This window comes from Pseudomonas sp. ASL3 (genome assembly GCF_056680425.1).
In genome coordinates this window covers 860,751-917,500 of the sequence record NZ_CM155281.1, presented here as the reverse complement: position 1 = coordinate 917,500, position 56,750 = coordinate 860,751, and the positions used below count along the sequence as shown (strand labels likewise).

55 protein-coding genes and 1 riboswitch (2 of these 56 cut by a window edge) are annotated in these 56,750 nt (G+C 58.0%); of the genes, 31 read left to right on the top strand and 24 right to left on the bottom strand.

All coding sequences use genetic code 11. From position 1 onward, the window contains the following. Window positions 1-149, top strand: the 3' portion of a protein-coding gene (locus AC1MEE_RS04130; RefSeq protein WP_480413991.1) for a hypothetical protein. It extends 133 nt beyond the left edge of the window; only the last 149 of its 282 coding nucleotides appear in the window; the start codon falls outside the window, past its left edge; the stop codon is at window positions 147-149. A 12-nt stretch (window positions 150-161) separates the two neighbouring features. On the opposite strand, the gene AC1MEE_RS04125 is transcribed toward AC1MEE_RS04130, so the two are convergent. After that, window positions 162-1,160, bottom strand: a complete 999-nt coding sequence (locus AC1MEE_RS04125) for a zinc-dependent alcohol dehydrogenase family protein (protein WP_480413989.1) — start codon at window positions 1,158-1,160, stop codon at window positions 162-164. Between the two features lie 127 nt (window positions 1,161-1,287). Between AC1MEE_RS04125 and AC1MEE_RS04120 the strand changes: the two genes are divergently transcribed. Beyond that, on the top strand, window positions 1,288-2,184 hold the full coding sequence (locus AC1MEE_RS04120; protein ID WP_480413988.1) for a LysR family transcriptional regulator: 897 nt from the start codon (window positions 1,288-1,290) through the stop codon (window positions 2,182-2,184). A 23-nt stretch (window positions 2,185-2,207) separates the two neighbouring features. Here the strand turns inward: AC1MEE_RS04120 and AC1MEE_RS04115 are convergent, their stop codons facing one another. Continuing rightward, on the bottom strand, window positions 2,208-4,016 hold the full coding sequence (locus AC1MEE_RS04115) for an aminopeptidase P family protein (protein WP_480413987.1): 1,809 nt from the start codon (window positions 4,014-4,016) through the stop codon (window positions 2,208-2,210). Between the two features lie 57 nt (window positions 4,017-4,073). Further along, the gene (locus tag AC1MEE_RS04110) at window positions 4,074-5,240 is read right to left on the bottom strand and encodes a cysteine desulfurase family protein (RefSeq protein ID WP_480413986.1); all 1,167 of its coding nucleotides are present in this window, start codon (window positions 5,238-5,240) and stop codon (window positions 4,074-4,076) included. Between the two features lie 309 nt (window positions 5,241-5,549). On the opposite strand from AC1MEE_RS04110, the gene vgrG reads away from it, so the two are divergent. From vgrG to ssuE, 18 genes are all read left to right on the top strand, one after another. Beyond that, the gene (vgrG, locus tag AC1MEE_RS04105; protein WP_480413985.1) at window positions 5,550-6,749 is read left to right on the top strand and encodes a type VI secretion system tip protein VgrG; all 1,200 of its coding nucleotides are present in this window, start codon (window positions 5,550-5,552) and stop codon (window positions 6,747-6,749) included. Window positions 6,750-7,562: 813 nt separating this feature from the next. Further along, window positions 7,563-8,348, top strand: a complete 786-nt coding sequence (locus tag AC1MEE_RS04100; protein ID WP_480413984.1) for a hypothetical protein — start codon at window positions 7,563-7,565, stop codon at window positions 8,346-8,348. Window positions 8,349-8,401: 53 nt separating this feature from the next. Further along, a complete protein-coding gene (locus AC1MEE_RS04095; protein WP_480413983.1) occupies window positions 8,402-9,523 on the top strand; it encodes a DegT/DnrJ/EryC1/StrS family aminotransferase in 1,122 nt (373 codons plus the stop codon). 5 nt (window positions 9,524-9,528) lie between these two features. Next, entirely contained in the window at window positions 9,529-11,043 is a 1,515-nt protein-coding gene (locus AC1MEE_RS04090) for a lipopolysaccharide biosynthesis protein (RefSeq protein WP_480413982.1), read from the top strand. A gap of 3 nt (window positions 11,044-11,046) precedes the next feature. Then, window positions 11,047-11,979, top strand: a complete 933-nt coding sequence (locus AC1MEE_RS04085) for a glycosyltransferase family 2 protein (RefSeq protein WP_480413981.1) — start codon at window positions 11,047-11,049, stop codon at window positions 11,977-11,979. Then, window positions 11,969-12,421, top strand: coding sequence for a low molecular weight protein-tyrosine-phosphatase (locus tag AC1MEE_RS04080; protein WP_480413980.1), 453 nt, complete (start codon window positions 11,969-11,971; stop codon window positions 12,419-12,421). Before AC1MEE_RS04085 ends, AC1MEE_RS04080 begins: the two co-directional genes overlap by 11 nt. After that, on the top strand, window positions 12,422-14,638 hold the full coding sequence (locus AC1MEE_RS04075) for a polysaccharide biosynthesis tyrosine autokinase (protein ID WP_480413979.1): 2,217 nt from the start codon (window positions 12,422-12,424) through the stop codon (window positions 14,636-14,638). A 33-nt stretch (window positions 14,639-14,671) separates the two neighbouring features. After that, complete coding sequence (locus AC1MEE_RS04070; RefSeq protein ID WP_480413978.1) at window positions 14,672-15,424, top strand: WbqC family protein; 753 nt, start codon at window positions 14,672-14,674, stop codon at window positions 15,422-15,424. A 51-nt stretch (window positions 15,425-15,475) separates the two neighbouring features. Continuing rightward, entirely contained in the window at window positions 15,476-15,991 is a 516-nt protein-coding gene (gene rfaH, locus AC1MEE_RS04065; RefSeq protein WP_480413977.1) for a transcription/translation regulatory transformer protein RfaH, read from the top strand. 48 nt (window positions 15,992-16,039) lie between these two features. Continuing rightward, window positions 16,040-17,041, top strand: a complete 1,002-nt coding sequence (locus AC1MEE_RS04060) for a glycosyltransferase (RefSeq protein ID WP_480413976.1) — start codon at window positions 16,040-16,042, stop codon at window positions 17,039-17,041. After that, complete coding sequence (locus AC1MEE_RS04055; protein ID WP_480413975.1) at window positions 17,038-18,282, top strand: glycosyltransferase family 4 protein; 1,245 nt, start codon at window positions 17,038-17,040, stop codon at window positions 18,280-18,282. Before AC1MEE_RS04060 ends, AC1MEE_RS04055 begins: the two co-directional genes overlap by 4 nt. Window positions 18,283-18,409: 127 nt before the next feature. Then, on the top strand, window positions 18,410-19,780 hold the full coding sequence (locus AC1MEE_RS04050) for a glycoside hydrolase family protein (RefSeq protein WP_480413974.1): 1,371 nt from the start codon (window positions 18,410-18,412) through the stop codon (window positions 19,778-19,780). 22 nt (window positions 19,781-19,802) lie between these two features. Beyond that, a complete protein-coding gene (locus AC1MEE_RS04045; protein ID WP_480413973.1) occupies window positions 19,803-20,957 on the top strand; it encodes a glycosyltransferase family 4 protein in 1,155 nt (384 codons plus the stop codon). Window positions 20,958-20,966: 9 nt separating this feature from the next. Then, window positions 20,967-22,007 carry an acyltransferase family protein gene (locus AC1MEE_RS04040; RefSeq protein WP_480413972.1) on the top strand — a complete coding sequence of 347 codons (1,041 nt, stop codon included), beginning with the start codon at window positions 20,967-20,969 and terminating at the stop codon, window positions 22,005-22,007. A gap of 31 nt (window positions 22,008-22,038) precedes the next feature. Beyond that, window positions 22,039-23,256, top strand: a complete 1,218-nt coding sequence (locus AC1MEE_RS04035; RefSeq protein WP_480413971.1) for a glycosyltransferase family 4 protein — start codon at window positions 22,039-22,041, stop codon at window positions 23,254-23,256. A gap of 13 nt (window positions 23,257-23,269) precedes the next feature. Then, complete coding sequence (locus AC1MEE_RS04030) at window positions 23,270-24,682, top strand: undecaprenyl-phosphate glucose phosphotransferase (protein ID WP_480413970.1); 1,413 nt, start codon at window positions 23,270-23,272, stop codon at window positions 24,680-24,682. A 144-nt stretch (window positions 24,683-24,826) separates the two neighbouring features. Next, window positions 24,827-25,906: a polysaccharide biosynthesis/export family protein gene (locus AC1MEE_RS04025; RefSeq protein ID WP_480413969.1), complete on the top strand. Its 1,080-nt coding sequence runs from the start codon at window positions 24,827-24,829 to the stop codon at window positions 25,904-25,906. 283 nt (window positions 25,907-26,189) lie between these two features. Continuing rightward, window positions 26,190-26,771, top strand: coding sequence for an NADPH-dependent FMN reductase (gene ssuE, locus AC1MEE_RS04020; RefSeq protein WP_480413968.1), 582 nt, complete (start codon window positions 26,190-26,192; stop codon window positions 26,769-26,771). Between the two features lie 16 nt (window positions 26,772-26,787). Here ssuE and AC1MEE_RS04015 read toward each other — a convergent pair whose 3' ends face one another. The 3 genes from AC1MEE_RS04015 to AC1MEE_RS04005 all read right to left on the bottom strand — a co-directional run bounded on the left by AC1MEE_RS04015 (window position 26,788) and on the right by AC1MEE_RS04005 (window position 28,800). Next, window positions 26,788-27,396: a LysE family translocator gene (locus AC1MEE_RS04015; protein WP_480413967.1), complete on the bottom strand. Its 609-nt coding sequence runs from the start codon at window positions 27,394-27,396 to the stop codon at window positions 26,788-26,790. 137 nt (window positions 27,397-27,533) lie between these two features. Beyond that, a complete protein-coding gene (locus AC1MEE_RS04010; RefSeq protein WP_480413966.1) occupies window positions 27,534-27,800 on the bottom strand; it encodes a hypothetical protein in 267 nt (88 codons plus the stop codon). A gap of 97 nt (window positions 27,801-27,897) precedes the next feature. Then, window positions 27,898-28,800 (bottom strand): LysR family transcriptional regulator, encoded by a 903-nt coding sequence (locus AC1MEE_RS04005; RefSeq protein ID WP_480413965.1) that lies wholly within the window; start codon window positions 28,798-28,800, stop codon window positions 27,898-27,900. 126 nt (window positions 28,801-28,926) lie between these two features. On the opposite strand from AC1MEE_RS04005, the gene AC1MEE_RS04000 reads away from it, so the two are divergent. From AC1MEE_RS04000 to AC1MEE_RS03990, 3 genes are all read left to right on the top strand, one after another. After that, window positions 28,927-29,628: a CoA transferase subunit A gene (locus AC1MEE_RS04000; RefSeq protein ID WP_480413964.1), complete on the top strand. Its 702-nt coding sequence runs from the start codon at window positions 28,927-28,929 to the stop codon at window positions 29,626-29,628. Window positions 29,629-29,717: 89 nt separating this feature from the next. Further along, window positions 29,718-30,374 carry a CoA transferase subunit B gene (locus AC1MEE_RS03995; protein WP_480413963.1) on the top strand — a complete coding sequence of 219 codons (657 nt, stop codon included), beginning with the start codon at window positions 29,718-29,720 and terminating at the stop codon, window positions 30,372-30,374. A 272-nt stretch (window positions 30,375-30,646) separates the two neighbouring features. Next, entirely contained in the window at window positions 30,647-32,065 is a 1,419-nt protein-coding gene (locus tag AC1MEE_RS03990) for a short-chain fatty acid transporter (RefSeq protein WP_480413962.1), read from the top strand. A gap of 23 nt (window positions 32,066-32,088) precedes the next feature. Here AC1MEE_RS03990 and AC1MEE_RS03985 read toward each other — a convergent pair whose 3' ends face one another. Next, a complete protein-coding gene (locus AC1MEE_RS03985; protein ID WP_480413961.1) occupies window positions 32,089-32,982 on the bottom strand; it encodes a LysR substrate-binding domain-containing protein in 894 nt (297 codons plus the stop codon). Between the two features lie 102 nt (window positions 32,983-33,084). Between AC1MEE_RS03985 and AC1MEE_RS03980 the strand changes: the two genes are divergently transcribed. After that, window positions 33,085-34,011: a DMT family transporter gene (locus AC1MEE_RS03980; RefSeq protein WP_480413960.1), complete on the top strand. Its 927-nt coding sequence runs from the start codon at window positions 33,085-33,087 to the stop codon at window positions 34,009-34,011. 535 nt (window positions 34,012-34,546) lie between these two features. Here AC1MEE_RS03980 and AC1MEE_RS03975 read toward each other — a convergent pair. The 3 genes from AC1MEE_RS03975 to AC1MEE_RS03965 all read right to left on the bottom strand — a co-directional run bounded on the left by AC1MEE_RS03975 (window position 34,547) and on the right by AC1MEE_RS03965 (window position 37,620). Continuing rightward, window positions 34,547-35,263, bottom strand: coding sequence for a CTP synthase C-terminal region-related (seleno)protein (locus tag AC1MEE_RS03975; protein WP_480413959.1), 717 nt, complete (start codon window positions 35,261-35,263; stop codon window positions 34,547-34,549). Between the two features lie 20 nt (window positions 35,264-35,283). Then, window positions 35,284-36,528 carry an MFS transporter gene (locus AC1MEE_RS03970; RefSeq protein ID WP_480413958.1) on the bottom strand — a complete coding sequence of 415 codons (1,245 nt, stop codon included), beginning with the start codon at window positions 36,526-36,528 and terminating at the stop codon, window positions 35,284-35,286. A gap of 135 nt (window positions 36,529-36,663) precedes the next feature. Next, window positions 36,664-37,620, bottom strand: coding sequence for an NAD(P)H-binding protein (locus AC1MEE_RS03965; protein WP_480413957.1), 957 nt, complete (start codon window positions 37,618-37,620; stop codon window positions 36,664-36,666). A gap of 92 nt (window positions 37,621-37,712) precedes the next feature. Between AC1MEE_RS03965 and AC1MEE_RS03960 the strand changes: the two genes are divergently transcribed. Further along, window positions 37,713-38,606 (top strand): LysR family transcriptional regulator, encoded by an 894-nt coding sequence (locus tag AC1MEE_RS03960; protein ID WP_480413956.1) that lies wholly within the window; start codon window positions 37,713-37,715, stop codon window positions 38,604-38,606. Window positions 38,607-38,771: 165 nt separating this feature from the next. On the opposite strand, the gene AC1MEE_RS03955 is transcribed toward AC1MEE_RS03960, so the two are convergent. From AC1MEE_RS03955 to AC1MEE_RS03945, 3 genes are all read right to left on the bottom strand, one after another. Then, window positions 38,772-39,680, bottom strand: a complete 909-nt coding sequence (locus AC1MEE_RS03955) for a helix-turn-helix transcriptional regulator (RefSeq protein WP_480413955.1) — start codon at window positions 39,678-39,680, stop codon at window positions 38,772-38,774. Between the two features lie 107 nt (window positions 39,681-39,787). Further along, window positions 39,788-40,483 (bottom strand): fumarylacetoacetate hydrolase family protein, encoded by a 696-nt coding sequence (locus AC1MEE_RS03950; RefSeq protein WP_480413954.1) that lies wholly within the window; start codon window positions 40,481-40,483, stop codon window positions 39,788-39,790. A gap of 164 nt (window positions 40,484-40,647) precedes the next feature. Then, on the bottom strand, window positions 40,648-41,412 hold the full coding sequence (locus AC1MEE_RS03945) for an SDR family oxidoreductase (protein ID WP_480413952.1): 765 nt from the start codon (window positions 41,410-41,412) through the stop codon (window positions 40,648-40,650). A gap of 185 nt (window positions 41,413-41,597) precedes the next feature. Here AC1MEE_RS03945 and AC1MEE_RS03940 point away from each other — a divergent pair, with 185 nt between their 5' ends. After that, window positions 41,598-42,461 (top strand): LysR family transcriptional regulator, encoded by an 864-nt coding sequence (locus tag AC1MEE_RS03940; RefSeq protein WP_480413951.1) that lies wholly within the window; start codon window positions 41,598-41,600, stop codon window positions 42,459-42,461. Between the two features lie 227 nt (window positions 42,462-42,688). Here AC1MEE_RS03940 and AC1MEE_RS03935 read toward each other — a convergent pair whose 3' ends face one another. From AC1MEE_RS03935 to AC1MEE_RS03925, 3 genes are all read right to left on the bottom strand, one after another. After that, window positions 42,689-43,825 carry an HPP family protein gene (locus AC1MEE_RS03935; protein WP_480413950.1) on the bottom strand — a complete coding sequence of 379 codons (1,137 nt, stop codon included), beginning with the start codon at window positions 43,823-43,825 and terminating at the stop codon, window positions 42,689-42,691. A gap of 120 nt (window positions 43,826-43,945) precedes the next feature. Continuing rightward, window positions 43,946-45,382 (bottom strand): cytochrome-c oxidase, cbb3-type subunit I, encoded by a 1,437-nt coding sequence (gene ccoN / locus AC1MEE_RS03930; protein WP_480416148.1) that lies wholly within the window; start codon window positions 45,380-45,382, stop codon window positions 43,946-43,948. 242 nt (window positions 45,383-45,624) lie between these two features. Continuing rightward, window positions 45,625-46,026, bottom strand: a complete 402-nt coding sequence (locus AC1MEE_RS03925) for a DUF488 domain-containing protein (RefSeq protein WP_480413949.1) — start codon at window positions 46,024-46,026, stop codon at window positions 45,625-45,627. A gap of 74 nt (window positions 46,027-46,100) precedes the next feature. Here AC1MEE_RS03925 and AC1MEE_RS03920 point away from each other — a divergent pair, with 74 nt between their 5' ends. Further along, on the top strand, window positions 46,101-46,775 hold the full coding sequence (locus AC1MEE_RS03920; protein WP_480413948.1) for a type 1 glutamine amidotransferase: 675 nt from the start codon (window positions 46,101-46,103) through the stop codon (window positions 46,773-46,775). A 17-nt stretch (window positions 46,776-46,792) separates the two neighbouring features. Here AC1MEE_RS03920 and AC1MEE_RS03915 read toward each other — a convergent pair whose 3' ends face one another. The 3 genes from AC1MEE_RS03915 to AC1MEE_RS03905 form a co-directional block, all read right to left on the bottom strand. After that, the gene (locus AC1MEE_RS03915) at window positions 46,793-47,731 is read right to left on the bottom strand and encodes a 2-hydroxyacid dehydrogenase (protein WP_480413947.1); all 939 of its coding nucleotides are present in this window, start codon (window positions 47,729-47,731) and stop codon (window positions 46,793-46,795) included. Window positions 47,732-47,996: 265 nt separating this feature from the next. Beyond that, the gene (locus AC1MEE_RS03910) at window positions 47,997-48,737 is read right to left on the bottom strand and encodes a CbtA family protein (protein WP_480413946.1); all 741 of its coding nucleotides are present in this window, start codon (window positions 48,735-48,737) and stop codon (window positions 47,997-47,999) included. Between the two features lie 20 nt (window positions 48,738-48,757). After that, window positions 48,758-48,970 (bottom strand): CbtB domain-containing protein, encoded by a 213-nt coding sequence (locus tag AC1MEE_RS03905; protein WP_480413945.1) that lies wholly within the window; start codon window positions 48,968-48,970, stop codon window positions 48,758-48,760. After that, window positions 48,970-49,112: riboswitch (adenosylcobalamin (AdoCbl) riboswitch) on the bottom strand. (Overlaps the previous gene by 1 nt.) A 48-nt stretch (window positions 49,113-49,160) precedes the next feature. Between AC1MEE_RS03905 and AC1MEE_RS03900 the strand changes: the two genes are divergently transcribed. After that, on the top strand, window positions 49,161-49,724 hold the full coding sequence (locus AC1MEE_RS03900; RefSeq protein WP_480413943.1) for a histidine phosphatase family protein: 564 nt from the start codon (window positions 49,161-49,163) through the stop codon (window positions 49,722-49,724). A gap of 6 nt (window positions 49,725-49,730) precedes the next feature. Here the strand turns inward: AC1MEE_RS03900 and AC1MEE_RS03895 are convergent, their stop codons facing one another. After that, the gene (locus tag AC1MEE_RS03895) at window positions 49,731-51,650 is read right to left on the bottom strand and encodes a DNA topoisomerase III (protein ID WP_480413942.1); all 1,920 of its coding nucleotides are present in this window, start codon (window positions 51,648-51,650) and stop codon (window positions 49,731-49,733) included. A 171-nt stretch (window positions 51,651-51,821) separates the two neighbouring features. Further along, window positions 51,822-52,361 carry an N-acetyltransferase family protein gene (locus AC1MEE_RS03890; protein WP_480413941.1) on the bottom strand — a complete coding sequence of 180 codons (540 nt, stop codon included), beginning with the start codon at window positions 52,359-52,361 and terminating at the stop codon, window positions 51,822-51,824. 104 nt (window positions 52,362-52,465) lie between these two features. Between AC1MEE_RS03890 and AC1MEE_RS03885 the strand changes: the two genes are divergently transcribed. After that, the gene (locus AC1MEE_RS03885) at window positions 52,466-53,365 is read left to right on the top strand and encodes a LysR family transcriptional regulator (protein ID WP_480413940.1); all 900 of its coding nucleotides are present in this window, start codon (window positions 52,466-52,468) and stop codon (window positions 53,363-53,365) included. Between the two features lie 118 nt (window positions 53,366-53,483). Here the strand turns inward: AC1MEE_RS03885 and AC1MEE_RS03880 are convergent, their stop codons facing one another. Further along, window positions 53,484-53,813 (bottom strand): hypothetical protein, encoded by a 330-nt coding sequence (locus AC1MEE_RS03880; protein ID WP_480413939.1) that lies wholly within the window; start codon window positions 53,811-53,813, stop codon window positions 53,484-53,486. A 301-nt stretch (window positions 53,814-54,114) separates the two neighbouring features. Then, entirely contained in the window at window positions 54,115-54,486 is a 372-nt protein-coding gene (locus AC1MEE_RS03875; protein WP_480413938.1) for a hypothetical protein, read from the bottom strand. On the opposite strand from AC1MEE_RS03875, the gene AC1MEE_RS03870 reads away from it, so the two are divergent. Then, on the top strand, window positions 54,469-55,068 hold the full coding sequence (locus AC1MEE_RS03870; RefSeq protein ID WP_480413937.1) for a phosphatase PAP2 family protein: 600 nt from the start codon (window positions 54,469-54,471) through the stop codon (window positions 55,066-55,068). The two genes, AC1MEE_RS03875 and AC1MEE_RS03870, sit on opposite strands and share 18 nt — an antisense overlap. Before the next feature lie 106 nt (window positions 55,069-55,174). Continuing rightward, a complete protein-coding gene (locus AC1MEE_RS03865) occupies window positions 55,175-56,374 on the top strand; it encodes an MFS transporter (RefSeq protein WP_480413935.1) in 1,200 nt (399 codons plus the stop codon). Window positions 56,375-56,676: 302 nt separating this feature from the next. Here AC1MEE_RS03865 and AC1MEE_RS03860 read toward each other — a convergent pair whose 3' ends face one another. Next, window positions 56,677-56,750, bottom strand: partial view of a hypothetical protein gene (locus tag AC1MEE_RS03860; protein ID WP_480413934.1) — the end only. The gene runs 517 nt beyond the window's last position; the window shows 74 of its 591 coding nt (coding positions 518-591); its start codon lies off the right edge, out of view; the stop codon is at window positions 56,677-56,679.

The following is a 56,750-nucleotide window of genomic DNA, read 5'->3' as shown; positions in this document are numbered from 1 at the left end:
ATGAAACGGCGGCCAGCTCCTGTGATGCCATAAGAGGCTACAAGGTCATCGCCAAGTCGGGTGATGCCGTGGAAGACCCAGGCGACTACCCCTTCGGCTTGAACCCGGCGGGCTACACCAGCCGCAGCATGATCATCATCTGCAAGTAGCCCCATGCTGATTCAAACGTCGATCACCAACCGCCCCGGCGCGGTGCCGCCTTCAACAATGTCATGGGCGGCCTGCGCGGTTTCCAGAGTGAAATACCGGTCATCGAGTACAGGCTTCACACTCCCCGCCTCTATCAGCCGGGTTGCCTCGCGCAGAATGTCTCCATGATGGCCGCGACCTTTGCCCGTCAACAACGGCAGCAAGGTAAAAACCCCCGAATACGTTGCGGCGCGGAACGACAACGGTGCCAGGCTGTGCGTCCCCCAACCAAGACAACTGACCACATGCCCGCCATAGGTACGCGCTGCAACGAATGAAACGTCCAGCGTTGCGCCGCCTACTGTGTCGTAAACCACATCAAACCCCTCGCCGGCCGTATACGCGGCGACGTATTCCTGCACGGGACTGTTGCGATAATCGATCGCGGTTGCGCCAAAGCTTTCGATCAATGCTTTCTGCCCTGCTGAGCCGGTGGCAAACACTTTGGCGCCCAGCGCCCGGGCAATTTGCACAGCGATATGCCCTACCCCACCTGCTCCACCCTGAATCAGGACTGTCTGCCCTGCCTGCAATCTGGCCCGATCCACCAAACCTTCCCATGCTGTGATGAACACCAAAGGCAAGGCGGCGGCTTCTCGCATATCGATATTGCGCGGTTTGAGCGCCAGCAACTCGGCGTCCACCGCCGCGAATTGCGCCAACGAGCCTTGTGCTCCGCCGATGCCGGTCGCCATGCCGTAAACCTCGTCGCCCACCTTAAAGTGGCTGACGCCCTCACCCAGCGCTTCGACAACGCCCGCGAGGTCCATACCCAAGACTGCCGGCAATGGCTGCCGAGCATGTGCGGCGTTGCCCGAGTGGATTTTGCTATCCAGCGGATTGACCCCGCTGGCCTTGATTCGGACCAGCACCTGACCGACCGCGGGAATGGGCATAGGCAGTTGGGTCAGGCGAAAAGGAGCGTTGGCTGCATCTACGATCAGAGCGCGCATAGTCAGTGAGTCCGTCATGGGAGCGATTCTCTCTTCAAGCCAGCCGGGATGGCGGCATTGAGCTGATTCTCAGGCGGCTGACTCATGCCGATAAGACCCAATAAAGCTATAGTCACCATTCCATATCGGCATGAATAACCAAAACATGGACAAGCTCAATGCAATGGCGGTGTTTGTGCGCGTGGTCGAGCGCGGCAGTTTTACCGCCGTCGCTCAGGAGCTGCACACAACCCAGCCAACCATCAGCAAGTTGATTCGCGCACTGGAGAATAACCTCGGCGGCAAGTTGATCGCGCGCAGTACCCGACAGTTGTCCCTGACCGATGAAGGCGTGCGTTATTACGAGCAGTGCCGGGGGATTCTCGCGGCGGTGGACGCGGCCGAGCACAGCTTTCAATCCGGACGCGAAAGCGTTGCCGGATTGTTAAGGGTGGGCTCTTCGGTCAGCTTCGGACGCACGCAAATCGCGTCCCGGCTGGCGGACTTTCTGCAGCGCTATCCCTTGGTGCAGATAGACCTGCAGCTCAGTGACCAGAATCAGGATCTGGTCACTGAAGGGCTGGACGTCACGTTTCGAATCGGCGATATCAGTGACAGCGGCTTGATCGCCCGCCACGTCGGCACGACCCACCGAATCACTGTCGCCGCACCCGATTACCTTGCTCGCCATGGCACGCCGGACACACCCGAGGCGCTGAGCCAACACAACTGCCTGTTGTTTAATTTGCTCGCTACGCAGAATCAGTGGCGCTACGAAAAAGATCAGCAGCAACATACGGTCCGCATCAAAGGCAATGCGCAGAGCAACAGCTCCGAAGCGATTAGAGAGATGGTGGTGGCAGGATTAGGAATTGCGCTGTCGCCGGTCTGGCTGTTCCGCGACGATCTGCGTGCAGGCCGGGTCGTGGCGATTTTGCAGGCGTACACGCCACAGTCCCTGCCTGTCTATGCCTTGTCACCGGCGAACCGTCGGCAATCGGCTCGGGTCCGAGCGCTGGTCGATTATATGGCCGAAGCGTTTGCCGCTGCGCCGCAGGGTTGAGCCCACGGCACAATCGGCCCCGATCAGATCGGGGCTGTACGGGTGCGCAGCCAGTCCCGCGCAGGCCCTTGCAGCAACGGGCTCAAGCGCTCATTCACCTGCGCATGGTAGGTATTGAGCCAGTCGCGCTCCTCCTGCGTCAGTAAAGACACTTCAAGGCAACGGGTGTCGATCGGGCACAGAGTCAAGGTTTCAAACTTGAGGAATTCACCGAATACGGTTTTCCCCACTTCGCGGTTGAGCACCAGATTTTCGATGCGCACGCCCCAGCGACCAGGTCGATAAGTGCCCGGCTCGATGGACGTGATCATCCCCGGCTGCATCGCAGTGTGCGGTGCCGGGGCGACCGAATAGGCAATGACTTGCGGACCTTCATGAACGTTGAGGAAATACCCGACGCCATGCCCGGTACCGTGACCATAATCGACACCCTCAGCCCAGATCGGCGCTCGGGCGATGGCGTCCAGTAGCGGTGAAGCAATCCCGCGAGGAAAGTGTGCCCGCGACAGCGCGATCACGCCTTTGAGCACGCGAGTGCAATCGCGCTTTTGCTCGGTGCTGGGCGTTCCGATCGGCACCATTCGCGTGATATCCGTGGTACCCCCCAGGTATTGACCGCCTGAATCAATCAGCAACAGGCCATCACCTTCGATCTGCGCATGCTCCTGCTCCGTGGCGCGGTAATGCGGCATGGCACCATTGGCGTTGAAACCGGCAATGGTGGCGAAGCTTTGTGAGACATAGCCCGGACGACGGGCCCGAGCCTGCCCCAAATGAAGATCGATGGACAACTCACTGACCGGCTCCCGTCCCAACGCCGACTCGAGCCAGGCAAAGAACTCACAGAGCGCAGCACCGTCCTGCTCCATCGTCTGACGAATGTGCTGCGCATCGGCGTCGCTCTTTTGCGACTTGAACAAGGTTGTGGGGTTCAGCCCCTCGATCAATGTCACCTCGGCGCTGAGGTGATCGAGCAAGCCGCAGGTGACGCGCGTCGGATCGATCAACAATCGAGCATCAGCCGGGACTTCCCGCAAGGCTGATGCGACCTTGGTGTATTCAACGAGCGTGATGCCATCGCTTTCCAGTGTTTGCCGCAACTCGGCATCCAGCTTGGCGGAGTCGACAAATAGACTGATCCCTTGTGGACCGATCAAGGCGAAGGAAACAAACACAGGGTTGTAGGAAACATCGGCGCCACGCAGGTTGAACAGCCAGGCGATGTCATCCAGGGTCGCAATGAAATGCCAGTCAGCGCCACGCTCTTGCAACACCTCACGCAACCTGGCCAGCTTGTCACCTCGGCGGAGGGTCGCTTGAGGCGGCAAATGTTCATAAATGGCATTGGTCGGCAAGCCTGGGCGGTCCTGCCAAACCTCGCTGAGCAGGTCGAAATCCGTCCGTAAGCTGGCACCACGCTCATATAACCTGGCGGCGAGGGTGCGTGCCGACGCGACCGCCAGCACTGCGCCATCCACCGCAACAATGCTCTGGGCCGTCGCTTTTTCGGCCAGCCAGTCCAGCGCACCGGGCTTGCCCGGTAACATTTTCACCAGCTCGATACCGGTGCCCGCCAGCTCTTTACTGGCTTGCTCCCAATAACGGCTGTCAGCCCATAGACCGGCAAAGCTCTGGGTAACGATCAGGGTGCCGACCGAACCATGGAAACCCGAAAGCCATTGCCGCCCCTGCCAATAGCCCGGCAGATACTCAGAAAGATGCGGGTCCGCCGACGGCACCAGGTAAGCATCGATGTGCTCCCGGCTCATCAGGGCGCGCACCTGCGCCAAGCGTTCTGCGACCACTCCATTGGTTTTCGACTGCGTACTCATGGACTCTCCTGCTGAACCGGTAATTGGCGTGTTCCGGTTCAGATAATGGAGCAGCACTCAAGACTGAGCAACTGCCCAGAAGGCAGGCTGGGTCAGAGAGGCCTTGATCAACCGGGCTGCGCGGTCAACATCCTGCTCGGTGGTATAGCGCCCGAGACTCAAGCGGATGGTCTGGCGTGCAGCCTGCGCGTCGTGGCCGAGAGCAAGAAGCACATGCGACGGCGCATTGTTTGCCGAGTTGCAGGCCGACGTGGAAGAAAAGGCCAGGCTGTCGCTCAGAACAGCAAGATTGAGATCGCCCTTGCCAAAGGTCAGGCTGAGGGTGTGCGAGACCCGTTGGCTCGGGCTGCCATTGACGCGCAAGCCGGGGATCTCGAGCAACGGCTGGCGCAAGCGCACATGCAGACGTTCGATGTGCGCGGTTTCGTGCTCGAACACCTCTGCCGCCAACGCGAAAGCGGCGCCCATACCCGCAATCTGATGAGTGGCCAATGTCCCCGAGCGCAGCCCGCCTTCATGCCCGCCACCATGAATCTGCGCCTGTAAACGCTGCTCGGCGCGCGGGCCGACATAAAGCGCGCCAATGCCTTTGGGGCCATAGACTTTGTGCGCGGAGAACGACATCAGGTCCACCGCCAGCGTGGCCAGGTCGATTTTGACCTTGCCTGCCCCTTGAGCCGCGTCGACATGCAACAGCGCGCCCTGCTCACGGACGAGTTTGCCAATCGTTGCAATATCATTAAGCGTGCCCAGCTCGTTGTTGACCAGCATCAGCGACACCAGAAAGGTGTCCTCACGAAGCGCGGCACCGACGGCTGCGGGAGAGATCAGCCCTTGCGCATCCGGGGCCAGGTACGTCACCTCGTACCCGGTCGCTTGTAACTGCTGCGCGGTATCGAGAATCGCCTTGTGTTCGATCTGGCTGGTAATGATATGCCCGCCCCGCTGCGCTCGGCCCTGCGCAACGCCCTTGAGCGCCAGGTTGTTCGACTCGGTCGCGCCGGACGTCCAGACGATTTGCCCGGCCCGCGCACCGACGAGGTCGGCGACCTGCCGGCGAGCTTGCTCGACCGCTTGCCGAGCCTGCTGGCCGTACGCATGGGAGCTGGAGGCCGGGTTACCAAAATTGCCCGACAGCCCCAAACACTCGACCATCACCTGAATGACACGCTCATCCACAGGTGTGGTGGCGGCGTAATCGAAGTACAGCGGAAGATTTTTCATAGGCAGATAACCTTGAGGCGCACACCCCAGAACGCTGAGGTGTTTTGCGTGATGCCGAAGCGTCGAGCCCTGATAGTGCCTGATTCTGTATAGATCAAATAATTATTAATTGTTATTTGCATATTCCATTAATAAATATACAAGCTATATCTGAAACTTCGGAAAATCGTTACCCAGGGATTCAAACCCATCTCAACCGCCACATCCGACTTTTTCCGTAGTCCTTTTCCCAAGCTGCGGTTACCCCCTCTACGACGCCTGTGCAGTCAGGGACAATCCTCTGTTTTCCCTCAGCAGGATGTGCTTTCGATGTTCGAATCTGCCAACCCCGTTCCTTTTCGCCTGACTATAAAGGGCGTGAACCTGGATTTGCCTGTTGAATCCTTTACCGGCACGGAAGCGATCAACGCGCCTTATACCTTTCAGCTCAAGGTACTCTGTGAACCCGACACCCTGGATATGGCTGCCTTATTGTATCGGCCTGCTTACCTGGCATTCACCGATTCCAGTCACGGGATCCACGGCCTTGTTTGCCAAGCGGGGCAAACCAGCGTCGCGGGCGGTGCCCGTCATTATCAAATCACTCTGCGCCCGCATCTGGCCCACCTGGCACATCGTCGGCACAAGCGTATTTTCCGACAGTTATCAGTACCGCAAATCGTGACCCGCGTTCTACGCGAACACGGCATGGACGAAGCAGCCTACGCCTTCCACCTCAGTATCGATTACCCCAACCGCGAACATTGCGTGCAGTACGACGAAAGCAATCTGCATTTCATCCAGCGCCTGTGCGAAGAGGAAGGCTTGCACTATCACTTCCAGCACAGCAGGCAAGGTCATCAACTTCTATTTAGCGACGGCGATTTTTTTCGGCGGGTTGCGCCGCAGCGCTACGACGCCTTGGCAACTCATCTGCCCGGCCTGCGAGCAATCAAACGTTTCGGCGTTACAGCCGACAGTCATCTAGCCAGGGACTCGACCCGCGCCTTCGGTGAAAGTAACCAACCGCAGCTGATCAGCGGGCATTTTCTACCCTTGAGCGGGCATCCACGCACCGAATGGAACAGCTTGTGGCTGCTGACTGAAATCCACCACCAGTGCCATCAGGCACCGCAATCACCGCTGCATGAAAAGGCTCGAAAGGCTTCGCCTACCCCTGATCCGGGAGGTGGAACAACACATCGGTACAGCAATACATTCCACGCGTTGCCTTGGGATCAACGGTTCACAACCTTGGCCAACCATCCGAAACCCCGGCTTCAAGGGTGTCAAACCGCACGAGTGATCGCTCATGGCCCGGCAGTGTCGAGCCGGGTAAAGGTGCGGTTCAATTGGGGCCAGGAAGGACAGCACACGCAAGCCTGCTGTTGCTGGGCGCCGGTGGCGTATGGAGTGGGCGGACCTTCTCAGGCTCAGGGGCGACCGCACACACTACCCGCCGTGGAGAGCGAGGTCGAAATCTGCTTTGTGAACGGTGATCCCGACCAACCGCTGGTTCTTGGCTGCTGAATCAGCGCATTCGGCCGCCAAAGGAGAACCCGTCTGCACACTGAAAATCGAGCCGGTCAAACCCTCAACCGGCCTTTCAAGTGTCACTCAAGCTCGTAGCAATGACAGCGTCAAAACACCCATCCGAGCAGTCACCCGTTTAATAAAATCGAACTACACTCACGGAGCACTCTGTCAGTGCCTAATCATCCAAATTAATACTTGACCAAATCCACTATTTCTACTTGTTTCGAGCGCCTAAAAAACGTCACCGCACCTTCGCAGTGCACACGATGGTTTTTTGACTCTTAATATTTTCAATGACTTACAAACGCTAACAAACCGTTTATCAAAAATTTTACAGTTATTTGACGAAATAATTTGACAGGAAGGACGAGGCCGCCGATATATATCCCTGTCAGACGATTCGTTGCTAGAGCAGCAGTGCCAAAGAGCACTGCGCACGAAGCGTCAAGCCCATACGTTTTTAGTTCTGCCTACACGACATTAGTTAGCGGCACGGTGCAGTTTCTTGCGCCTGTGGGAGTCCGTTGATTAATTGAACCTGCGATTTTTACTGAGCGTGCTCGGTCGGGCGGTAGCGTTGTCTGACCGTTAACCTCAGCAGGTTAAATAAGCGTGCAGGCTGGAGTGTTCAAAACAGCGTTTGTTAGAAAAACGGACAAACACAGGATCAGCAGATTCGGGCGGTAGCGTGCTTGAACAACATGTTGTGATGCGTGTTCAGTTTCGTTTTTAGCCTGTGCCATTCCAGATAATGGCACATGCATCTAATAGCCGTCCTGCCGTCTTACCTAATAAGAGCCTGAAGCGATGCCATTATCTTTTGACATTGATGAGCAACGGGTCCAACAGCTGGCCAATGAGATTGATATCAATGGCTTTGCCAAGCTGAGCGGGGTGCTCAGCGAAGCCGATCTTGAACAGCTGCGCGCCTACACCGACCACCATGCGAGCCAACATTCCGGCGAGTATTTTGCCTATCACGGCGAGCGGGCGTTGGCCGACAGCTTGTTAGTGAGCATTTGGGCCGACCCTCGATTCAAGGCGCTGCTGGCCGACCTGTACCAGCAAGCGGCTGGAGAGCAAGCGCACAATGATCGGATCTTTCCAGTCCTGCGCTGCGTACAAGGAACCCAAGGACAACGCGAATCCAATTGCTTCCATTTTGACGCCAGTCTGGTGACTGCACTGATTCCAATCTTTATTCCGCAACATGGCGAAGAGCGTGGAGATTTAATTCTGTTTCCTAACTTACGCACCGTACGTTCTAACGTGATGCTTAATGTTATTGAAAAAGCTTTATTGCAAAACCGTTTCAGTCGCAAGTTGATCTGCCTGGCCATGCAACGCGGCTGGTTCACGCCCGACACGTTGCAGTTGGAACCCGGCAATGTCTATTTCTTCTGGGGTTACCGCTCATTGCATGCCAACCGTCCTGTCAGCCCTGATCTGAAGCGGGCCACCGCACTCTTTCATTTCGGCGACCCCCATACCGGCAGTCTGGCCACGCAGCTGATGCTCAAGTTCAACCAACGTCGGGCCTTACGGGTCAGCCGTAGAACCAGTGACCAGCCACCCGAATCAACCCCCGGTTAATCGGGTACTTCAATGTTCGGTATCAGCGCTCAACGTCAGTCATGGAGGCTTCGATGATCAATGTGACCAAGACCTACCTAGGCGATATCAACAAGTTCAAAACCTACGTAGAAGGCATCTATGCACGGGGTTGGCTAACCAACCACGGCCCCCTGGTGTGCGAACTCGAGCAACGGCTCAGGGAGTTCCTGGGCGTGAAGCATGTTCTGCTGACCAATAACGGTACATTGGCCTTGCAGGTCGCTTATCGCGCACTGGGTTTGAGCGGAAGCGCCGTGACCACGCCCTTCAGCTTTGTCGCAACCAGCAGTTCATTGCAGTGGGAAGGCATTCGGCCGATCTTCGCCGACATCGACCCGCACACCTGGAACATCTCCCCCGAACATATCGAAAGCCGGATCGTTTCCGACACCACAGCGATCGTCGGCACTCATGTGTTCGGCAACCCTTGTGCGGTCGAGCGCATCGAGCAGATCGCGCGCAAACACCAACTCAAGGTGGTCTATGACGGTGCCCATGCTTTTGCCGTCCGTCACGCCGGTCAGTCGGTGCTCAACTGGGGCGACATCAGCACCCTGAGCTTCCACGCGACCAAGTTGTTCCACACCATCGAAGGCGGCGCCATCATCACCAACGATGACGAACTGGCTCGACGCGCCTACCTGCTGTGCAACTTCGGAATCGCCGACGTCGACAAAATCGATGGCATTGGTATCAACGCCAAGCTCAACGAATTCTCTGCGGCCATGGGCCTGTGCATCCTCGACGACATCGACGACATCCTCGAGCAGCGTGCTGAAATCGCCTATCGCTACCAGTCCCGGCTGGGCGATTACCTGGACCTGCAGAAAGCCGAACCCGATAGCCAGCTCAACCACAGCTATTTCCCCATCGGCCTGAGTGGAGAGCAACAACTGTTACGGGTGCGGGCTGCGCTCAACGCCAACGGCATCAACCCGCGTCGCTACTTCTACCCGTCTCTGGACACCCTCGACTACCTGCAGCCGCAAGCCGCTCAGAGTACTTCGCGGACCTTGAGCCAACGCGTACTTTGCCTGCCGATCTATCCGGGCCTGGCACGCGAGGATCAAGACAGGATCATCGACACCCTTATCACTGAATGCAGTCTGGGTCGGATCAGCTATCAAGATCCGGACCTCGCTCAGGTTATCTAAGCGCCATGCCCAGAAAACTTTCCGTCCTCAGAAACACCATCCTGAGCTACGCCGGACAGGCCTACGCTTTGCTGGTGGGTATTCTGATCATGCCGTTCTACCTCGGCCATCTCGGGGCTGAAGCTTATGGCCTGATCGGCTTCTTCTCGGTCATGCAAACATGGCTGCTATTGCTCGATGCCGGGCTGTCCCCCAGCCTGGTTCGCGCCGTCGCCCACCAACAGGGGTTGTCGGCCAGCGAGCGAAGCGCGGGGCATTTGCTGCGCTCGTTCGAGATCATGTTTCTGCCAATGGCAGTACTGTGCTGCTCAGTGATCTACGCTGTCAGCCCGTGGATCGCGGTGAAGTGGCTCAACGCTCAGACGCTGGATCATCAAACCCTCATCAGTTGCATCAGCATGATGGGGTTTATCATTGCGCTGCGCTTGTATTCGACGCTCTACAAAAGCGGCATTCAGGGTCTGGAACAGCACGCCTGGCTGAACATCGCCAACGTGATCATTGCCACCCTGCGCTATTTCGGCGGTTTGCTGCTGGTCAGTTCAATCTCTAACGATCCTCGGGACTTTTTTGAATTCCAGGTGTTGGTGGGGCTGGTCGAAGTGCTGATCTTCGCGGCCCGGGCCTACCAGCAGATGCCAACCCCGCATCTGCTCAGCGGCTTCAGCTGGGTGCTGGTCAAACCGATCATTCCGTTTGCCGCCAACCTGTCCCTGACCGCCATGCTGTGGATCGTACTGACCCAGATGGACAAGGTTCTGCTCTCGGAAATGCTGCCGCTCAAGGAGTACGGATATTTCTCGTTGGTGGCGCTGATCACCACCGGCATCCTGATGTTAGCCAACCCGCTGGCGCAAACGCTGTTGCCGCGCCTGACGGTGTTGATGGCAGAAGGTCGGCAGGACGACATGCACACGTTGTTTCTGGCCGCCAACCGCTTTGTCTGCACCCTTCTGTTTCCGTTGGGCGCAGTGATCGGGGTGCACGCCGCCCCCCTGATTTACGCATGGACCGGTGATCACATCGCCGCCCAATGGAGCCATTCGATACTACTCTGGTATTCGTTGGGCAGCGCGATCGTGGCCGCCAGTGCTTTTCAGTTTTACCTGCAATACGCCCACGCAAGAATGGAGCTGCATCTCTGGTACAGCGTGGTGTCGGCAGTGGTGACCGTGCCGGTGATGCTCCTGGCGATCCATTACCAGGGGGCCTACGGCGCCGCCCTGGCCTGGTTCGGGTTGCGCCTGGTGTCTTTCATGATTTGGCCTTCAATCGTACATACCCGGTTGGCCCCGGGCATTCATGGTCAATGGGTGCACGATATTTTGCGTATCAGCCTGATGACCGCCGTCGGCATTGTGATCAGCGAACCGCTGTTTCGCATGATCGCAGGCGACGACCGTATCACGACCTTCCTGGGCTTGGCCGTCAGTGGGCTGATTACCCTGACGCTGGTGGCGGCAAGCTACAAGCCGCTGGCCGTGAAGATCTTCGTTTTGTTCAGCAAACCGAGTACCTGAACCATGGATAGCACCACGCAAAACGCCACAACTGAACCGTCGTCCTACGATCCGCTGTTAAGCATCGTCTGCCCGGCGTACAACCAGGAAGCGTTTATCACCCAGACGCTCGACGGTTTTCTAGCCCAGCAGACGAATTTTCCTTTCGAAATTCTGATCAACGACGATGCGTCCACCGACAGTACCGCACGCATCATCGCGCAGTACGCCGAGCGTTATCCGGGGATCATCAGGCCGTTTTATCATCAGGTGAACCAGTTCCAGCAAGGCAAAGCCTGTGTGCCGTCGCTGTTCAAGGAAGCTCGTGGACGCTACATCGCTTATTGCGAGGCCGACGACTACTGGACCGACCCACGCAAACTTCAAATTCAGGTGGACTTCCTTGAGAGCCACCGTGATTACGTACTGACCTATCACGACGCCATGTCCTTCGACAGCGGCGGTGAACGGGGCATCCAGTTACAGGGCAAATTGCGTCGCGACGCCAGCGCCGTCGAGCTACAAAAGGCGCGGCCGATTTCAACGCTGACCGTGTGCTTTCGCAATGTTTTTCACGAATTGCCCCCGGAATTGCTGCTCGCGCCCCTCAACGACATCTGCTGGTGGTCGCTGCTCGGCGCTTATGGCAAAGGTAAATTCCTCGCCGAGATCAAGCCGGCCATGTACCGCGTGCATCCCGGCGGCATTTTCTCCATGCGATCGCACAAGCGGAAATTGCACATGAGCCTGCAGACCTGCGCCAGCCTGGCCAACTACTACAACCGCATAGGTGATCAGGCGCTGTACGAATACTTCCTGATTCAGGTGTTTGGCTTATCGCTGTCGGCCATCTCGCCCTTGCACAAGCTCCAAGCGCTTCTGCTGGTAGCCCGTAACGTCAGCGTCAATCTCGGCAAGCGGCTAATGCTGTCGGTCAGTAAGGGTCATGTTCAATAGCCTGTTGGTGATCTGCGTCGGCAACATCTGTCGCAGCCCGATGGCTGAGGCGATATTCCGCCAAAGGCTACTGACGCCAAGTGTGCAGATTTCATCGGCCGGCATTCACGCAATGCTCGACTCGCCGATGGATCCTCTGGCTCTGGAGGTCCTGAAGACCCATCAGGTGCCTGTTCACCGGCATCGGGCCCGCCAGGTCGACCGGCAGATGTTGCATGAGGCCGGGTTGATTCTGCTGATGGAGCAATCGCAATTGCACAGCATCTTGAAGCTGGCCCCGGAAGTACGAGGCAAAACGTTTCTGATTGGGAAGTGGCAACACGAGCTGGAAATAGCCGACCCCTACCGGCGCCCGAAACAAGCCTTTGAAGAGACCTACGAGCACCTTTCGCGTTGTGTCGATGACTGGCTTCCTTATCTACAGTCAGGAGTAACAAGATAAATGACCGTTATGAACCGCTCTTCCCTGGACTACTTCCAGGACACCCGGATCGATCTGGCAACTATCTTGCGCACATTATTCGATCACAAAGGTCTGATTGCCTCGATCGTCAGCCTCTTTTGCGTGACCGGATTGGGCTACGTTTTGCTTGCTACACCGATCTATCAAGCCAACGCGATGATCCAGATCGAACCGAAAAAAATCGGCATCGAGGGCACTCCAGAAGTCAGTAGCAAGCCACTGTCGGTATCGCAGGCCACCACCGAGATTGAGCTGATCAAGTCGCGGGCCGTGCTGGGGCGGGTGGTCGACGATCTCAAGCTCAACATCATCCAGAAGCCCAATTACTTCCCGGTGTTTGGCGCGTACATGGCGCGCACGTACAAACCGCAAAGCGAAGGCCCGTTCGCCGCGCCATTGTTTGGCCTGAGCAACTACGCGTGGGGTGGCGAGCAAATCAGCGTCTTCCAACTGGAAGTCCCGGAAGCCCTGCTCGGTACAACGCTGACGCTGGTGGCCAACGGCGCCGAGACGTTCTCGCTGTTCGATAAAGATCATGCGTTGCTGCTCAAGGGACAAACCAATCAGACCGTCGAAGGCAGTGGTGTGAAAATTCAGGTGGCGACGCTCAAGGCCCGCCCCGGCACCGAGTTCACACTGACCAAGGAGCGCACGCTGACCAGCGCGCTGGCCTACCAGATACGGCTGAACATCACTGAAGCCGGCAAGGATTCAGGCATCATTTACCTGTCCATCCAGGATGCCAACCCCGTCCTGGCCAGACTCATTCTCGATGAAGTCAGCCACCTGTACGTGCGGCAGAACGTTGAACGCAGCTCTGCCGAAGCTGCGCAGCGCCTGGAGTTCCTGCGTTCGCAACTGCCGCTGGTGCGCAAGCAGCTTGAACAATCAGAGCAAGCCTTGAACGCGTTCCAGGCCAGCGCCAAATCCGTTGACCTGAGCATCGAAACCAAATCGGTGCTCGATCAGGTGGTCAGCCTCGACTCGATGCTCTCCGAGCTGAAGCTCAAACGCGTTGAGGTCGAACGGCTGTACACCCGCGAACACCCGACCTATCGCGCGCTGATGACCCAGATGGGCCAACTTGAAACGCAGAAACAAGGCCTATTGAAAAAGATCCAGGCGTTGCCGGTTACTCAGCAAGAACTGCTGCGCCTGAACCGCGACATGCAAGTCACCACTCAGACCTACACCCTGCTGCTGAACAAGAGTCAGGAACAGGACATCCTTCGCGCTGGCAGCATCGGTAACGTACGGGTCATCGACAACGCTGACGTCAACGTCGAAGAGCCGGCCAAACCCATGCGCAAACTGATCGTGTTCCTCGCAACGCTGCTCGGCGGTCTGATGGCAGTCATCGTGGTGTTCCTGCGCCAGGCGTTCTATCGCGGCGTCGAGAACCCGGAAATCATCGAAAACCTCGGCATGCCGGTCTACGCCTCGCTGCCGTACTCGCGCAAACAGGAGCGTCTGGAAAAGAACAACCAGAGCCGCTCCGCAGGCAAGGAGTCGAAACTGCTCAGCGTTTCCGAGCCCACCGAGTTAGCCGTAGAGTCGCTGCGCAGCCTGCGCACCAGCCTGCACTTCGCAATGCTCGAAGCACGCAACAATGTACTGATGATTTCCAGCCCGGCACCTGCCTGCGGCAAGTCATTCGTGTCCAGCAACCTGGCAGTGATCATCGCCCAGGCGGGCAAGCGTGTACTGCTGATCGATGCCGACATGCGCAAGGGCTACCTGCACAAGGTGTTTGGCCTGCAACCCAAGCATGGCCTGTCCGACACCCTGGCGGCTCGCCTGACCAGCAAAGAGGTGATCAACCCCACCGAGGTGGCGAATCTGGATCTGATCTCCTGCGGCTTTGCGGCGCCCAACCCGTCGGAGCTATTGATGCACGACAACTTCAACAAGCTGATCAGCGACCTGTCGCCGCTCTATGACCTGGTCATTGTCGACACCCCACCGATCCTTGCGGTGACCGACGCCACGCTGGTCGGACGCCAGGCAGGCACCTGCCTGCTGGTCACCCGCTTTGGTCTGAGCACCGTCAAGGAAATCGAAGCCTGCAAACGCCGACTGGGACAAAACGGCCTGGTCATCAAGGGAGCCATTTTCAATGGCGTGCTGCGCAAGGCATCGACGGCGGCCTACGACTGCGCAGCCTATGGGTACGACTACAGCCCCGTTCGAAAGTGAAGGGCACGGTTAACACTAACCTCGGAGACTCACATGGCCAGGACAATTGCAATGATGCAGCCTTACTTGTTCCCCTATCTGGGCTACTTCCAGCTGATTGCGGCGGCCGATGTCTTCGTCCTCGGCGACGATTTGCAGTACATCAGGTCAGGCTGGGTTAACCGCAACCGTATCCTTCATAACGGCGAAGCCAAACTGATCACCTTCCCCCTGAAACGGGACCGGTTCGATATGCCAATCAATCAGCGTCAGTTGGCCGACAACTTCGCCGACGAGGCTGAACATGTCATCAGAGTGATCACCCAAAGTTATGCCAAGGCGCCCTATTTCACCCAGGTCATGCCGCTGCTGGAGCGGTTGATCCGCTTCCCGCACAGGAACCTGGCGCTGTACATCGAGCACTCGCTCAGGGAGATGTGCGCCTACCTGTACATTGATACACCGATTCTGCGCGGTTCTGATTTGCAGATCGGCGTCCCGGCCGACAAGCAGGATCGGGTCGTGCGGATCGTGCAGACCTTTGCTTGCGGGCGCTATCTCAATCCTATCGGCGGGGTCAATCTGTACGACTCCGAATACTTTGCGCGACATAATCTGTCGCTACGTTTCTTCAAGATCGACCCGATCGTTTATCGGCAATACAGAGAACCTTTCGTTGCCAATCTGTCGATCATCGATGTGCTGATGTTCAACTGCGTCGAGCAGGTTCAACAACTGCTGTCGTGCTACTCGGTCCACACCCATGCAGAGCACGAACAGGTTGAGCGCGAGTCCGCCACGGGCTGAAAATCTGACGTTGTCTGCCCAATCAAACCCGGATTGCAATGGAGTGAACCTATGTCGTACATGGAAAGCCCCGCACGCTGGTACCTGATTCAAACCAAGCCACGTCAGGAAGCTCGCGCCGAAGAAAACCTGCAACGTCAACATTTTGAATGCTATCGCCCGCTCAAAGTGTCGCTGCAGAAAAAGCGCAGCCCACGGGCCCTCAACGAAGAAGAACTGTTCCCTGGTTATCTGTTTATCCGCATGGATCAGGTGCACGACAACTGGTACCCGATTCGTTCCACCCGTGGCGTGGCGCGCATCGTCACCTTCGGTGCGCACCCGGTACCGGTGCAGGACGAACTGATCGAGCAGATTCGCCAACGCCTGTTGTCGCCGGAACCACGACCTGCGTTTCAGCAGGGTGAACATGTGCTCATCAAGGCCGGCAGCTTCTGCGATATCGAAGCGATTTTCCTCGCCGCAGACGGTGAAGAGCGCGCCGTGATTCTGCTCAACCTGCTGCAACGTGAACAAAAGGTCACCCTGCCGATCAGCAGCCTGGCACGGATGGAAGCGCGCGCCTGAGATCTATCGCGCAGTTTCCGGACCGTTTCTAAAATGCCTGGAATCGCCATGAATCAAAAAACAACGCTGGTGACGCTCACTTATGGTGATCGCCTGCCCTACCTGCAGACGCTGGTCAGCCGCTCGCTGGCCAGTTCCCAAATCGAACGGGTGATCATCGTCAGCAATGCGTCGGTGGCGCCACTCGAATCCCTGAAGCGCGCCTGGCCCGGTCAGGTCGAAGTGATTTACCTGCAGCACAATACAGGGTCGGCCAAGGGCTACTCCGTGGGTATCCAGGCCGCACTGGACGCCGGTGCCGACTATATCTGGCTGATGGACGACGACAACGCACCGACCGTCAATGCCATCGCGACGCTGCATCATTGCCTGTATCAACGCGAGCGCATCGATGGCCGCGAGAAAGCTGCCGTCCTGGGTTTTCGCCCGACCCATCAAGCCGATATCGCCGCCGGTGTACCTAACCGTTTCGCCATTCAGCGGCGCTCGAGCTTTTTCGGTTTCCATATAGCACAACTTCCGTACAAGATCTGGCGGCGCCTGCCCTGGGGTCATCCTCGGGCCAAACAGACGCGACAGCCCATGGTCCAATTGCCATTCGCGACCTATGGCGGTCTGCTTGCCCACCGCAGCCTGTATGAAAAAATCGGCCTGCCGCTGGATGCGCTGCTGCTGTACGCCGATGACAGCGAGTACACCTGGCGGATCACCGCGAGTGGCGGCCGGATCTTCCTGGTCCCCGAAGCGCTGCTCGACGATCTGGAAGAGTCCTGGAACATCAAGGCCAAGACCAACAACATCTATGAAAGTTTCCTGCTCGGTGGCTCGGACCTGCGCGCCTATTACGGTGCGCGTAACCAGGCCTGGTTCGACAAGAACATCTGGGCATCCTCGTCCTGGCTGTACGGTCTCAATCGCTGGATGTTCTTCCGCCTGCTGCGGATGATCGCCAAACGACGGGGCGCCGAACAACGTTTGGGACTGATCGAAAAAGCCATTCACGACGGTGAATCCGGCGTGCTGGGACGACATCAGTCATATCCCTTATGAAAATACTGTTCATCAATAGCCTCTATCCACCGCATATCGGCGGCGGTGCGGAAATCATTCTGCAGCGCACCGCCGAAGGCCTGCAAAAGCGTGGCTGCAACGTGGTGGTATTGGCCACTGGGCCAGATCCGGGCCTGAGCGAAGACTCGCTGAACCGGATCAAGGTCTATCGCGCCGGGCTGCGCAACTTTTATTGGCATTACACGGCTCAGCGTCCGGGGCGCCTGAGTCGGCTCGGCTGGCATATACGAGACCGCTATAACAACGGCATGCGCGAATACGTACGCGACGTGATCAGTGCCGAGCAGCCGGATCTGGTGGTGTGTCATAACCTCAGCGGCTGGTCGGTGTCGGCCTGGGACGAGATCAGCGCCGCCGGTTTGCCCATTGTCCAGGTGCTGCATGACATGTACCTGCTCTGCCCCAGCAGCACTATGTTCAAGAAGGGTAAAAGCTGTGAGCGCCAGTGCGCCAGTTGCCAACAATTTCGCAAGGGACATGACCAGCGCTCAGCACAGGTGGCCACGGTGATCGGGGTCAGTCGCTTCATGCTCGATATCTTGCAAGGTCAGGGTTACTTCAAGGGTGCCCAGGCCCATGTCGTGCACAACAGCAGCCCGTTCGCCGCCCCGCCGGTGAAACCCCGGCAAGCCAGCGGTCTCGGTGCCAGGACACCCTTGCGTTTTGGCTACATGGGCACGCTTTCCGAGGCCAAGGGCGTGCGCTGGTTGATCGAGCAATTCCAGCGCCTGCCATTCGACGCCACGTTGCAGATTGCCGGGCGTGGTCAGCTCAATGATGAAGCGCAGTTCAAGGCGCTGGTGACCTCGCCGAACATCAGTTTTGTCGGTTACCAGACGCCGGAGGCGTTTTACAGTCAGGTCGATGTCGCGGTGGTCCCGTCGATCTGGAGCGAGCCCTTTGGCATGGTCGCCGTCGAAGCCTGCGCCCATTCATTGCCGGTCATCGCCAGCCGTATGGGCGGGTTGCCCGAGCTTATTCAGGATCACATCAACGGCTTGCTGTGCAGTCCCGATGATCCGGATTCGCTGGGCCTGGCCATGCTGCGCCTGCATCAGCAGCCTGATTTACTCGACCGGCTCAGTGCCCAGGCACGTGCCAGCGTCGCTTCACTACTCGACCAGGACCTGATGCTCGACAGTTACCAACGCATTTTCGCCCAGACCCTTCTGGAGACCATTGTGCGACATGACGATCACCCCTTGCCCCATCCGGTATGAGCGTTTGTTAAAGCGTCGCGTAGCGGCTTGAACGTTTCGACATGACCTTGCACTCACCGTGCGGTCTTGCTCGGCCCGTGACCACCCGAGCAAACGCTCCGCACCGCTGCCTCTTCGCGAGACGAACATGCTCAATCCGAACCTGACCACGTCGCGCCGGCAACTGACGTTATTTCTGACGGGCCTGCTTTTCAGTTTTTCGGCCATGGGAGATGAGCCGTTCATCATTGGCGTCGGCACGCACCTGCTCAACAAGAGCAGCCCTTTGGCCAGCGCCATGCAGTTGATCCGCGATGCGGGCATCGATTCGGTCCGTGACGATGCCTATTGGTCGACAGCCGAACCCCGACGGGGCCAGTTACATATCGATTCGGTCTGGCAGGCCTATTTGAACGAGGCGCAGGAACATCGCTTACACCCGTTGCTGGTCCTCGGTTATGGCAACCCGTTTTACGACAACAATGCAAAACCCCGCGAGCCGCAGGTCCGAGCCGCCTTCGGCAACTACGCGAAGTTCGTCAGCCGCAAGCTGGGTGACCGCGTAAGTTTTTACGAAATCTGGAATGAGTGGGATAGCGAGAATCCAGCCGATGCCGGTCTCTCCAGCGATTACGCCACCCTGGTCGCCGAAACCGCGCGACACATCCGGGCACAGAACAAACAGGTAAAAATCCTCGCCGGCGCCATCACTAGTAAAGGGATAGACCTGGGATTCGCCAACCGTTTGGTCGAAGCCGATGTGCTGTCAAAAGTGGACGGTCTGTCGCTGCACCCCTCCGTGTATTGCCGCAATGTCGAGCGCCATACCCCGGAGCACTGGATTGCCTGGCTACGGGGTGTGGATGCGGACCTCAGGTCAATTGCGGGTAAACCGGTGCCGTTGTACCTGACCGAAATGGGCTGGCCCAGCAACGATGGCAAATGCGGGGTCGATGAAAAAACCCAGGCTGCGTACCTGGCGCGCAGCTTCTTTCTGGTGCGGACCGTGCCAGACATCAAGGGCATGTGGTGGTACGACCTGGTCAACGACGGCGCTGACCGCAGCGACTTGAAACAAAATTTCGGCCTGCTTGAGCAAAATCTGCAGGCCAAGCCAGCCTACCGGACCCTCAAGGCGATCAGTCCGACGCTACGCGAATACCGTTATGAGCCGGAGAAAAGCAGAGAGAATGGCTCGATTTACCTGCTGCGTTTTTCCAAGGGTTCGGAACAGATACTGGTGGCCTGGACCACCGGCGAGAACCAACAGATACAAGTCGCTGCCAGCAGCGTGCAACACGGCAATGTACAGATCATTGATACAGGCGAGCCCGAAAAGGGCCGCTTCGACAGCGGTTCCGCCTGGCAATGCGACGACGGCCGATGCTCGGCACACATACCCATCAACGATTTTCCGAAAATCATCAGCCTGGGCACCCGGCCTCCGCTCTTTAGCACCATAAAGAGTTTGGTCCTTAGAGACACGGCCTGTCACAGCAGCTATTTCACTGCTTTCTAACATTTTCTTCAGGTCGCCTCCGATGATTGTGATCAATGCTCGTTTTCTGACTCAGGAACTGCGTGGTGTCCAGCGGTTCGCGGAGCAGACTTGCCTGGCGCTCAAGCAGATGCGCGACGATGTGGTCTTTGTCGCCCCCCACAACATCAAAATGCACGAAAGCGCCAAAGCGCTGGATGTGCAATGCACCGGCCGCAACAGCGGCCACCTTTGGGAACAACTGGATCTGCCACTGTATCTGTACCGCCAAGGCAATCCCTTGCTGGTGTCGCTGTGCAACAGCGCGCCGTTGATATACGGCAACCAGATTGCCACGCATCACGACATCACTTACGTACGTCACCCGGAAAGCTACACCCGGGTGTTCCGTACGCTGTATCGGGTGATGACGCCGATTCTGCTGGCGCGCATCAAAGCGCTGCTGACCGTGAGCAGTTTTTCCAAAGGCGAGATCGCGCAGTTCTACAACTACCCCGAGAATAAAATTTTCGTGGTGCCCAATGCCGTCAACGACACCTTTCAACCCGGCCCGCCGATCTCCGACAAAAAGGATTATCTGCTGGCAGTGTCTTCGCCCAGCGCCCACAAAAACTTTAATCGCATGATCGAAGCCTTTCTGACGCTGCGCGGTCAAGAACACCTGCAACTGCACATTGTCGGTACCGCCAGCGAAGTTTTTTCCGACCCCAGCCTGCAACGTCTGGCCTGTCGTGACTCACGCATTCGCTTTCTCGGCAGGCTCAGCGACGCCGAGCTGATCGCTCAATACCAAGGTGCGACAGCCTTCGTATTCCCGTCGCTGTATGAAGGTTTCGGTATCCCGCCGCTGGAAGCGCAGGCCTGCGGCTGCCCGGTACTGGCGGCCAATGCCGCCTCGATCCCAGAAGTACTGCAAGCCAGCGTGCTGTATTTCGACCCGGTGGATGTCAGCCATATCGCTGCCGCCATGGAACGCATTCTTATCGATTTGCCGTTACGCCAGTCTTTGCGCCGTCGCGGTTTGAACAACGTGACACGGTTTTCCTGGGAAGACTCGGCGCGGCGCGTCTCCCAACGCATTGACGCCCTGATCGAAAAATCCAGTGGACCTCCACTGGCCAAGCAGGTCCCGCCCCCTCAGGCAGTGGCCAAACAGGCACTTAAAAAGAGCCTCCCTGCGAAATCGTCCAAGTCTTGAGGCATGCCCATGAAACGCTTGGCCTATCTGGATGCTTTACGCGGCATTGCTGCGCTCTTGGTGGTGTTCACGCATATGTACGTACCGCTGTTCGGCAGTGTCTGGCTGCTCGACCACCTGTTCGATCCGGGCAAGCTTGGGGTGCTGTGGTTTTTCATGATCAGCGGCGTGGTCATCCCATTCAGCCTGCAACCCGGGCCTGACGGCCCGCGACGCTTCGTGATTTCGCGAGTGATGCGACTGTACCCGGCGTACTGGCTGTCGTTGCTGGTGTTTCTGAGCATGCTGCAACTAAGCGGAGTACTGTTGCCACCGTGGTCACAGATCATCGCCAACCTCAGCATGATCCAGACGGCGCTAGACTTCGACGATGTGATCGGCCTGTATTGGACGCTGTTCATTGAATGGGTGTTCTACGGTTTGTGCCTGGTGCTGTTCATGGGTGGCAAGCTTTACGACCTGGCCTTCCGAATGCGATGTGTGCTCGGGTTGCTGGTGCTGGCGCTGGCCATGTCCATCGCACGCTTTGTGACCGAACGCAAATTGCCAGTGGCACTGCCGCTGGCCCTGTCGCTGATGTTTTTCGGCTCCATCTGGCGCCAATGGTTGCTGGGCGAACACAGTCGCCAGTTGACCCGCAGTCTGGTCACGCTACTGAGCGCCTACCTGCTGTTGCTGCCCTTGACCTTCGTCCTGGCCTACAACCAGGACATGGGCACCGGCGAAACCTGGAGCCGCTATCTGTTCACGTATGCCTTGGCCATCAGCAGCTTCCTGCTGTTGACCCTGAGGTTGCGGCTCACCCATCCATTGCTGCTGTGGCTGGGCGCGATCAGTTACTCGCTGTACCTGCTGCACCCATCGATGTTGATGCTTAGCCAATACCTGCTCAGCGGACTGAAGCTATCTCACCTGCTGATTGCCGTATTCGCCACCGCCTTGACCCTGGGCGCCGCCCACCTGTGCTACCGATGCATCGAACAGCCCTTTATCAACCTCGGTAAACGCCTAAACAACCGCCATGCCAAGCCACAACCCGCCCGCGCCTGACGTAGTGCTTATGCACACATAAGAGAGTCCCATGAAAATCGCTATCGTCCATGACTGGCTGGTGACCTATGCCGGCGCCGAACGCGTACTCGCCGCACTGATTAAAATCTGGCCTGAGGCTGATCTGTTCTCAGTGATCGACTTTTTCAGCGACCAGGACCGCGCTCATTTGGGTGGCAAAAAGGCGCAGACCACATTTATCCAAAACCTGCCCAAGGCCAAAACCCATTACCAGAAATATTTGCCTCTGATGCCGCTCGCCATCGAGCAACTGGATCTGTCTGGGTATGACCTGATCATTTCCAGCAGCCATGCCGTGGCCAAAGGCGTGCTCAGCGGTCCCGATCAGTTGCACATCAGCTACGTGCACTCACCGATCCGCTACGCCTGGGATTTGCAGCACCAGTACCTGCTCGAAGCCGGGATGAGCAAGGGCTTCAAAAGCAAGCTGGCGCGGATGGTCCTGCATTACATCCGCATGTGGGATCAGCGCACCGCCGCCGGAGTCGATGACTTTATCTCCAACTCGTATTTCATTGGCGGGCGCATTTCCAAAGCCTATCGCCGCGAATCGACGGTGATCTACCCACCGGTGGATACCCAGGGCTTCACCCTGCAAGAAACCAAACAGGAGTACTACCTGACCGCCTCGCGCATGGTTCCTTACAAACGCATGCCGATGATCATCGAAGCCTTCGCGGCAATGCCGGACAAACGCCTGTTCGTGATCGGCGATGGGCCGGAAATGGACAAGGCGCGCGCCATCCATGCGCCGAACGTGACGTTGCTGGGCTATCAACCGTTCGGCGTACTACTGGAACACATGCGCAATGCCAAGGCCTTTGTCTTTGCCGCCGAGGAAGACTTCGGCATCAGCCCGGTCGAAGCCCAGGCCTGTGGTACCCCAGTGATTGCCTACGGCAAGGGCGGCGTGCTGGAAACCATCTGCGGCCAGGACCACCCCGTACCGACTGGCGTGTTCTATTACGAGCAGACGACGTCGGCGCTCATGGCTGCCATCGGTGAGTTCGAAATCACCAGACCACGGATCAGTGCCCTGGCCTGCCGCGCCAACGCCGAACGTTTTTCCAGCGAGCGTTTCGAGCGGGAAATCAAAAGTTTCGTCGATGCACGCTTGAGCGCCTCGCGCAGCTCACGCCACCCCCTGTCTGTGCCGACACCGGTACTCACTCAGCCGGTGGCCGTCGCCGACCACAGCGCACGCGTAGTTCCGATAAAATCCGTCTGAACGAGATCAGGCCATGAGCACTCCACTTCGCGGCATGCTGCACGCTCATCACTCGCTGTTATCCGTTGCCCATCGCTTGCTTGATCTGAGCGTCATCGCTCTGTGCGGGTATTGGTTGAACCGGCTCGACGGCACGCCCATGGCCGCCGAGTCGTGGATCCTGACCATGCTGTCGGTGTTGGTCTTTCACTGGCTCAGTGAGTATCACCAACTGTATGGCTCCTGGCGCGGCGAACGCATCCTGCGTGAGCTGATCCAGATCTGCAGCTATTGGGCGTTGACCTTCGTCATCCTGCTGTCGGTGGATTACCTGTTGTTGAACCATGCCAGTCTGCCCGGCAACGGCCAGATGACCTGGTTCGCGTTAGTGCTGGTGGTGCTGTGTGGTTATCGCCTGTTGATCCGCAGCCTGCTGCAAGGTCTGCGGCGGCGCGGCTTCAACACCCGCCGCGTGGCCATCGTCGGCACCGGACAGTGTGGCGAACGCTTGGCCATGTCGATTGCCAGCGCCCCCTGGATGGGCATGAATCTGCTCGGTTTCTATGATGAACACCCCAAGCAGATGGACCTTTGGGCTATTGGCCAATGCGTGCCGGTGCTGGGCAATCTGGACCAGTTGGTCCGCGATGCCCGTGAAGGCCGCATCGACAAGATTTACGTCACTCTGGCGCCCAATGCTCAAACCCATCTGAACAAGCTGGTTAAAGGCTTGAGCGATACCACCGCCTCGGTGTACCTGATTCCCGACGTGTTCATGTTCGAGCTGCTGCGTGCACGCAGTGAAAGCATCAACGGCTTGACCAGTATCAGTCTCTTCGACTCACCCATGGACGGCGTCTGGAGTCTGGTCAAACGCCTGGAAGACATCGTGCTGTCCAGTCTGATTCTGCTGATGATCGCGTTGCCAATGCTGCTGATTGCCGGCGCTATCAAGTCCACGTCGCCCGGCCCTGTGCTGTTCCGTCAACGTCGTTATGGTATGGACGGGCGGCCAATCATGGTCTGGAAATTCCGCAGCATGAGCGTGCAGGAAAACGGCGACATCATCCGTCAGGCGACCCGCAACGATGCGCGGGTCACGCCGCTAGGCGCCTTCCTGCGCCGCACCTCACTGGACGAGCTGCCGCAATTTTTCAACGTGTTGCGCGGCGACATGTCGATTGTCGGCCCGCGCCCTCATGCGGTGGCGCACAACGAGCAATACCGAAAGCAAGTCACCGGTTACATGCTGCGGCACAAGGTCAAACCCGGGATCACTGGCTGGGCGCAGATCAATGGCTGGCGTGGCGAAACCGACACGCTGGACAAGATGCAGAAACGCGTCGAGTTCGATCTGGAATACATCGAGCACTGGTCGGTCTGGCTGGACATAAAAATCATCCTGCTGACCCTCTTTAAAGGCTTTTTCAATAAAAACGCTTTTTAAGTAAGTCATCTATCCTTTGCACGACCAGGCTCGTTGAGGAGGTGCGCCAGGACGTGGACGATCGAAATAACGTTGTATCGGTGTTGGTAAGGGATGCAATGAAATCACTGTGGTGCGCCTTGCACCTTTGGAAGGAATATATATATGAAGCGAACCTTAGCTGTTGTGCTGCTTTCCGGCCTGGTTTTGCAAGGCTGCGCATTTGCTCCCGGGCAGCATATGACTCCAGGCGAAGTAGAAGACAACGCGCCTGACGCGCCTAAAGTCAAACTCGTCCACATCACGCCTAAAACCGTGCAGCAACTGAATATCGGACACCAGGCCAAGCCGCTACCGCCTGAACTGTTGAACTATCGCACCCCCGAATACTTGATCGGCCCAGGTGACGACTTATTGGTGACCGTCTTCGAACACCCGGAACTGACCGCCCCAGGCTCTCAGACTCAAATTGATGCCAACAGCCGGGAAGTACTGAGCGACGGCACGGTTTTCTTCCCCTACATCGGCAAGCTCCAGGCTGCGGGAAAGACCGTTGCACAGCTACGTGAACAACTAAGGATGGGCCTGCTGCCGCAATACACCGAGGTCAAGGTCGACATCAAAGTGTTGCACTACAACAGCCAACGCATTTTGTTGGCGGGCGCCTTCAAGACCCCTGGCTCGCAACCGATCACCAACGTTCCGCTGAGCCTGGTGCAAGCCATCAGCACAGCCGGACTGGATCTGAACGACGCCAACCTCGCGGGGTTGACCCTCAGGCGTGACGGTCAGGAATACACGCTCGATGTCGACGCGCTCAACCGCAAAGACTCGCAACTGAGCAAGATCTACCTCAAGGACGGCGACTACCTGCACTTGAACAGCAACTCACCGAACAAGATCTATGTAATTGGCGAAGTTGTGCATCCGCAGGTGATCTCTTTTGGTACGTCCAGCCTGACGCTGATGGAAGCCCTGGGTAATTCCGGTGGCCTCAGCCCGGACTCTGCCGACGGCAATGCGGTGTACGTGATCCGCGCTGCTGGCATCAACGGCCAGGCAGCGACGGTCTACCACCTCAATGCGGAAAAACCCACCGCCTTCGTACTGGCCCGTCAGTTCGAACTCGAGGCCCAGGATGTGGTGTTCGTCGGCCCGGCCAATATCACCCGCTGGAACCGTTACATCAGCAATTTGCTGCCATCGGCCAGTGTGGTTGCTACCGGCGCTGCGTTCAAAAATTAAACCGCGACACAACCATCCCCGCTGTTGCCAAACGCGGGGATTTTTTTGCCTGCGATTTGGTCACGGCAACTGTTGCCACAGCAACAGTGAATCAGCATTTGCGTGCCGATCGTGCAGCCCAAGGGGCATCCACAGAAAACGGGTATTTAGATAAAGCTGTTTAATTTCAGATAGTTAAATAGATATTTGACGCTGGCATGCTTGCTGCTTTGTTCTTGGGTACACCGTTGAATAGACCGAAGCCATCTGCATGGCGGGTGACATTGACCCAAGGAAATACAGCATGTTGGTAGTTTCTCTCTCAGGCAGCCCGACCCTGAAATCCCGCTCCGGCGTGGTCCTGGAACACGCACGCAGTTGGCTGCAAACCCACGGCGTGAACGTCAAGGCCCTCAAGATTCGCGACTTTGCCGCCGAAGACCTGCTTTACGCGCGCTTCGACAGCCCACAAGTGATCGATTTTATCGAGGCGGTCAGGCAGGCCGACGGCCTGTTGATCGGCACGCCGGTGTACAAAGCGTCGTTTTCCGGCGCACTGAAAACCCTGCTCGATCTACTGCCCGAACGCTCGTTGCACGGCAAGGTAGTACTGCCACTGGCCACCGGTGGCAGCATTGCCCATATGTTGGCCGTGGACTACGCGCTGAAACCGGTGCTCTCGGCGCTCAAATGCCAGGAAGTGCTGCACGGCATCTTCGCCATCGATACCCAGATCAGCTACAGCGATAACGACTGGGGTGGCGAACTCGACGAAATCCTCACCGAGCGCCTGCATGAAGGACTCGAGCATTTTCATCATGGTCTGCAACGACGGGTTCAGGCCCGGCACACACTGGTCGCCGGGCATTTGAAATTGGCGTTGTGATCATCCGCTGCCGGGATCAGTGCTCGAACAACAGAGGATATAAAGACAGCACCAACAACAGCGCCATAAAGCCGTTGAATAGACGCAACCAACGCGGCTCACGCAAGACCGTGCGCAGCAGGCTGCCGAAACCGGCCCAGACGCTCACGGTTGGGGCATTGATCAAGGCGAACACGGCCGCGATGATCCACACATTGCTGAAATAGCCCTGCAAGGGGGTATACGTGCTGATCGCCCCCACTGCCATCACCCAGGCCTTGGGATTGACCCACTGAAAAGCAGCGGCGCCCCAATAGCCCAGCGGGCGCGCCTGGCTGTCGAGCTCATCCGCAACCGGCCCCGACGTAGCGATTTTCCAGGCCAGGTACAGCAGATACCCGGCGCCTGCATAACGCAGCACCGTGTACAGCAGCGGATACGCCTGGAACACCGCGCCCAAGCCAAGACCGACCGCCAGCACCAGGACGAAAAAGCCACAGCTGATGCCGAGAATATGGGGGATAGAACGGTTGAAACCGAAGTTCACTCCCGACGCCAACAACATGGTGTTGTTAGGCCCGGGCGTAACGGACGTGACAAACGCAAACAAAGCGAAGGCCAGCAATAGATCAGTAGTCAGTGCCATGAGTCGGTCCACGAGTAGAAACAGTCAAGGACCTACCCTATCGTGGGCGTTGCTGAAAACCCATGGACAGTTGGGTGAAACTTCAGGCGGTACAGTTGTGAGCAGTGACGGTGTTGCAGCTGATTGTGCCTGTGCAATCAACCCTGACGATCAGGGCGAGCGACACTGTGAACCGCGTTCATCTCTCCACGGTTATCGAACTCATGAGCAACCTGTGGTGTGCTGAGCAATTGGGCTTTCTTGACCTGGTATTCGTCGAACGACAAACCACGACGGTTCAAGTCTTCAAGCGCCAGCTCATGGGTCTCTTCAGCGGTGTAGGGACGTAATTCCGGAGCATGGCTGGCACATCCCGAGAGAACGGCAGCGGTGATCAACAGGGCGAGAGTGAGCAGGCGGTTCATGAGCGTTTCCACAGAGTTCGTTTCGGCAATGCGCTCAGGCTACCCGTCGTCGTCTCTCAGCAATAATCACCGCGCTCGATAGTCGTTATCGACTTCCTTATGCCCTCTCCAACACCTGCTCCTGCGCGCACTCGATCAACACATCGCGCAATGCCTGGGCCGCCGCCGAGAGCTTGTGATCCGCCAACATCATCAGACCGATGCGCCGTTCAATGCGAGGCTCGACCAGAGCTATGCAATGCGCGCCCAGCTCGCGCATCTGCTGAATGCACAAGGACGGTACGGCGCTGACCCCCAGGCCATTGGCAACCATGCGGCCGATGGTCGACAACTGATGGCTCTCAAAAGCGACTGACAGTTTGCCGTGTTGCGTGTGCAGGTCTTGTTCGAGCAACAAGCGCACGGCCGAGGGACGTTGCAAGGCAATGAAATCTTGCTGCAACAGTTCGCTCCAGGTCACCTCCCCGTGCTCGGCCAATGGCGAGTCTTTCGGCACCACGGCCACGAAGCGGTCCATGTAGAACGGGGTAAATACCAGCGAACTGCTCGACTCAGGCTCAAAGCCGATACCCAACTCCACTCGCCGATGGCGCACCAGCTCCAGCACCTCTTCGTTGATCACGTCATGCACCGCGACATTGACCCGCGGATAACGATCACGAAACACCTTGAGCGCCCCCGGCAACAAATTACCGGCGAACGAGGGCATCGCCGCAATCGACACTTTGCCCAGTTGCAAGGTGAAGCGCTGGCGCAGCAGTTCTTCGGTGTTATCCCAATCGGCGAGCAACTGCCGCGCCAGGGGCAACAAGGTCTCGCCCTCAGGCGTGAGGCTGACACTGCGCGTCGTACGGCTGAGCAGTTGCCCACCCAGATCGTCTTCCAGGCCTTTGATGGTCAGGCTCAACGCCGGTTGCGACAAATGCAGACGCTCCCCGGCCTGGGCGAAGCTCAGGCATTGCGCCACCGCGAGAAAAGCCCGGAGCTGCTTGACGTTCATATATTTGGTTTCTTTATCAATCCATCAGAAAAACAAAATTAACAAATCATTGAAGGCAAGAGAAGATGCTCTGAACGCACTCCGACAGCCTATTTGTCGGACAACAACTACAAAAGGCGGATCATCATGGCTGGACTCGACAAACGAGTGGCAACGTACAAAGAAGCTCTCGATGGGCTCACCGATAACATGACCGTGCTGTCCGGCGGTTTCGGTCTGTGTGGCATCCCGGAAAACCTGATTGCGGAAATCAAACGCCGTGGCGTCAAAGGTCTCACCGTGGTTTCCAACAACTGCGGCGTCGACGGTTTCGGCCTCGGTGTGCTGCTCGAAGAACGCCAGATCCGCAAAATGGTCGCCTCTTATGTCGGCGAGAACGCCCTGTTCGAACGCCAGTTGCTCAACGGCGAACTGGAAGTCGAACTAACCCCGCAAGGCACCCTGGCTGAAAAAATGCGCGCAGGCGGTGCCGGCATCCCTGCGTTCTACACCGCCACCGGTTACGGCACCCCCGTGGCTGAAGGCAAGGAAACCCGCCAATTCAATGGGCGCAATGTGATCCTTGAAGAAGCGATCACCGGTGATTTCGCCATCGTCAAAGGCTGGAAAGCCGACCACTTCGGCAATGTGGTGTACCGCCACACCGCGCAGAACTTCAATCCGATCGTCGCCACTGCCGGCAAGATCACCGTGGTCGAAGTCGAGGAAATCGTCGAACCGGGCGAACTGTTGCCAAGCGAGATTCACACCCCCGGCATTTATGTCGACCGAGTGATTTTGGGCACCTTCGAGAAACGCATCGAACAGCGCACCGTCAAGAAGGCCTGAGGCGGTTCTTTGGCCGCACTCATGCGCCGTCTCGTACAGAACACTTTCGTATCGAAGACTCTCGTACAAAACAACAAGAGAACCTGACCATGGCACTTTCCCGCGAACAAATGGCACAGCGCGTCGCCCGTGAATTGAAAGACGGCTTTTACGTGAACCTGGGCATCGGCATTCCGACCCTGGTCGCCAACTACGTGCCCACCGATATCGACGTGATGCTGCAATCGGAAAACGGCCTGCTCGGCATGGGTGAGTTTCCGACCGAAGAAACCATCGATGCCGACATGATCAACGCCGGCAAACAAACCGTGACCGCCCGCAAAGGTGCGTCGATTTTCTCCTCGGCCGAATCCTTCGCCATGATCCGTGGCGGTCATGTCGACCTCACCGTGCTGGGCGCTTTCGAAGTCGACGTCGACGGCAACATCGCCTCCTGGATGATCCCCGGCAAGCTGGTCAAAGGCATGGGCGGCGCGATGGACCTGGTGGCCGGTGCCGACAACATCATCGTCACCATGACCCACGCCTCCAAAGACGGCGAATCCAAATTGCTGGCGCGTTGCAGCCTGCCGCTGACCGGTGCCGGTTGTATTCGCAAGGTGTTGACCGACCTGGCCTACCTGGAAATCGCCGACGGCGCTTTCATCCTGCGCGAACGCGCGCCGGGGGTCAGTGTCGAGGAAATCATCGCCAAGACCGCCGGCAAATTGATCGTGCCGAATGATGTTGTGGAAATGAGCTTCTGATAGTGATGCAGCGTCTGGCCGATTGCTTTCGCGAATAAATTCGCTCCCACGGAGGACCACGCATCCCCTGTGGGAGCGAATTTATTCGCGAAGGCGTCAGCCCAGACAGCGAAATACTCAAGATGTAACCAAACGATGCCATCACGTTGTGCCATCCTGCCTCTTCAGCCGTTGAAGGGGCTTGTTGTTTTATAGCTCCAGCGCTTTTTGCGTCAAACAAGAATGGGCTACACCCTTAGCCCCTCAATAATAAATTCAAAAAGGTAGGACTCATGGCCGCCGATATCGAAGACAGCCGCTATGCCCGCTTTGCCCTGCGTTGTGCCAATTGGGCTGAACGCTGGTTCCCCGACTCCTGGGTGTTCGCCGTATTGGCGGTGGTTATCGTGGCCGTTGCAACCATGGCCATGGGCGCCAAGCCGACTGAGGCTGCCAACGCATTCGGCGATGGTTTCTGGAGCCTGATCCCGTTCACCATGCAGATGGCCTTCGTGGTGATTGGCGGCTACGTGGTGGCCAGCTCACCACCCGCCGTTCGCTTGATCGACCGCCTGGCACGCATCCCGAAAAACGGCCGCTCGGCGGTGGCCTGGGTCGCACTGATTTCCATGGTGGCTTCCTTGCTGAACTGGGGCCTGTCGCTGGTGTTTGGCGGCCTGCTGGTTCGCGCACTGGCGCGTCGCACCGATCTGCGCATGGATTACCGTGCCGCCGGTGCTGCGGCTTATCTGGGGTTGGGCGCGGTATGGGCGCTGGGGATTTCATCCTCGGCCGCGCAACTGCAAGCCAACCCTGGCAGCCTGCCACCGTCGATCCTGGCGATCACCGGCATCATCCCTTTCACCCAAACTATTTTCATGTGGCAGTCCGGCGTCATCCTGGCGATGCTGATCGTGGTTTCGCTAGTCATCGCCTACGCCACCGCACCGGGTCCGGCCAGCGCGCGCGATGCAGCGGCCTGCGGTGTCGACCCAAGCTTCAGCATCCCGGTCATACCCAAGCGCTCACGTCCTGGCGAGTGGCTTGAGTACAGTCCGCTCCTGATCATCCTGCTGGTGTTGCTGGCTGCGGGCTGGCTGTTCCATGAATTCTCGACCAAACCGGCGATCACCGCCATTTCCGGTCTGAACACCTATAACTTCTTGTTCATCATGGCAGGTGCGCTGCTGCACTGGCGCCCGCGCAGCTTTCTGGATGCCGTGACTCGCGCGGTGCCGACCACCACCGGCGTACTGATCCAGTTCCCGCTTTACGGTTCGATCGCGGCACTGATGACCACGGTCAAAGGCAGCGATGCGCAGACCCTGGCGCATCACATCTCGACGTTCTTCACCCAGATTGCTTCGCACGATACTTACGCGCTTTTGATGGGCGTGTATTCGGCGGTGCTGGGCTTCTTCATTCCATCGGGTGGTGGCAAGTGGATCATCGAAGCGCCTTACGTGATGCAGGTCGCCAATGACCTGAAATACCACCTGGGCTGGGCAGTGCAGATCTACAACGCGGCAGAAGCGTTGCCGAACCTGATCAACCCGTTCTACATGCTGCCACTGCTGGGTGTTCTGGGCCTGAAGGCGCGTGACCTGATCGGTTTCTCGTTCGTACAGTTCCTGATCCACCTGCCGTTGGTGTTGTTCATGCTGTGGCTGTTGGGCACGACGCTGGCGTATATCCCGCCGGTCATGCCATGACGGTAAGCTTCAGGGGGTAAGCTTCAGGGTGGTGATTTCGCCGCCTCGTTGATCAGCCAGTCCTTGAGCGCCTGCACCGCCGGGCGCGTCATCGACAACCTGGGCTGAACCAGATAAAAACCCTTCACCAGCGGCAATCGCTGGCTGAAGGGTTCGATCAAGACACCGCTTGCCACCTCCTCTTCCGTCAGTACCGCACTGGTCAACACCACGCCTTGATCGTGCCGCGCGGCCTCGATCGCCATCAGCGATTGATCGAAATGAATCCCCCCCAGCGTCGCCACTTCCCCTTTCGGTATCCCGCTAAAGCGCTCCAGCCACTCGCCCCAATTCGGGTGCAAAGTACTGTGCAACAAGGTCGCCAGACGTAAATCATCCGGATGTTTCAACCCCAGGCGCTGTGCATAACTCGGGCTGCAATATAGCCGCGCCTCATCCTGATACAGCAAGTGCGTCTCCAGCTCCGGGGCGCGCCCATCGAAGTGTCGAATCGCCAGATCGACCCGCTCGCTGGCGAAGTCCACCAGCACTGTCGAGGAACTGAGGTGCAGGGCAATCGAGGGATGCTGCTGGAGAAAGCCGGACATGCGTCGGGCGAACCATTTGGCGGCCAGACCGGGAGGCATGGTCAGCCAGACACTGCTGCTTTGACGCTCGCGCAGGGCCTGACTGGCGTCATTGATCTGCGCCAGCGCCGGCTGAATCCGCGCCCAGTACGCCAGGCCGTCCTCGGTGGGTTGCACCTGTCGGATTCGGCGGGTGAACAACGCCACACCCAGCCACTGCTCGAGACTGCGAATCTGCTGGCCGACCGCACCGGGGGTAACGCACAGCTCGGCGGCAGCCAGAGCAAAACTGTTCAGTCGCATGGCCGCTTCAAAATAGACCAGCGATTTAAGGGGCGGCGCACTTTTCATGATGGAGTTTTTCTATTCCATAGAGCACAGATGATGATTTGTAGCCGACCCGTGCGCCGAGCACAATCGGTTTCTCCGCCGCTCACTTCAAAGGCTGCCCTCATGAAAAACATCGCCTATGTGGCATTCGCCTTACTCGGGGTTATCTGGGGTACCAACTTCATTTACATGAAATGGGCCGTGGCCTTGATCACTCCGGCGCAGATCGTCCTGCTGCGAATCTTTTTCGGTTTCCTGCCGATCCTGGTCTTCGCCCTGGTCACCCGCGCTCTGCGCTGGAGCCATTTGCGCCACGCCCATCACTTCCTGGTGATGGCGCTGCTGGCGACCGACATTTACTACTTCGCTTTCGCCAAAGGCACGTCGATGCTGCTGTCGAGCGTGGCCGGCATGCTGAGTGGCGCGATCCCGCTGTTTACCTTCGCCTGTGCCTTCCTGTTCCTGCGTGAAGAGCCGCTGACCCGCCGTGTCGCCACGGGCGTGGCGCTGGGGTTTATCGGTGTGCTGTTGATCGCTCGTCCGTGGGCCACCGGCGCGGGCGGCATTTCCCTCGAAGGCGTGCTGTACATGGTGCTCGGTTCACTGAGCGTCGGCTGTTCGTTCGTGTATGCCAAACGCTTTATCTCCAAACTAGGGATTTCACCGGTCGCGTTGTCGACCTATCAGATCGGCCTGGCGCTGGTGCTGATCGCGGCGGTCACGGATTTGCAGGGCGTGGGCCGTATCATGGAGGATCGACGCGCCTTTCTCGGCGTCGCCATCGGGCTAGGCCTGGCGGGTACCGGCCTCGCTTACATTCTTTATTACTTCATCGTGCACCGTCTGGGCGCTCTGGCGGCGGCTTCGGTGACCTACATTCCGCCGGTCGTGGCGCTGCTGATCGGGGTGTTCATGGCCAACGAACCGGTGCATCTGATCGACCTATTGGCCATCGCCGCCATTCTCGGCGGTGTGTATGTCGTGCAAACCGGCAGGGCCAGGGCCGCCGCCCGGGCATCTGCCCCCATCGCTCCAGTGCTGGAGCGTTAACTCTGCATCACCGGCTTGGCGTGTTCGAACGACTGCATGGGGCGATCTGCATCAAGATCGAGCGTTGTGTCGAGCGCAGGCTGGTGGCGTGACACCGCCGTTCGCAGGCAAGCCTGCTCGCAGGATTCAAGTCATGCCCAAACCTGTGGGGTCAGAGCGAATTGCGTCCTGCCTCGTTCCCCCCTGCGCAACGCCTGCGCTCGGCCTTCTGGCAATGGGGCCTCTCCCGATCTCAGGACTCAATTCGCACAAATCCTGAGGCGAACTAAATCCTGTGGGAGGGCCCGCCCCGTCTTCGACGCCGCGCTGTCGCGCAGCAAACACGGTCTCGGGCGTAGGAGCTGACTTGTCTGCGATAAGGGCCGAAGGACCTTCCAGCGGTGGTGAATTCACTATTTTTGCCAGCGCTTCGCACTGGATCGCAGACAAGTCAGCTCCTACAAGGAATTAGCGTCAGGCTGAAAATTCCATAAAATATACCCTTTATTTTTCAACGGCCTATAGGTTGTTTGATGGGAGCAGGCTTGCCTGCGAATCAATTGACGCCGCGTACCTGACCCACCGCCCTGACAAACGCCGCCACCAACGGCGGAGTAACACCCGTCAGCGCGGCCCTTTCCGGCTGGAACAAGGTTGCAACGAAAAACGGATGCCCATCCAGCTCTATCACCCGCACGTCCCCAGCCTGATCACGCCCCGACACTCTCAGCGGCCCTGACAGCAGCGCCTCGGAGAAGGCTTCGTTCAAACCATAACGGCAACGGTAAGTCTGCGTGGTATTGAGTGCGCCGTAAGCCTGGGCGATCCGCGAGCCGGGGACCAACTCGATCGAATCCTCCGCTTCCACCAACGCACAGCTCAATGCCGTGATCACTGCACGCTCCGCCTCGGGCGAGGTTTCGGCGTGCTCGGCATCCCGCCAGCCCAATTGGTGACGCGCGTACTCGATCACGGCGTGCTGGAACCCGCCGCAGGTGCCCAGAAAAGGAACGCCCTGTTCACGGGCATAACGGATGGCATTCAGCGCGCCATCCGTGTCTTGATAAGGGCTGGCCGGCACGCACCAAACGCCATCGAAACCGGCGAGGGTCGCGATGTTGTGGGCTTGCGGCGTGGGCAGCCACTCAAAACTGATCGCCTGTTGCTCAGCCTCAGCCGCCAGCCTCAACGCCAAAGGGATGGCCTGATGCGCGGTGACTTCCGCGTTGTAATCCCCGACCAATGCAATCCGAACGGTCTTTTCGTGTCCCATGGAATCCCTCCTGAAGTGACTCATATCGGGGCGGCTATCGACGCAATGCGCCCCTGCCGCCCCGCGATCAAAATTAACACCACCGACAACAGTGCGCAGGTCGCGCTGAGCAGGATGGAGGCGGCATAGCTCTGGTACAGATCGAACAGCAATCCTCCCAGGCTCCCGCCCACCAAGGCGGCAATCCCGACCGAGATGTACAACGCGCCAAGGATTGCACCGAGATTCGCCATGCCGAACCAACTGGCGGCGACCGCTGGGTAGAGGGAGATGCAGCCACCGTTTGCCACACCGAAGAAGATGGCGAACACAGCGAGTGAATAGAAGCCATGGGCGCTGAGCCAGAAGCCATTCAGGAGCATCAGCGCGAAGGTCAGGCAGATGAGCAGGCGGCGTGCGCCCATTCGGTCGCCAAGGCTGCCGAGAAACAGCCGCCCGCCGACATTGCCTACGCCGATGAGGCCGATCAGCAGGTTGGACTCGTTGGCTGAAATACCCAGTTGCCGGGCATAGGGATTGATGTGCACCAGCGCAAGGAACAGGCCGACCGAGCCGAAGAAGATTGCCCCGAAATACCACCAGAAGCGTCCCGACCTGACGGCATCGGCCAGCCGCATGCCGGGCAATGTCGTAACACGTCCAAGGGTGCCGGTGCTGGATGGCAGGTCTCCATCTGGCAGCAGCCCGACTTCCTGAGGAGTACTCCTGACCAGCCTCGCCGCCAGCACGCCGAGAACCACGATCACTGCAGCGAAGATGCGCATCGTCGCTTCCCAGGAAAAATGCTGCATCAACAGCCCCGCCGCCATCGGTCCGATGAACGTCCCGACGCCGGTTCCCGCCAGCGCCAGACCCGAGGCCTTGCTGCGATGCTTGACGAACCAGCGCTGCACGGTCGTCACCGTTGGCACATACACCAGACCGACGCCAAGCCCGACCAGCACACAGAACGACACGATAAACAACTGCAACGACGCGGACGCCAGGCTGCTGACGAAAAAGCCGAGGGCCAGCAGCACCACGCCCGCGCTCACCACCAAGCGTGTCGAGATACGATCCGCCAGCGAGCCTGAAAAGACGCCGACCACGTAGTAGATGAAAGCCGTCAGGGAAAACACAGAGGCAACGGAGAAACTTCCCACACCAAAACTGGCCTGGATCTGCGAGAAGAACGCCCCGAAGGAGTAAGCGGCGCCAAAGATCAGCGCCAGCAACAGATGGGCCGCGAACACGACATACCATCCCTGGAATACGTTGGTTTTCATAACACTGCTCTCGGTTCGGACTTGCTGCGTGGCTTGGATGAATCCCGAGAGGGTGCCGTCTGCGCATTCTATTTACAAGGTGACGATGATCTTCCCGAACGGCTGCAATGCGACAGGCCTGCTTGTTTCAGTCAGCTACACACAACCCATGGATATCAACGTCGCTCTAACTGCCTCATCCCACGGCGTATGCGGTTCGTGGCCGAGTACGCTGACCAGTTGGGCGTTGTCCATGCGCAGGGGTTGCTGCCACAAATAGCGCATTTCCTTCAGCTCTCGGAACATCTCGAAAAACGGCGCGACGAAGGGCAAAACCCACCAGGGAAAGCGGCGGGTAACGACTGCTGAGTGGCCGACCATACGCAGGATCGTTGCAACCATCCTGGTTCCATCAGCGTCCCAGTGACCGCGCATATGAAAGGTTGCGAAAGGCGCAAGCCGGTCTTCCTGTTCAAGCAGACGGATCATGGTCTGCGCTACGTCCGGCAGGTAAGCCCATTGATGGCCTATTCCGGGTTTGCCCGGGTAGCGGATAGATCTCAGCGGTTTTCCCGGTTTGACCAGGCCGCTTGCGAACCAACTGTTAGGGTGATTCGACCCGAAAAAATCCCCGGCCCGTACAACCAGGCTATGCACGCCCTCCGACGCTGCCTCTTGCAGACGTCGTTCCAGTTCAACCCGTATCGCACCCTTGCGCGTGACGGGGTGCTGGGGCGAGGTTTCGGAGCACACGGGAAAAACGTCCGGTCCGTAGTTGTAGACCGTCCCGGGTAACAGGATCCGCGCACCAGATGCTCGGGCGGCGGCAATGGTATTGTCGATCATTGGCAGAACAAGACCACCCCAATTACGGTAGCCGGGTGGGTTGACCGCGTGCACGATCAAGGTCGCCCCTGCTGCTGCGGTCACGACATCCTGTCGAACCATCGCGTCTCCGCGTCGCCATTCAAACCGAGTATTTGGATGCTTCACTTCCGTGGGGCTGCGGTGAAGCGCACGTATCAACCAGCCCTGGGCGGCCAACTGCCGTGCCACCTCCCCACCAATGCCGCCCGTAGCGCCCAACACCAATGCAATGCGTTCTTTATTCATGTTGGCCTCACCAGGTTCGATGGCGACCATGTTTGCGCGGACTGTGGTTAAATGAAATTATCGAAAATAACCTATCAACTAAACATTTTTGTATGAATAGATCCGAACCGAGTTGGGAGTTTTACCGAACGTTTCTGGAGGTCCTGCGCGAGGGTTCGCTGTCAGGTGCCGCACGCGTGCTGGGGATGACGCAGCCTACGGTCGGCCGTCATGTAGAAAAGATCGAGGAAAGTATCGGCGCCGCACTGTTCATTCGTACGCAGCAGGGGTTAAGCCCCACGCATACTGCACTCGCACTGCGTCCTTATGCCGAGGCCATGGAATCAACCAGCGCCGCGCTTTTGCGGGTCGCGTCGAGTGAGGGAGAGAACGTGCGTGGCACCGTACGAATTACCGCCAGCGATATTATTGCCGTCGAGGTGCTCCCTTCCATTCTTGCGCAACTGCATGCCGACTACCCGGAACTGGTCATTGAACTGGTGCCATCCAACCGCATGCAAGACCTGCTCCTGCGTGAAGCCGACATCGCCGTGCGCATGCTGGCACCGAGTCAGGACGTGCTGGTTGCCCGCCGGATTGGTGAAGTTGAACTCGGCCTCTATGGGCATCGCAGCTACCTGGATCGGCAGCACCCTCCCGCCAGCATCGACGAACTGAATAACCACGCGCTAATTGGCTACGACAAAGAGACCGCGTTCATCCGCGCGATGAAGGTACAGGTTCCGTGGATAAACCAGATGCGCCTTGCCCTGCGCACCGACAGCGATCTCGCCGGGCTTGCCGCTTTGCGTGCAGGTTTTGGCCTTGGATTCTGTCAGGTTGGCATTGCCAGTCGCGACGCAAACCTGGTGCGCCTGTTCCCCGAACACATCTCCCTGTGGCTCGACACCTGGCTTGTCATGCATGAAGACCTGCGTGACAGCCCCCGATACCGCGTCACGTTTGCGGCCTTGGTCGAAGGGCTGGCGCGTTATGTCGGTGCCTGAACGCTCGCCTGCCATCAGCTTGATGCGCGGTGTCAAATTCGCCGCCTTCGCGAATAAATTCGCTCCCACAGGGGACTGCATATTTTCTGTGGGAGATTCGATGTGCCCAGGCAACACACAACACTGTGGGAGCGAATTCATTCGCGAATGGCCTGACGCGGTGTGTCAGATGCCCCCCAGATGCTGCCGTCGAAACTGCCCCGGCGGCATACCGTTGGCTTTGCGAAAGCGCCGGGAAAAGTAGGCTTCATCGGCAAAGCCACACACTTGAGCGATGTGGCTGACGGGCTTGGTGCTGTTGATCAGGTGGGTACGCGCCAGGCGCATGCGTCGTTCCAGTACCAGCTCGGAAAACGTGCTGCCGGTTTCCTTGCGCAGCAGGTGCGTCAGGTAGTTGGGCGACAGAAAGGCCGCAGCGGCAGCATCTTTGAGGGTCATGCCGGGGTTGGCGATGTGTTCGCGAATATAAGTGGATACCCGCCCCAACGCATCGCGCCGTCCGCGCTTTTGCGCCTTGCTGGCAGACAACTCCAGCAGCCGGGTTTCGTACAGCGTGCACACCTTGCCGATCAACTGCAGCAGATAGCCCCTGAGCATCAGGCTGGTACCCAACTGGCGGGTCTGGTCCAGTTCGCGCATCTTGTGCAGCAGGGCTTCAACCTCCGCGAAGTCAGCCTCTTCAAGGATGAAATCGAGATACTCCTGAAAGCGGAACGGCGCCAGCTCCGGGGCTTCTGCCAGCGAAACATCCTCAAGATCCATAGGATCACAAGGCATATGTTGCAGGAGAAATTCCTGGGAGAAGTTGATCAGGACAAAATTTCCGTCCTCGGGATGAGGGATCACGTGCAAACGATGCGGCAGGATGAACGCCAGGGTGTTGCGTGGGAACGGTCGAATGGCACCGCCAATGTGCTGCACGGTATCGCCGCCCAGATTGATCTGGATCTGGAAGTATTCATGTCGATGAGGCGTCGTCAGCGCCGGACGAGCCGACTTGTCGCGGATGTAGAAGTCCGTCCGGTCGCTGCGTTGCTGCATGCCGTAAGTGGGAACACGGGACAATGTTGGCATGGCTGACGCCCCCTGACTTCGCTTCGAACTGACCGCCACAGGGTATTTCAGCGTGGCGGTCAGGCCCAGCGAATTATTGGCGGGGCGAGTCACCCGGCCGGTTTGCTTCAGCGAGCGCTGACGGTGAACGTGAACTCGCTGATCCCGTCGATACCGCCGCTGACCACATCACCCACTTGCAGCGCCCCGACACCGGCCGGCGTGCCAGTAAAGATCAGGTCGCCCGCCTTGAGTTTTACCGATTGCGAGATGTAGCTGATCACGTCCTTGACCGGCCAGATCTGGTCGCTAAGATCCCCACGTTGCCGCTCGACACCGTTGACCTTCAGCCAGATCGCGCCTTTTTCCGGATGGCCTGCCGTGCTGACCGGCACCAGCGGGGTGCTTGGCCCGGACTCGTCGAATCCTTTGGCCCAATCCCACGGCCGCCCCATCTTCTTGGCCTGGGCCTGAATATCACGACGGGTCAGGTCGGCGCCCGCCGCATAGCCCCAGACATGGCTCAAGGCGTCTTCAGGTGCAATATCGATACCGTCCTTGCCAATCGCTACCACCAGTTCGATCTCATGATGCAGATCTTCGGTCAGCGCCGGGTAGGCAATATTCCCTTGCGCAGGAACAATCGCATCAGCCGGTTTCATGAAGAAAAATGGCGGTTCACGATCAGGGTCATGGCCCATTTCCCGGGCATGGTCCGAGTAATTCCTGCCAACGCAAAACACCCGGCGAATGGGGAAACGGCTCGACGTGCCTTGAACGGCCAACGAGGGCGCTGTAACAGGTGCAATGACGAAATCGCTCATGGTTCTCTCCTTTAAGGGAAGCGCCAGCCTGAAGGGATCGAGCTGCGGCTGCCATGACGTCAGTGTGCGCAGAACGGCCCGCGACAGGTTGGACAGAACGATGAAGCTTTTGGACGGAACAACGCATGTCGCTGATTAAGCCTGCCGATGTCCCGTCCCGCCCCTCAACCCCGTCCCACGAACGGCATATTGCTCGCCATCACCGTCATATTGAGGACGTTGGCGGTCAGCGGTAGACCCGCCATGTAGCGCACTGCATCGGCCACGTGCTGGACGTCGAGCATCGGTTCCGCGGCGATTTGCCCATTGGCTTGAGGCACACCTTTGGCCATTCGTGCCGCCAGCTCGGTCATGGCATTGCCGATATCGATCTGGCTGCAGACGATATTGAACGCGCGACCATCGAGGGAGGTGCTTTTGGTCAGGCCCAGCACCGCGTGTTTACTGGCGGTGTAAGGCGAGCTGAACGGACGCGGCGTGTGCGCGGAAATCGAGCCGTTATTGATGATGCGACCGCCTTGGGGTGTCTGCCTTTTCATCAAGCCGAAGGCGGCCCGGGTGCAGAGGAACACGCCCGTCAGGTTGGTATCGATCACGTTCTTCCATTGCTCGACCGTCAGCTCATCCATCGTCACGGCCGGCGCACCGACACCCGCGTTGTTGAACAACACATCGAGACGGCCATAGGTCTGTTCGATCTGCGCGAACAGCGCATCGACGCTGGCCGGATCACGCACATCGGTGGTCACTGCCAAAGCCTGCTGCCCGGCAGCACGCGCCTCTTCAGCGAGTTCAACCAATGGCTCCAGCCTGCGGCCAGCGAGTACCACACGGTAACCGTCCTGCAAAAAAACTTGCGCCACCGCGCGGCCAATACCACTGCCGGCGCCGGTCACGAGCGCGACTTTCGATGCTGAAGAATGAGGCATGAGTGATCTCCTGAAGGGCTTGTGAGGATTGTGTAGCAATCGAGTGTTTGGCGAGTGACAGAGGCCGAATCTAGCGCAAGCGGTGCCGAGTACGCAGCAACTTCTGGTTAATCAGTCATTAGTAGGCTCCCGGCGTGCAGTTGATATCACTACAATCCAGACTTCTGATTTGAAGTGAAACCCACATGGACATCGACCTGGCCCGGACCTTTGTTGAAATCGCTCGTTACGGCAGCCTTATCGCTGCCGCCGAACGACTTCATGTCACGCAGACGGCCATCACGGCCCGCGTGCAGAAGCTTGAGAGCCACCTCAACTGCAAGCTGTTCATACGTAACCGGGCCGGGGCCAGATTGACCGCAGATGGTGAAGCGTTCGTCGTCTACGCCAATCAACTGGTGCAGACGTGGGAGGCGGCTCGCCGAGACCTGCCTCTGCCTGAGGGCTACCGCAATGTGCTGCATATCGGTGGCGAGGTCAGTTTGTGCAACCCGCTGATGCTGAGCTGGGTGCGACTGATGCGCGAAATGATCCCGACCCACGCCTTGCGCGCAGAAATTGGCGACGGCAAGCAGTTACTGCAGCAACTTGAAATGGGTGTGCTGGATGCGGCGCTGGTCTATCAGCCGACCTACTGGCCGGGCCTGCAAGTCGAACAATTGCTGGAAGAAAAGCTGATTCAGATCCGGCTGAAATCCAACCCGGAACCTTACGTGTATGTCGACTGGGGCGACGATTTTCGCAAGCAACATGACGCGGCGCTTCCCGACCAGGCCAAAGCGGCAGTCAGCTTCAACCTGGGGCCACTGGCGCTTCAATACATTCTCGAAAATGGCGGTGCCGGTTATTTCCGCACGCGAGTGGTCCAGAGCTATCTGGACAGCGGAGTACTCGAGCGGGTACCCAGGGCGCCGGAATTCACCTACCCCACGTACCTGGTCTACTCACGGGACCGTGATTCAGCGGTGCTGCAGTCGGCTTTCGAATTGTTGCGAGACATCGTCAAGACCGACAGTGATTGGTCGCAACGGTGGGATCCGATGATCTAGGAGCCCCTCAAAAAATCTGTAAACCGCTGAAAAATAAAATATAAATTTTAAGTCAGGCACCGATCGACTGTAGGAGCTGACTTGTCTGCGAAGGCCATTCAACGCGGTGGGTCTGACAGATCGCGCCGTATGTTCTTCGCAGACAAGTCAGCTCCTACGCCCTCCGGGCAGAAGCGGGACCGTGTTTGCTGCGCGACAGCGCGGCGTCGAAGACGGGGCGGGATCTCTCACCCAAGATGCATGATCAAGTCCCGGTGAAGCGCTGCAATCAGGTCGGTCTGAGTCACGATGCCGACCAACGCCCCCTTCTCCATCACCGGCAGGCAGTGCAGCCCCAGGCCCGATAACAACGGAATCAATTCGACGACATGCGCATCGCTCTGCACGCAGGTGACCGGGCGGCTCATCACTTGCTCCAGCACAACGCTGCGGTTCAGGCCCAATCGACCCAACACACCGAATCGTTTGGTATTGAGCGGGTGCCCAAGCAAATCAATCAGGCTGACTATGCCGACAAGGTGCCGCTCCTCGTCCAGAACCGGCAGCGTCTTGAGGTGATGCGAGGTCAGCATCTTCAGCGCCTGTTCGAGCGACGTGTCCGGGGTCGCGCACTGCAGATCACGGGACATGATCTGGGCAGCCGTTATATCCCCCATGCTGCGTCGTAACGCGTGTTTTTCAGTGGCACGCACGATTTCTTCAAGCTCTTCACGCGTCACATCGACAAACTCGCCCAGGTCCGCCAGCGCCAGATCCAGGTCCGCCGACGTGATGCCTACTCGTTCATCCGGGGCCGGATCGTGAGTGTGATGCACCTCTTTGGAAGCCGTCGCATGCACTTTCGGATAACGCACACCGGTGATGTTGTTGTAGAGCAGCGCCGCAATGAGCAGGCAAAACACATTGAGCATGACCGGGTAAAACACATGCAGGCCCATTCCGGTCAGCTCGGCATCTGCCAGCACCAGACACAAGGCCAGCGCAGCCCCCGGCGGATGCAAGCAACGCAACACACACATTGCACCCAGGGACAGCCCGACGGCCAAGGCAGCGCCTTCCAGCGAATGACCGAAATAATGGCTGATGAGCAGCGCCATAGCCGTTGAGGTCAAATAACCACCTATAACCGGCCAGGGCTGCGCCAGTGCCCCCGACGACACCGCAAACAAAATGACCGCCGACGCCGCCACAGGTCCCATCAGGTGCAATGCCACAGGAGTGCCAAAGACTTCGCGACAGACCAGCATACTGATCAGCATCCCGAGAGAACTTCCGAAACTTGCTCGAAGCCATTCTTTGGGACGCGTATTTAATGTCGCCGGTGTAAAACCACTCAACCAACCCATAAAACCGTAACGCTGCATAATCAAAACCAGATTTAAAAACAGGCTCACTGACACAATAAGGTGAGCGTCGTATCAGCGAGAGATACTCATTAAACCCCGCCCTTGGACAGGGCATCGGTTCGCACTTCAAATCGTCAATCAGGCAACGGTCGCAATGGCCGATTGAACGTTACGCTCTCCAGCCCGCACAGTGCGCCAGGTGTTGTAGGCCATCAGCAGCATCCCACTCGCAAACGTGGCGCCGCCGATAAGCCGCACGATGTAACCCGGGTGACTGGCTTGCAATGCCTCGACGAAGGAGTAGGTCAATGTCCCGTCTTCGTTGATCGCGCGCCACATCAAACCCTGGGTGATGCCGTTGACCCACATCGAAGCGATGTACAGAACGGTGCCGATGGTCGCCAGCCAGAAGTGAACGTTGATCAGCCCCACGCTGTGCATCTGCTCACGGCCATACAGCTTGGGAATCATGTGATACAGCGTGCCGATCGAGATCATCGCGACCCAGCCCAGAGCGCCGGCGTGTACGTGGCCGATGGTCCAGTCCGTGTAGTGAGACAGCGAGTTGACGGTCTTGATCGCCATCATCGGGCCTTCGAACGTCGACATGCCGTAGAACGCCAGCGACACCACCAGGAATCGCAGGATCGGGTCGGTACGCAGTTTGTGCCATGCACCCGACAGGGTCATCATGCCGTTGATCATGCCGCCCCAGCTTGGCGCCAACAGAATCAGCGACATCGCCATACCCAGCGACTGCGCCCAATCCGGCAGCGCGGTGTAGTGCAAATGGTGCGGACCGGCCCAAATGTAGAGGGTAATGATCGACCAGAAGTGCACGATGGACAGGCGATAGGAATAGATAGGACGCTCGGCCTGCTTGGGCACGAAGTAATACATCATGCCCAGAAAACCGACGGAGAGAATAAAGCCCACGACGCTGTGACCATACCACCACTGCACCATCGCATCGGTCGCGCCGGAATAAATTGAATAGGACTTGAACAGGCTGACCGGGATAGAGAGATGGTTAATCACATGCACCATGCCCGTGACCACGATGAAGGCACCGTAAAACCAGTTGCCGACATAAATATGTTTTACGGTGCGTCGGGCAATAGTGCCGAAGAATAAGTAGGCATACGCTACCCAGACAAAGACCACCGCTATCGCGATGGGCCATTCCATCTCGGCGTATTCTTTAGACGTGGTTAAACCCAGTGGGTAAGTAATCAGCAGCGCGACGATAATCGCTTGCCAGCCCCAGAACACAAAGTTGGCCAACTTGTCCGATATCAACCGGACCCGGCTGGTGCGTTGGACCACATAGAACGAAGTGGCGAATAATGCCCCTCCGCCAAATGCAAAAATCACCAGATTGGTATGGATCGGACGCAGCCGGCCGAACGTGGTCCAGGGCAATTCAAGGTTCAGTTGAGGCCAGACTAACTGGGCCGCCAGAACCACCCCCATCCCCATACCAAGGATTCCCCAGAACAGGGTCATTAGAGTGAAACGGCGAACGATTTCATAATTATAAGAAGCGCTGATATCAGGAGGCGTTGCACTGGCCATCATTATTCCATTGCTCAAGAAAACGCTGAGTGACTCACGCTAATACCCAGGAAAAGACACTGTATGCCTTCAACCTGGTATTCATGACCCAACGAGACGGGTACCCGATGACATCGGGTAATGAGGATTGAGCTGTGAACCCCAGCAGTGTGCCAATCGACAGAAGGCTGGGCAATGTCAAAATAATGATGCCTGACTGCACTTTTATTGATGTTATTTCCAGGCTCGGCGCAATCAGCCGCTCAATTCAGTTGCTCCCCGGCATAACACACGGGTGAACTTTGCGGCCCTTGTTTATCCAACTCGTCTTCAAGCCACTCCACTAGCACGATGGCATTGTTATGCTGGATGTCTTTCGCAGAGTAGATGAGTGTCAGCGTGCCCTGGCGGGCTGACTCGAGCAGTCTCCACCAATGCTCCGGGTGGGCCGTCAGTTCCTGTCGATACGCTGTACGAAAGTCTGCGAAGTTCAACTCGCCACTTTTGAAGGCTTTTCTCAATGCGGTAGTCGGGCCTGTGTCAGGCAGCCATTCGTTCAGAATCAGTTGATCCTTACGCACGTTGCGCGGCCACAGGCGGTCGATCAATACACGGTGGCCGTCGGCAGGAGATGCCGGGTCATAGGCTCGTTTGCATTGAATCATGGTCCTCTCCTTTTACCGACCGGATGAGTATAGTTGGCGCTGAACCGAGCCCTGCTTTCAAAGGAAAAAAACGAGTGACGTCGCAACCACTAACGCTGAATCTGGTACAGCACCACCCTGCCGAAGGACCGGGCGAAATCGCGCGCTGGGCTGAAGAGCGAGGCCTGTCTTTAGCTATTTTCCGTGCCTACCTTGGTCAACTGCCGCCCGTGGGTGACGCCCCCGTCATGCTGCTGGGTGGACCCTACGAAGCCAACGCCGGCCCGTCATGGCTACAGGCGGAGCGTGAGTGGCTTGCCGCGAGCCTGGCACAGGGTGCCCCGGTTTTTGCCATCTGTCTCGGTTCCCAGTTGTTGGCCCTGGGCCTCCACGCAACCGTGGGGCGCATGCCAGAGATGGAAACCGGCTGGAGCAATGTGCAGTTCGACGATGGCCAGACACTCGACGTGCTGCAATGGCATGAAGACTCATTCAGTCTGCCACCTGGCGCTAAGGGGCATGGCGTCAGCGCAGCCTGTAAACAACAGATGTTTTCATTGGGGCCGCGACGTGTTGGCTTGCAGTTCCATCCCGAATGGAACGAGGAATCCGTAGCAACCCTCAATCAGCATTTCGGTGACGAATCGCCACTGCCGCGCAGCAGTGACAACGATCAGGTACAGGCCTATGCCAGCGTTGCCCGTTGGCTCAGGATGACGCTCGATACCTGGTGGGCCGCTGCTTGCGACGGCAGGTCAGTGCAGGGATAACAGAGCCCTCGATCGAGTCAGTGGTGCACTGGCGTCAGTACCGGTTGCCCGGAGAAATACGCCAGCAGATTGTCCGCCACCAACTGAACAGTGCCCTGTGAAGCTTCCGGCGATAGACCGGCGACATGGGGTGTGAGCACCACGTTGCCCAATGCCTTGAGCGCGTCTGGCACGTGTGGCTCATCGTCAAACACATCCAGTGCGGCGCCAGCGATACGTTTGTGTTCAAGCGCATCGATCAAATCGGCGGTCGAGACAACGCTCGCACGCGCGATATTGACGATAAAACCCGTGGGGCCAAGGGCCTCAAGAACCTGCTTGTCGACCAGCTGCCGAGTTCCCGTACCGCCCGGCGTTGCGACGATGAAGAAGTCCGATGCGCTCGCCAGTTCGCTCGGGGTTGCGCAATACGCGTAGGACACATCGCTGCGCGGATGGCGATTGTGATAACTCACAGACATATCAAAGCCCAGTGCGGCACGCTTGGCGATCGCCAGGCCCACAGCGCCCAGCCCCAGAATACCCAGGCGTTTGCCGGCCAGCGAAGGACGCATGATCTTGCTCCACTCGCCGCGCCGCACCGAGGCATCGGCACGCGGGATATCACGCACCAGCGAGAGCAGCAGCGCCAGCGCATGGTCAGCGACCGAGGGCGCGTTGACCCCTGCCCCGTTGGTCACCACGACGCCCCGAGCCTGAGCAGCCTCAAGATCGACGTGCTCATACCCGGCGCCGATCACGCAGATGATTTCCAGGTGTGGCAGCGCGGCCATTTCCTCGGCATAAAAACCCAACGGACCACGAGTCAACACCGCATTGATCCGGGCGCCGTGGGTTGCAATGGCCTTTGCCCGTTCGACCGGAGTCGGAGCAAGAATCAGGTTGAAGCCACTGCTTTCGAGTATCGGCAGATAGTCGTTGATGGTTTCCACCAGCACCAGAACAGTCGTTGTCATGCGCCCCTCCTATCAATAAACCGATAAGCCATTGAAAAATAAAACATAAATTTCATCAAAACGCCGATCCCCTGAATCGAGACCGTGTTTGCTGCACGACAGCGCGGCGTCGAAGACGGGGCGGGATCTCCTATCAGGATCAAATGTCGGACAACCGGGATCAATGCGTCGACTATGCCGCATATCGGCCATGTGGGTCATCTGACAAATGGCTTATAGCAAAAGGCCCGCACGAGGCGGGCCTTTAATCACGATTGGCGCTTGATCACGAGTGAAACCTGGCCCGCGATGATGAGCCCACGGGCTTCAACTTACGCTCGGCCAGCCAGCCGAACGTCAGCCCGACGGTGGTCCACAGCACGATTTGAATGCCCAGGGAGGCCACACGGAACTTCCACAGCAGCACGGCAGAGAAGCTGTCCGGCACTTCGTTGATGGTCGGGAACAGCAAGCCCGCCACCGCAACGATCACCAGGTACAGCGCGACAGCCAGCAGCGATCCACTCCAGACGCCGCGACTGGCAATCAGCTTACGCGCCGCATTGATCGCAATGACCATCGCGGCCACGGAAACCAACAGCATCAGGAAGAACAGTTTTGTGCGCTGCCCGATTGTTTCCGGATCACCGATCGAGGGCGGGTTGGCGGGATATTTCAAGCCCGGCACCAGAATCACCGCGACGAACGCCGCCAATGCCAGCAATGCGGCCAGCCCACGAGGACCTATAGACCCTGCGCGGCCCAGCGAATAGGCAAACACCAGGGCAAAGATTCCGCCCAGCGAAACGCTGTACACCAGGATCCCTGTCAGCAGGCCGACAGTGCTTTGCACTTCGCGGCTGACCAGTTCTTCTTCATGCGCATCGCCATGCATCGCAGACATTTGTTCTTCGAAGGCAATCGCCCTGTCGATCTGCGGCTCACCAAACACTTTTGCAAAACCAAACGCGAGAATACCGGCGAGCAGGCCCACCAGCATTCCCCGGACGAGTAAATGCCCAGTCATGGAATGTTCCTTGATTTAAGTCAGTGGCAAGGGAAGCCAAGCAGGTGGCGACCGTCATGCACAAACTCATGAACGTACATCCCGGAAATCAACGACGTCGCGCCTTGTTCAGCACCGACGAAATAAAGGGCCAGCATCAATAGCAAGCCGACGAAAATCGCCCATGGCAGGATTTCCCCCAGCGGAATGGCGGGGATTGAAATATCGGTTTGTGTTGTAGCGCTATAAGCCATAAAAGCCTCCAGGGAATACGCGTCCCAGTACGGATTACGGGATGGACGAAGCAAGGTCTGGCTTACGGTAAAATACCGAATACAGTGGCGCGACCGCGCCGGAATCGAACCGGCTTCCTGCTTCGCAACAAAATGATGCAACTGCGCTGGCAGTGTACTCTCCTCAATTCGCAAAACCAGATGGTTCTCAGTGATGGCTATTCGTTTGACCCTGATTTGCCATGCCCGAACCCTCGCGCAAAAACTCGCGCGTTTTCCGCTGGATGAGCCCATCGAACTGGATTGGCAGGCTGCGGGGCATTCCCTGTCCGGCACCTTCAAACCGTCGGCGCATCTGCTCAGCGCACCAGAAACCCGCGCCAGGCAAACCGCTCACCTGTTCGGCTCGGAGATGGAGATCGTCCCCGAACTGCACGATTGCGATTTTGGGCGCTGGCAAGGGCAGCGCATCAACGATCTACAGGAACATGAAGCCGAGGCGCTTCAGACCTGGATTGCCGACAGCGCTTCGGCACCCCATGGCGGCGAATCCGTAGCCCAGGTCTGCGCGCGCGTCGGCGCCTGGCTCGACACCCTGCGAACGCCAGGGCATTTTGTGGTGATCACCCACCCGTTCGTGATCCGCGCCGCCATCCTGCACGCCCTGCAATGCCCGCCCGCCGCCTTCAACGCCATCGATATCGAGCCGTTATCGGCGACCGAGCTGCGGTTCAACGGGCGGTGGCGATTACGGATGGAACAGGGTTTTCTGTGAGGTGCGTCAACCCACTGCGGGTTTCTTGCGGGTCGATGTCTTGCGTTTCTTCTTCCAGGCTCCACCGCCGCGACCGGACGGGCTCGCCGGTCCGGTGATGGTCAGGCTCAGGCTGGCGCAACGCTCCACCTGCTTGCTCATCCACGCTGACTGCTTGGCAACGAAATCCTCCAGGCTCATCTCGCCGCTTTGCACCATGTCCAGTGCCTGCTCCCAGATGGCCGTGGTGCCAGGATCGGCGATGGCTCGGGGAACGGCGTCGATCAGGCTGAAGGCTGCCGGGGTGGCGGCCAATGCCTTGCCCACCTTGGTCAGGTAGCCCCGATCCAGCAATCCCTGGATGATCCCGGCGCGCGTCGCCTCGGTGCCGATACCGGTGGTGTCCTTGAGTTTTTGCTTGAGCCGGGGATCGGCTACCAGCTTGGCAACATTTTTCATCGCCTTGATCAGATCACCCTCGGTGAAGGGTTTTGGCGGCTGGGTCCATAGATCCTTCAGCATCACGTCCGTAACGGCGCAATCTTGCCCCTCGGTCAGGGCTGGCAATGCCTGGGGGGGAGGCGCTTCGCGACCTTTGGTGGGCGTCAGGGCTTGCGGCAACGCACGCCGCCAGCCCGGCTCGACGATCCGCTTGCCCACCGCACGCAACGCCTGCCCGGCGCACTCGAGGTCTGCCTGGGTTCGATCGTATTCGTGGTTCGGCAGAAACTGCGCCACATAGCGCGCGCGTATCAAGGTGTAGACCGCCCGTTGTTTGCCCGCCAAGCGCCCAAGGTCAATCGTTGCGGCAGTCGGGATGATGCCGTGGTGGGCACTGACCTTGGCGTCGTTCCAGGCCCGCGAGCGGCGCTGCGGGTCGACATGCTTCAGCAGGTCGGCCAGGTCTGGATCGGCACGCCCCAGGCCGGCCAGTATCGCCGCGGCCTCGCTGTGCTGACTCAGTGGCAGATAGCCGCAATCACTGCGCGGGTAGGTAATGACTTTGTAGTTCTCGTAGAGTGCCTGGGCGATATCCAGGGTTTCCTGGGCGCCAAGACCCAGCTTTTTGGAGCACACTTCCTGCAATGTGCCCAGATCAAAAAGCAAAGGCGGCGGTTCGCGCATACGCTCGGTGCGCAGCCTGGACACTCGGGCGCTCATGGCGTCACGCAAAATCGCCGCAGCCTTTTTCGCCAGCGTCTGATCCTGGCAGCGACCGTGTTCGTCGCATGTGTCTTCTGGAGGGCACCACTGTGCAGAGAAAGACGTACCACCGCTAAGCAGCTGGACCTCGATGGCCCAATACGGGACCGGCACGAAATCAGCAATGCTGCGATCGCGGTCCACGACCAGACGCAGGGTCGGCGTCTGTACGCGACCCACCGGCAGTACGCCTTGGTAGCCGGACTGACGCCCAAGCAGCGTGAATAACCGGCTCATGTTCATGCCGATCAGCCAGTCGGCACGGGAACGGCCCAACGCCGAATGGTAGAGACTGAACGTTTCGGCACCGGGCTTGAGCGCCGCTAATGCCTTGCGGATGGAGGCATCGTCCAGGGCCGACAGCCAGAGCCGTTGAATCGGTCCACGATACCGGCAATGCTCTACCAATTCACGGGCGATCATCTCACCCTCGCGGTCAGCGTCAGTGGCAATGACCAGCTCATGGGCTTCGCCGAGCAAACGCTTGACCGCTTTGAACTGGCTGGCGGTCTTCGGTTTTACCAACATCTTCCACTGCTGGGGGACGATGGGTAGATCGGCCAGAACCCAGCGTTTATAGCGGGCGTCGTAGGCATCCGGCGGTGCGGTTTCCAGGAGGTGGCCGATGCACCAGGTCACCGTTACGTTCGACCCCACCCAGCAGCCGTCGCCGCGTCGGTTGGCGCCAAGCACCTTGGCAATGTCTTTGGCCTGAGAAGGTTTTTCACACAGGAAGAGCTGCATGGACATCATTCATTTCTTGCAGAGATGACGTACAGCATGCGCAGTGCCGGGTGTTCAGGCAACCTTTATCTGTATGGATATACAGTTTTTTTTGCCAGCCGCAACTTAACAGTCAAGTCAGCAACGTCCAATCGCAGCACTGCATCTCGAGTCAAACCTGCTGTGATCACTTTATGCCGACGGCAAACTGAGCGCGCCATCGCCCAGCGCACGCTGCATCAGAATGGTGTCCACCCAGCGACCATGCTTGAAGCCGACCGACTCAAAAACGCCCACCCGGTGGAAACCGAGCCGCTCATGCAGTCGAACCGAGGCGTGGTTTTCGCTATTGCCGATGATTGCGATCATTTGCCGCCACCCGCCCCGCGTACAACGTTCTATGAGTTCGCCGAGTAATGCCTGGCCAATGCCATTCCCTCCTGAACCGTCGCGGACATAGACCGAATCCTCAACGGTAAAACGGTATCCAGGACGCGGTCGGTAAAGTGTTGCGTAGCCATAACCGACCACCTCGCCCGCCAGTTCTGCGACCAGATACGGCAGTCTTTTTGATAGAACATCAGCGCGTCGGCAGATCATTTCTTCCACGCTCGGTGCGTCCAGTTCAAAGCTGGCGATACCACCGACAACGTGTTGCGCATAAATGCTCTGCACCGCAGGCATATCGTTTTCGCAGGCGTCGCGCAGGAGTGGAGTGCCGCTGATCTTCATTTCTCGTTTACTTCAATTGCTGGCTGGATGGGTGCAATGATGCCGTCGGCCCCAATCAAAAAAAAGTTATGATTTCTTATCCCCAGCATAAGAAAAACTTTGAGATGCATCGACTAAACCTGAACCACTTGCATACTTTTTCACAGGTTATCGCTTGCGGCAGCTTCTCCGCCGCGGGGGAGAAACTGGGTCTGACCCAACCAGCGGTCAGCCTGCACATTCGTCAGTTGGAGCAGCGTCTGACTGTGCGGTTGATCGAGCGCGTCGGAAAGAGGATCAAGCCAACGTCAGCCGGTACAGTGCTGTTGGAACACATCACTCACATTGACGCGGCCGTTGAAGATGCCTTGCTGGATCTATCAAGTCACACCCAAGGGGTTGCCGGAACCATCGCCATGGGTACCGGCGCGACCGCGTGCATCCACCTTCTGCCGCCCATACTCCAGGCCCTTCGGCAATCGTTTCCAGCACTGGAGGTTCGAGTCAGTACCGGCAACACCGAAGGTATGCTCAAGGCGGTAGAGGAAAATCGTCTGGATCTGGCGCTTGTTACCCTTCCAGCCCTGGGGCGCAGTCTGGCGATCACTCCGCTGCGGGATGACGACTTTGTCGCGATCTTCTGCACCAGTGAAAACCAGATTCCGGACTGCATCACCCCTGAGGCGCTGATCAACTACCCGCTGGTGATATTTGAAGCCGGCAGCAGTACACGCCTGTTGATAAACGAGTGGTATTTAAAATCCGGCATACGCATCAAACCGGTGATGGAACTGGGCAGCATCGAGGCGATCAAGGAAATGGTTGCCGCTGGCCTGGGCTATAGCATAGTGCCCAGCATGTCAGTGTCTGCGGCCCATCATCGGCGCGGCCTTCAAGTACGAGCCCTGACACCCGGTTTGACGCGCACCCTGGGCATTGTGCTGCGTCAGGACAAGCCGCTCAGCAACGCGTTGAGACAGGTCATTGATGCGTTGAAGTCCCTGGCTCAATCCAACTCTGCATAGAACAGATTGACGACCCTCTCCGACTCTTAGCCTGGCGTGTATTCAACGACTCGAACGCAAGAGGTATCGCTGGTAACCCAGGCTCCCTCCCAAGTTACCCGCGACGCAGCAGCAACACTCAGCAGTAGCTGTCGACGAAACAAACCCCGGATTTGTTTTGGATCAGGCTCCACTCTTGTTTCAGTGTTTGAAGGACACGCCCGATGAAGTCCTTGTCAGCCGCAGCTTTTTTCCCGACATAGCCTTGGCCCCGGCGGTACATTCTGAACCTGGCGCGCATGCTCGGGTTGCACGTCTCGAATTCATTTTCTCCCGAGTGGAGCGACAGGCGATCAATATGAACCTCCCCCGACTCGCATACCCAGAGTATATGGCTATCAACGCTGTCCTTTTGCGACGCGAACAGTCGGGCCAATTCATCGATAGTAGGTTGATTGTTCAAATTCATCTGTATGCCCCTTGACCATTCGTTGATCTGTCTTGGTTAACTCAAACATGGCATCCAATCGGCCGTTTGATTGACACTGCACACCAACGACGACTCATGTTGTCCATCGAGTGCAGATCTGGCTTGGGGTTTGATGAATGTAGCGTTGATCAGAAGCGGCTACAGCAGCTTCCTATCGAGGAGAACGAGCGAAAGCCCAAGAAAACCACTGGCGACAGTAACGAAGTCAGCCACAAGCATCATGAGAATGTCTCGCCAGCGCTTCTCGCCCTTGCGGGGACGATCATGCCAGTCAGCTTCATCAATCTGCCTTGTGGGCAGTACACTTCCGGGAACAGCTCGGCGGCTTGTCGAGCATGCTCAGAACACCCTTGCCAGCGCTCCCGATCAGGGAGACGAGTGCATAATGCAAGCGGACGGTGGAGGCGTCAATGGTCATGTAGTGAATATTTTTATCCACTACATAATGCGATGACTTTGCGCTGGTTCGCGTCCTGAACCGTCTGGAGGGCTCAATCGCGGGGCCATTGACCAGGATTAAGCGCTGCCCTTGCCCCAGGGACAGCGCTTCTTCATCGGACACATCAAACACAGAGTTGAAAGGCCTCTCACTGGCTGCGATCATCAATGTTTCATCTATGACTGAGATCACCCCGTGGAAGAACTGAATCATTCGCTGTTTCTGCTAATCAATGCCAGTGCACACCCCGCATCAGGGATGCTGTTCATGGCGACCGCCGTGGCGCAATGGCTCATGTATGGTGTTCCGTTGCTACTGACCGGGCTCTGGCTATGGGGCGGACGAGAGAGCAGAACGGCTGCAGTGACTGCCGTGTTGACTATCCTGCTTGGACTGGGTTGCAACGTGTTGATCGGTATAGTCTGGCCACATCCGAGGCCATTCATGATTGAGTTGGGTAATACATTCCTGGCACACGCACCGGACACCTCCTTCCCCAGCGATCATGCCGTTGTTTTCTTCAGCCTGGGTCTGGCCCTCCTGTGGAGCCATCTGCGCAAGACCGGGGCTCTGCTCATTGTGCTTGGCGCAGCAGTTGGATGGGCTCGTGTTTACCTGGGTGTGCATTTCCCGTTCGACATAGCCGGGGGCTTCCTGGTGGCATTGCTCAGCAGTTGGGTCATCGCGCGGCCACTGAGCTTCAAGCAACTGAAAATGCGTTTAGTGGATGGGCTGGAAAGTGTGTACCAGCGTCTGCTCGCATTACCGATCTCCAAGGGATGGATTTATCGTTAACATCCATGCGTGCTCCCCGGGCTACAGGCGGTAATAAGCGTTATTGTCGATAAACGCTTCAAGTGACCGTGAAAAGAACCAGGCTAACCATCCTGAGGTAAAACAGATGGGCGAATCTGCCAGTGGATCGGCCCGTGCCATTCCGCGCACGGTATGGGCGCTGGGATTCGTCAGCCTGTTCATGGACTTATCATCGGAGCTGGTGCATAGCCTGTTGCCAGTGTTTTTGGTGAGCACACTGGGCGTCAGCATGCTGACCGTTGGCCTCATCGAAGGGGTCGCGGAAGCAACCGCACTGATCGTTAAAGTTTTTTCCGGAGCAATCAGCGACTTCATCGGTCGCAGAAAAGAACTATTGCTGTTGGGTTACGGCCTGGCGGCGCTGACCAAACCGTTATTTCCCTTGGCCACCTCTGCGGAACTGGTCTTTACCGCCCGTATTCTGGACCGGATCGGTAAAGGGATACGCGGCGCTCCGCGTGATGCGCTCGTCGCGGATGTGGCGCCAGCCGCCATCAGGGGCGCTTGCTTTGGGTTGCGCCAGTCGATGGATACCGTGGGGGCCTTTTTAGGCCCCATCCTGGCGATCCTGCTGATGATGCTGTTGGCCGATGATATTTCTCGGGTGATGTGGTTTGCAGTGATTCCCGCAGTGCTGGCAGTCGGGCTGCTCATTTTCGGGATCAGCGAGCCGAAGCACGAAACCGTACAACAGCATTTTCGATCGCCTATCCGACTGAAGTCATTGAGCCAGTTTTCACAGAACTACTGGTGGGTCGTGGGCATAGGTGCAGCGTTCACCCTTGCGCGCTTCAGTGAGGCTTTTCTGATCCTGCGTGCTCAGCAGCTAGGATTCTCTGCCACTTGGGTGCCCCTGGTCATGGTCGTGATGTCCGGGTTCTACATGTTGTCGGCCTATCCGGTTGGAAAATGGTCAGACAGCATCAACCGTACCGCGTTACTCAGTGTCGGCCTGGTGCTGCTGATTCTTGCCGACCTGGTGCTGGCGTATGCCGAGTCTGTCGGCATGGTTTTATTGGGCGTTGCCTTGTGGGGACTGCACATGGGCTTCAGCCAAGGGATTCTGGCAACACTGGTAGCAGACACGACCCCTCCCGACCTTAAAGGCACGGCCTTTGGTCTATTCAATCTGGTGAGTGGGGTTGCTTTGCTGTTGGCAAGCGTCATCGCTGGCTGGCTCTGGCAGATGCACGGCGCAGCGACTGCTTTCTACGCGAGTGCAGCATTTTCAGCGGCGGCACTGATTCTGTTGCTCGTCAAACGTCGTTCCACGCAGGAACATTGATCCGTCATGAGAGATCCCGCCCCGTCCTCGACGCCGCGCTGTCGCGCAGCAAACACGGTCCCGATTCTGCCCGGAGGGCGTAGGAGAGACCGGGACGCGTAGTTTTGTCTGCGAAGACCATACGGCGCGATCTGTCAGACCCACCGCGTTGAATGGCCTTCGCAGACAAGTCAGCTCCTACAGTCGATCGGCGCCGGACTTAAGATTTATATCTTATTTATCAATGTTTTAAAGGTTGCTTGATAAGAGGCTTTCCGAAACCGAGCATGCAGTGCTGCACTCCTTGCCCGGCCACGTTGAAATTAATGGTCTTGTTTGGTCGTTGATAAAGCCGCGTTGGTCAAGCCTTTTTCGTTGTGTTCACCCGGCGTGGTCT

Coding starts and splice junctions, on each gene's coding strand:
- AC1MEE_RS04125 (WP_480413989.1), bottom strand. CDS start 1,160: ATGACGGACTCACTGACTATGCGCGCTCTGATCGTAGATGCAGCCAAC.
- AC1MEE_RS04120 (WP_480413988.1), top strand. CDS start 1,288: ATGGACAAGCTCAATGCAATGGCGGTGTTTGTGCGCGTGGTCGAGCGC.
- AC1MEE_RS04115 (WP_480413987.1), bottom strand. CDS start 4,016: ATGAGTACGCAGTCGAAAACCAATGGAGTGGTCGCAGAACGCTTGGCG.
- AC1MEE_RS04110 (WP_480413986.1), bottom strand. CDS start 5,240: ATGAAAAATCTTCCGCTGTACTTCGATTACGCCGCCACCACACCTGTG.
- vgrG (WP_480413985.1), top strand. CDS start 5,550: ATGTTCGAATCTGCCAACCCCGTTCCTTTTCGCCTGACTATAAAGGGC.
- AC1MEE_RS04100 (WP_480413984.1), top strand. CDS start 7,563: ATGCCATTATCTTTTGACATTGATGAGCAACGGGTCCAACAGCTGGCC.
- AC1MEE_RS04095 (WP_480413983.1), top strand. CDS start 8,402: ATGATCAATGTGACCAAGACCTACCTAGGCGATATCAACAAGTTCAAA.
- AC1MEE_RS04090 (WP_480413982.1), top strand. CDS start 9,529: ATGCCCAGAAAACTTTCCGTCCTCAGAAACACCATCCTGAGCTACGCC.
- AC1MEE_RS04085 (WP_480413981.1), top strand. CDS start 11,047: ATGGATAGCACCACGCAAAACGCCACAACTGAACCGTCGTCCTACGAT.
- AC1MEE_RS04080 (WP_480413980.1), top strand. CDS start 11,969: ATGTTCAATAGCCTGTTGGTGATCTGCGTCGGCAACATCTGTCGCAGC.
- AC1MEE_RS04075 (WP_480413979.1), top strand. CDS start 12,422: ATGACCGTTATGAACCGCTCTTCCCTGGACTACTTCCAGGACACCCGG.
- AC1MEE_RS04070 (WP_480413978.1), top strand. CDS start 14,672: ATGGCCAGGACAATTGCAATGATGCAGCCTTACTTGTTCCCCTATCTG.
- rfaH (WP_480413977.1), top strand. CDS start 15,476: ATGTCGTACATGGAAAGCCCCGCACGCTGGTACCTGATTCAAACCAAG.
- AC1MEE_RS04060 (WP_480413976.1), top strand. CDS start 16,040: ATGAATCAAAAAACAACGCTGGTGACGCTCACTTATGGTGATCGCCTG.
- AC1MEE_RS04055 (WP_480413975.1), top strand. CDS start 17,038: ATGAAAATACTGTTCATCAATAGCCTCTATCCACCGCATATCGGCGGC.
- AC1MEE_RS04050 (WP_480413974.1), top strand. CDS start 18,410: ATGCTCAATCCGAACCTGACCACGTCGCGCCGGCAACTGACGTTATTT.
- AC1MEE_RS04045 (WP_480413973.1), top strand. CDS start 19,803: ATGATTGTGATCAATGCTCGTTTTCTGACTCAGGAACTGCGTGGTGTC.
- AC1MEE_RS04040 (WP_480413972.1), top strand. CDS start 20,967: ATGAAACGCTTGGCCTATCTGGATGCTTTACGCGGCATTGCTGCGCTC.
- AC1MEE_RS04035 (WP_480413971.1), top strand. CDS start 22,039: ATGAAAATCGCTATCGTCCATGACTGGCTGGTGACCTATGCCGGCGCC.
- AC1MEE_RS04030 (WP_480413970.1), top strand. CDS start 23,270: ATGAGCACTCCACTTCGCGGCATGCTGCACGCTCATCACTCGCTGTTA.
- AC1MEE_RS04025 (WP_480413969.1), top strand. CDS start 24,827: ATGAAGCGAACCTTAGCTGTTGTGCTGCTTTCCGGCCTGGTTTTGCAA.
- ssuE (WP_480413968.1), top strand. CDS start 26,190: ATGTTGGTAGTTTCTCTCTCAGGCAGCCCGACCCTGAAATCCCGCTCC.
- AC1MEE_RS04015 (WP_480413967.1), bottom strand. CDS start 27,396: ATGGCACTGACTACTGATCTATTGCTGGCCTTCGCTTTGTTTGCGTTT.
- AC1MEE_RS04010 (WP_480413966.1), bottom strand. CDS start 27,800: ATGAACCGCCTGCTCACTCTCGCCCTGTTGATCACCGCTGCCGTTCTC.
- AC1MEE_RS04005 (WP_480413965.1), bottom strand. CDS start 28,800: ATGAACGTCAAGCAGCTCCGGGCTTTTCTCGCGGTGGCGCAATGCCTG.
- AC1MEE_RS04000 (WP_480413964.1), top strand. CDS start 28,927: ATGGCTGGACTCGACAAACGAGTGGCAACGTACAAAGAAGCTCTCGAT.
- AC1MEE_RS03995 (WP_480413963.1), top strand. CDS start 29,718: ATGGCACTTTCCCGCGAACAAATGGCACAGCGCGTCGCCCGTGAATTG.
- AC1MEE_RS03990 (WP_480413962.1), top strand. CDS start 30,647: ATGGCCGCCGATATCGAAGACAGCCGCTATGCCCGCTTTGCCCTGCGT.
- AC1MEE_RS03985 (WP_480413961.1), bottom strand. CDS start 32,982: ATGAAAAGTGCGCCGCCCCTTAAATCGCTGGTCTATTTTGAAGCGGCC.
- AC1MEE_RS03980 (WP_480413960.1), top strand. CDS start 33,085: ATGAAAAACATCGCCTATGTGGCATTCGCCTTACTCGGGGTTATCTGG.
- AC1MEE_RS03975 (WP_480413959.1), bottom strand. CDS start 35,263: ATGGGACACGAAAAGACCGTTCGGATTGCATTGGTCGGGGATTACAAC.
- AC1MEE_RS03970 (WP_480413958.1), bottom strand. CDS start 36,528: ATGAAAACCAACGTATTCCAGGGATGGTATGTCGTGTTCGCGGCCCAT.
- AC1MEE_RS03965 (WP_480413957.1), bottom strand. CDS start 37,620: ATGAATAAAGAACGCATTGCATTGGTGTTGGGCGCTACGGGCGGCATT.
- AC1MEE_RS03960 (WP_480413956.1), top strand. CDS start 37,713: ATGAATAGATCCGAACCGAGTTGGGAGTTTTACCGAACGTTTCTGGAG.
- AC1MEE_RS03955 (WP_480413955.1), bottom strand. CDS start 39,680: ATGCCAACATTGTCCCGTGTTCCCACTTACGGCATGCAGCAACGCAGC.
- AC1MEE_RS03950 (WP_480413954.1), bottom strand. CDS start 40,483: ATGAGCGATTTCGTCATTGCACCTGTTACAGCGCCCTCGTTGGCCGTT.
- AC1MEE_RS03945 (WP_480413952.1), bottom strand. CDS start 41,412: ATGCCTCATTCTTCAGCATCGAAAGTCGCGCTCGTGACCGGCGCCGGC.
- AC1MEE_RS03940 (WP_480413951.1), top strand. CDS start 41,598: ATGGACATCGACCTGGCCCGGACCTTTGTTGAAATCGCTCGTTACGGC.
- AC1MEE_RS03935 (WP_480413950.1), bottom strand. CDS start 43,825: ATGCAGCGTTACGGTTTTATGGGTTGGTTGAGTGGTTTTACACCGGCG.
- ccoN (WP_480416148.1), bottom strand. CDS start 45,382: ATGGCCAGTGCAACGCCTCCTGATATCAGCGCTTCTTATAATTATGAA.
- AC1MEE_RS03925 (WP_480413949.1), bottom strand. CDS start 46,026: ATGATTCAATGCAAACGAGCCTATGACCCGGCATCTCCTGCCGACGGC.
- AC1MEE_RS03915 (WP_480413947.1), bottom strand. CDS start 47,731: ATGACAACGACTGTTCTGGTGCTGGTGGAAACCATCAACGACTATCTG.
- AC1MEE_RS03910 (WP_480413946.1), bottom strand. CDS start 48,737: ATGACTGGGCATTTACTCGTCCGGGGAATGCTGGTGGGCCTGCTCGCC.
- AC1MEE_RS03905 (WP_480413945.1), bottom strand. CDS start 48,970: ATGGCTTATAGCGCTACAACACAAACCGATATTTCAATCCCCGCCATT.
- AC1MEE_RS03895 (WP_480413942.1), bottom strand. CDS start 51,650: ATGCAGCTCTTCCTGTGTGAAAAACCTTCTCAGGCCAAAGACATTGCC.
- AC1MEE_RS03890 (WP_480413941.1), bottom strand. CDS start 52,361: ATGAAGATCAGCGGCACTCCACTCCTGCGCGACGCCTGCGAAAACGAT.
- AC1MEE_RS03885 (WP_480413940.1), top strand. CDS start 52,466: ATGCATCGACTAAACCTGAACCACTTGCATACTTTTTCACAGGTTATC.
- AC1MEE_RS03880 (WP_480413939.1), bottom strand. CDS start 53,813: ATGAATTTGAACAATCAACCTACTATCGATGAATTGGCCCGACTGTTC.
- AC1MEE_RS03875 (WP_480413938.1), bottom strand. CDS start 54,486: ATGATTCAGTTCTTCCACGGGGTGATCTCAGTCATAGATGAAACATTG.
- AC1MEE_RS03865 (WP_480413935.1), top strand. CDS start 55,175: ATGGGCGAATCTGCCAGTGGATCGGCCCGTGCCATTCCGCGCACGGTA.